A 57,202-nucleotide genomic window follows, 5' to 3' on the forward strand; every position below is an offset into this window, starting at 1 on the left:
GCCGCCAAGGGTGACGCCGAGACCGGAAGCGTCGCCAAACGCGCCGAACATCAGCGGCGAGGCCGCCAGCCAGCGCAGCGCCGCGCGATCGAGATGGCCTATGACATTGAAGTTCGACGGCAGCGCGATCCCGCCCGCGGCTGCACTCATCAGGGTGGCGGTATCGATCGGCTTGTTCATGGCAGCACTCTGCGCTTTGGCGGAAGCATCGGGAGCGATCAACGTGCTCCCCACGCCTCTTCGCCATGACTACCTAGTGGGCTCCTTGCCGGCATTTCCCTTGGGTTCGAGCCATCATTACAGCGTGACGCGATTGGCGACATCGGGGAAATATGACAGAATATTCGGAAATCCTGCCAATCTTAGAACCGGTAGACCAGCATGCCCATTCTGAACACGCATCCCAAACCCGCCGACTTTCCCAATCCCGACGATGTGCCCAGGCCGGTTATGGTTTATGGCATGACGCTGGCGACAGGCGTGATCGAACTCAGCCATCACGCGCATCGCAAGGCCCAGTTGCTGCTGACGCTGCGCGGCGTCTTCACATGCGAGGTGGATAGCGGACTGTGGCTGGTGCCGCCGCATTGCGCGATCTGGATGCCCGGCGGTGCCCTGCACGCCATCAAGGCGTCCGGACCGATCGAAGGCTACAACGTTTTCATCGACCCGGCGATGGCGACGTCCTTGCCGTCGACCTGCTGCACGCTATCCGTATCGCCGCTGCTGCGCGAGTTGCTGATCCGCGCCGCCAGCTTCCCGCTCGAGTACCCAGAAGGCGGCCACGAATCGCGGCTGGGAACCCTGTTGCTCGATGAGATCGAAGCCGCTCCGGTCGAGCGGCTGCACCTGCCGATGCCCAGGGACGATCGCCTGCGCCGGATCGTCGAAGCGATGATGGCCGATCCGGCCGATCGCGGCACGATGGAGACATGGGCCAGGCGGGCAGGACTGAGCGAACGGACGCTTGCGCGCATTCTGGCGCGGGAGACGGGAATGAGCTTCGGCCGCTGGCGCCAGCAACTGACGATCATGCTCGCCCTGCAATGGATGGCCGCCGGCGCTTCGATCCAGAGCGTGGCGCTCGACCTGGGTTACGAAAGCGCCGGCAGCTTCGTGACGATGTTCAAGAAGGTGTTCGGCACTTCGCCGGGCCGCTACATGGCCGAACGGCGCGCAGGTGCTGCTTCGGGCGGCGACTGACCATGGCGGTTCCGCCGTGCGAGGTTCAGGCGAAAGCCCAGATGTCTTCGGCCTGGAAGCCAACCTGATATCCCGCTGTCTTCAGCTTGACCACGACCTGGCCGATCTCGGTCGCCGGCAGTGCACCGACCTCGATCTTGATCATGCCGGGACGATAACGCTGCAGATCGAGCTGCTCGAACACAATCCAGTCGGCGCCCTCGCAGTCGACCAGGAAGGCGTCGATATGGCTGATGCCGTTGCGGTCGAGCAGCGTCTGCAGCGTTTCCGAGGCGACCTCGATATCCCTGAGGTGGGGCGCGAACTTGTTGAAATTGGTGTCGTTCTCGCCCCAGGCGTTCTTGCCCGACATCAGGTTGGTGTCGGTGACCGAGGAACAGCCGATGAACTCGATCGGCAGCGTGCCGGCCTCGAGCGCGGCCGCATCGAACGTATGAACGGTGATCGTGCCCCTGGTTTTCGTCACCGCCACGGGCTCGATGACGAAGCGCGCCGTGTCGGGATAGTTGGCGCGCAGCCGCTTCTGATTGTAGGGGATCGGCTCGACCAGCATGGCCCGGGCACCCGGGATCCGGTGCAGCCACGGCGTGACATCGTCGAACAGCGCGCCATCGCAGGCGCCGACATTGACCATCTGGAACGGCTGCCCGCTTGCCCCGAAGCGAGCCTTCAGCGACGCCTTTGCCAGGAACTTCGTGCCGCGCAGCGCCGGGCCACGATCGAGCAGGCCGGCCGGCAGCCCGAGTGACAGGGCGATGCGCGCCAGGCTGGACAGCGAACTCATGATTTGTCTCCGGCAATGATGTGCGGCGCGGCGCGATGCGGACCGCGGGCCGCCGCCCACAGCGCCATGAACGGCGTGGCCAGCAGCAGGAAGGGCGGCACCAGATGCGGAAAATAGATGCGCGTATCATGGATCGGGAAAACGGTGAACTTCGCCAGCGCGCCAAGCACGAGCGCGGCGAACAGGATTCCGGCCCGGCGCTCGAGACGAAAACCGGCGCGCCCAGCCGCGAACCAGCCGGCCAGCGCCAACACCGAAACGCCGACCCAGCTGTTCATGCTGACGGCGCGCAGCAGAGATGTCGCGAACGCCTTGAGATAGGCGGTGAGCGAGAAAGCCGGTTCGAACCCGTCCATATTGTAATGTTGCTCGATGCTGGAGAACCACAGATGCGGCCACCAGCCGGGATGATGAGCCCAATGTGAAATGGCGAAATACGCGACCAGCGACGCGGCAAAACCCGCCAGCACGCCCCATGCCTTTTGCCGGAACACGACCAGCAGCACGGCGAAAACCGCAAGGAAAACAATATTGTCCGGACGCACCATGAAAGCCAGGAAGAGCAGGATCGCCGTCGCCACCTCGCGGCTTCTGACATAGGCGTAGAGCCCGCCGAGCAGCAGCGCGGAGGTAAGCAGGTCCGGTGTCGCAGCCCGCGCCGCATCGCCGAAATCAGCCATGATCAGCACCGCACCCGCAACCGGCGCCAAGGCCAGCGCCTTTTGCGAACGCAGCCAGAGCAACGCGATCGCGCCGAACAGGAGCACGGAGAAAACCTGCACGAGGCGCATCGCCTCGACCGGCGACATCACCGTGCTCAGCGTCGACAGTATTTCGGCGTAGAGGAATTTTATCCGGTACATGCCGAGCAGCGAATGGAAATCGGCGGCATTGTCCGTCATGTGGCTGCGAAACCCGCCGCCATCGTCCGTCAGCGACTTGTATTCACCGGCCGAAACACCTGCCTTGACGGTGCTGTAGGCATAGTCGTGCAAGGCCTGCGCATCGGGATACGTGCCTTCCTCGGCAATGGCCAGATAGGGCAGCATGTCCCAGTTGGCATCGGGCATCACCCAGGCCGTGAACGCCGTCACGAGGATGTACAGCGCAAAAGCGGCAGCCCCGATCTGCGCCGCCAGGCGCGCGTAAGTCCCCTCGCCCCACGCCAGGCCGGCCTCGGTGAGCCGGTCGAACGGGTTTTTCGCAGCGGGAGACCTGGTCAGCATCGTTCTGCCCAATGAGCTTTCTTTTTTAGCGAACCTGGCTTTTGACGAAATCCTTCACGATCGAAACGATGCCGCGTGACAGCAAGCTGTCGAAGGCGTCGACGAAACGGTCGACATGCTCGCGCTGGCAGATCAGCGGCGGCTCGAGCCGGATGACGTTGCGGTTGTATTCGGTGAAGGCGACGAGCACGTCATAGTCGCGCAACAAAAGCGCGCCGACGAAGCCGGAGAGCGAACCCTTGAGCTTGTCGTCGAGCACACTGACCACCGGGCGCAGGACCATCGGCAAGGTCTGTGAGAAGTCGTGGAACTCCAGCCCGACCATCAGGCCCTTGCCGCGCACATCCTTGATGATCTTCGGGTATTTATCCCTCAGCGCCTGCAGGCGGGTCAGCAGATGGTCGCCGGTGACGGCCGCATTGTCGATCAACCCCTCGTCATAGAGCACGTTGAGCGCCTCGATCGAGGTGACGCAGGCCTCGCCCATGCCGCCGAAGGTCGCCATGGCGTGGATCATCGCCGTCTTCGGCGTGCCGTAGGCCTTCATGTAGACGTCACGCTTGGCGATCATGGCGCCGACCGCCGCCTTGCCGCCGCCCAGCGACTTGGCGAGCGCGGTCACGTCAGGGACGACGCCATGGTGCTCGAAGGCGTAAAAACGGCCCGAACGGCCATAGCCGCACTGAACTTCGTCCGCTACCCACAACACGCCATGGCGGTCGCAGAGCGCACGCAGGTTCTGCCAGTATTCCGCCGATGCCTGGATAATGCCGCCGCCGCCCTGGATGGTTTCCAGCACGATGACGCCCACCTCGGGGTCCGTGCGGAAAAGGCGCTCGACAGCGCCGATATCTCCAAAGGGAATGCGCACCGTATTGTCAGCCATCTTGAAGTCGGCACGGTAGAGCTGGCCATCCGTGATGCCGAGAACGCCCTTTGTCTTGCCGTGGAAGGAATTCTCGGCGTAGACGATTTTCGGCCGCTTCGGGCCGGCCGCGCGCTCGGCAAGCTTCACCGCGGCCTCCATGGCTTCCGAGCCGGACGAGCCCAGGAACACCATGTCGAGCTCGCCGGGCGAGCATTTGGCGATGTTGTGCGCCAGCGCCGCCGCATATTGCGACATGAAGGCGATGGCGATTTCCTGGCGCTTCTCCTCCTGGAATTTTCTGCGTGCTTCCAGGATGCGCGGGTGGTTGTGACCGAAGGCCAGCGAGCCGAAGCCGCCGAAGAAGTCGAGGATCTTGCGGCCGGTCTGGTCGATGTAGAACATGCCTTCGGCGCGCTCGATCTTGATCTTGTGGAAGCCGAGCAGCTTCATGAAATGCAGTTGGCCGGGGTTGAGATGCGCCTTGAACAGGTCGGTCATGCGGGCGACGTCCATCGCCTTTGCCTGCTCGACGCTGATCAGGTCGGGCTTGACGGTGGTGGCGGGCGACAGCGCCGGCGCACTGACCAGGGTACGCGCATTCGCCTGCTCCGGCTTGGCCATGACGGTCATCTCGAAATCTCCCCTTCGTCGCCTTACTCGGCAGGAACGTGTTTGGTGGCGACAGCGTGGCCGTCCTTCTTGGCGCGGTACTCGCTGTAGGCGGCGATCAGCATGTCCTCGTCGCGGTATTGCGGCACCCAGCCGAGCTGGCGCTCGGCCTTGGACACATCGAGCACGCATTCCTCGTCGGCGATCAGATATTGCTCGGGATCCATGATCGGCATGTTCATGAGGTCGAGCAGGTCGAGCGTGCGCTTGACCGCCCAGCCCGGCGTAGGAATCAGCAGCGATTTGGAGCCAGCATGCCGGATCAGGTCTCCCAGCAGCTTCCTGACCGGCGGCGGATTGAGCGAGCCGAGATTATAGGCCTCGTTGGGCACGCCTGCCTTGAAGGCGGCGCGGGCGGCTTCCGCGCAATCGAAAACAGAAATGAACTGGTAGGGGTTCCTGCCTGAACCGATCATCGGCACCGGCAAATTCCAGTCGATCAGCTTGAACAGTTTTTCCAGAATGCCGAGGCGGCCCGGTCCAATGATCAGGCGCGGCCGGAACAGCGAGATCGACATGCCGCGCTTGCGCCATTCGCCAGCCAGTTCCTCGGTCTTCTGCTTCGACCAGCCATATTCGCCGAGCGGCGCGACCGGATGCTCCTCCGTCATCGGAAAGGTCACGGTGTGGCCGTAGATCATGTCGGTCGTATAGTGGACGAGCCTTGGCGCACCGGCCCTGTCCATGGCCTGCATGATGCGCTCGGTGCCGTGAAAGTTCACCGGGAAGAAGAAATCGTGCCGCTTTGCGTGCACCTGGATCGGCGACAGCATCTTGGCCGACAGGTTGTAGACCATGTCGTCGGCCTTCAGGCCAACGGAGGCGACCGAGGCCGGGTCCGTGACATCGCATTGGACGAAACGAACCGAGCGGTAGTGCGCAAGGTCGCTCTTGACGATGTCGGCAACGACGACTTCATCGCCATCGGCCACGAGCTTGGGCGCCAGGTGGCGGCCGACGAAGCCGTCACCTCCGAAAATGACATGTCTCATCGAACGGTCTCATTTGCAGGAATCTTGTCTGGCGAGATGGAAGCAGTCTGGTCTTCGTGCCCTCGCCCACTTTGCGCGATCAGCATCGTGCCGACGCAGATGCAGGCGATGCCGGCGATGCGCCAGCCGTTGAGATCCTCGCGAAAAACGAAATAGGCGAAAACCGCGACCGCCACATAGGCGAGGCTGAGGAAGGGGTAGGCGAAGGAAAGCTCGACCTTGGACAGCACATAGAGGTGCGAGGCCATCGAAATCACGAAGGTGCAGAGGCCGAGGAACACCCACGGGCTGAAGACGATCTGCAGCAGTTTGACGAGCGGATTGGCGCCTTCGAACGAAATCGGCCCGAGCGACATCATGCCCTGCTTCAGCATCAGCTGCGCCGCGGCATTGGTCATCACCGTAAATAGAATGAAGACGATATATTTCATGTACGCTCATCCGCCCCGCAATGTCTCGTAATACAAACCTGAAAAGATTTCGTGAACTCACAAGAGTGTTTTGAGTAAACCTCGGGATTAATTATTGACTAACCACGATTCATTCCAATTTTATCTATTCCGCGGCCTCGGCGCCGCGCCGCCGCAGGTCGATGCTCGCGGCTGTCCGTATCCAGAAGTCGGACATGAAGGCGGGGTCGCGCAACGCTTCCAGCCTCGGCCATTCCGGAAATGACGCTGCGAAGGTCGCGGCGCTCATGCGCGCATCCTTGTAGGGATTGACCGCTCCACCGGCCGCGATTGTGATGCGGTCGAGTTGCGTGAGCAGGGCAAGTGTCCCCGCGCCTCTGTTGGAGAAGTCCAGCGTCAGCGTGTAGCCGGGCCGCGGGAAGGACAAGAGCCCAGGCGAGCGGACGGCGCCGAAGCGCTTCAGCACCGTGAGGAAAGATCCCTGCCCGGCCCGCCTTGCGGCCGCCAGCATTTCAGGCACGACGATGCGCGCGGCATCTTCCGGTACCACGCTCTGATGCTGGAAAAGCCCCTTGGGACCATAGAGCCGGTTCCAGTCGCGCACGCCGTCGAGCGGAAAGAAGAAGCCCTGATAGCCGGCCTGCCGAGGCGTCGTCGAGCGGCCCTTCCTCCAGCGGTAGGCGGCATTGAAAGCAGTCAGGAACGGTCGGTTGAGAATGTTGAAAGGCGGCTGGAACGGCACCGAAAGATTGCCGCCCGCACCCGAAGCCGCATGCGAGCCATGTTCGGCATGGTTGCCTGTGAACAGCACCCCCCGGCCGCTCTTGCGTCCGCCCGCGAGCTGGTCGATCCAGGCCACCGCATATTCGTTGGCCTGGTCCGCCGCTTCGGCCAGGTCGAAATATTCGCCGAGGCCGCCAAAGGGCGTCGCCCTCTCGACGATATCGAGCGAATGCACCCGCATCAGCCGGATCGAAGCGGACAGGATCAGGCCGGTAAGGCCCATGCCGCCGGTCGTGGCCCGGAACAGGCGCGGATTGTCCGTGGCCGAGCAGCGATAGGTCTTTCCGTCCGACCTGAGCAGGGTGAACCCTTCGACATGGCAGCCGAACGTGCCGCGACGGTGATGGTTCTTGCCGTGGACATCGTTGGCTATGGCGCCGCCCAAGGTGACGAATTGCGTGCCCGGAACGACGGCCGGGAAGAAGCCGTAGGGCGCGGCATGCGCGATGATGTCCGACAGCATCACGCCGGCATCCGCTTCGAGAACACCGGTCTCGGCGTTGAAGGCGCGGATGCGGCTCAGGCTTCGCATGTCGACGACCGCTCCGGCGCCGTTCTGGCAGGAATCGCCATAGGAACGTCCATTGCCGTAAGCCAGAAGCGACGCTTGCGTCACCTGGCCGCTCCTCAGAAGCGTGATGGCTTCTTCGGCCTGAATTGCCTTTGCGGCCGGCGGTGTGGCAAGGCCAAAGCTCTGGAACCGCTCGGCCATGCCTACCAGCCTCCGATAACCAGCAGTACCGCGCCGATCGCCACCACGATCTGGCTGCGCCAGTCGCGGATGATGAAGACGACCGGATCGTCGTTCATCTCGTCGCGCCGAGCCAGGATCCAGACCCGCATGGTCAGGTACAGCACGATCGGAGATAGCGGCCAGATCAGCCAGGGATGCGGATAGAGCTCACGCACCGCGACACTGTCCATGTAGAGCGCCAGCACCAGCGCCGAGGAAAAGGCCGAAGCCATGCCCGCCTGCGCGACGATCTCCTGGTCCTCCGTGCGATAGCCTCGTCCGGCAATGCGCTCGCCGGGCGGAATGGCGGTGGTCCGCAATTCGACGAAACGCTTAACCAGCGCCAGCGACAGGAAGAAAAAGATCGAGAATGCGAGCAGCCAGAACGAGACGTTGACGCCTGTCGCGGCAGCCCCTGCCAACACACGGATCGTGTAGAGGCCGGCAAGCGTCAGCACGTCGACCAGCAGCATGCGCTTGAACGACAGCGAATAGGCCGTGGTGACGGCCATATAACCGCCCAGTACTCCAAGGAACTCGATCGGCAGAAGGGCGCCGGCGGCCAGGCCGACCGCCAGCAGGACGCCGATCGCGCCAAGGCCGAACGGGATCGACAGCGCGCCGCTGGCGAATGGCCTGTTTTTCTTGGTGACGTGTTTGCGGTCGAGCGCAAGGTCGAAAAAATCGTTGAGGATGTAGATCGCGGACGCCACCGCGCTGAAGGAAATGAACGCCAGCAGGCACTGCCAGATCATGTTGGCGTTGAAATATTCGTGCGAAAGCACCATCGGCACGGCGATCAGCGAGTTCTTCAGCCACTGATGCATGCGCAGCATCTTGACGATGGTGCGAAAGGTCGGCTTCGGCGCGGGCATCGTTTCGGCGCCATGCGCGGCCTGCCAGCGCGCGGCATGGCGGTCGGGCGCGACGACGATCGCATTGCGCGCGGCATCGAAGACCTGGAGGTCGTGCCGGCTGTTGCCGGCATAGTCGAAACCGCCATCGCCATAGGCAGCGACGAGCGAGGCGCGTTTCTTGCCGGATGTGAGATTATCGAGCCCATCGGTTGCCAGCACACGGTCGAAAATGCCGAGATGGGCCGATATGGCGTCGGCGAATTTGCGCGGCGTGCCGGTCGCCAGCACGATCCTGCGGCCATCGGCGTGTTCGGCGCGAATTCGGCTGAGCAAAGGCTCGCGATAAGGAAGCGATGCCGGATCGATGTCGATGCGCTCGGCGATCGCCTGCTTGAGCCGCGCCGGCCCGCCGGCCGCCCAGAACGGCACGAGGAAGATGTAGAGCGGGTTCTTCTTGAGAAGGATGAACAGCCCTTCCCAAAGCAGGTCGGTCGCGATCAGCGTGCCGTCGAGATCGACAGCAAGCGGTATTGCGTTCCTGTCCGACCGCGCGTCCATATTGTCCTGCCCTGCCTGAACCCGTCGCGCCGTAGTTCGGCGTCTTGGGTTCCGGTATAGCCGGCAACGGCGTAGCGAACGTTAAACGCCCCGACAAACGCGCCCGCCGCGCGCGTATTTCCGATGTCGTTGTTAAACGAATACTACCAGAAACGATAAAAGGCCGAGCAAATGCCCGGCCTTTCCAGCCATGCCGCCAGCATTATTTGATGCGGGCGACGCCACCCGAGATTTCGACGGTTTCCGAGCCGGTCAAGGCTTCCAGGTCACCATTCGGCAAGGTGACGAAGCAGCCGTTCTGGCAGAACTCGACGGTCTCACCTCCGGCCAGCGCGAGGTCGGTCTTGCTGCCGCCCTCCGTCACGACCAGCGTGCGGGTCTCGGCGTCCTTGTTGACCGCGCTGGCCGCATGGGCCGAGCCGCTCACGGCAAGCAAGGCCACGGCAGCGACGAGAGACTTCCACATGGTGCAATTCGGTGTTCCCACCGCCTCTGTTGCATTTCGCAAGGCATTTTCGCCTTTGCATGTGAGCTTATATGACATGGAAGCTGAACCGCAACTGAATGCCGCATTCATGCCGCAATTGGTCATGGATCGAACGTGCGGTGCGAACTGGCCGGTCTAGCCCGGATCGGGCTTCTTGGACTTGCGCGACTTCGGCAGCTTTTTTGCCTCGGCTTCGGCCTGCGCCCTGGCCTGTTCCTGCTCGGCGAAATCGGCCTCGATCTTGTCGTCGTCGGTCGGCCAGGCGACATGCTTCCTGACCTCCATGACGGCCCGGGGCGTCGATGGAATTTCGATGTGCTGGTCATCGAATTTGTCCATCACCGCGAAGCGTATGTCGTTCTGTACCGAGCTGCCGTTCATGATGTCGGCCAGGAACACGCGGATTTCGAATTCCAGCGCCGCGGCGCCGAAATTGGCAAACAGCACGAAGGGCTCCGGATTCTTCAGCACCAGCGGATGGCTGCGCGCGATGTCCAGCAGGATGGCGTGGACCTGCTTGACGTCGCTGCCATAGGCGACGCCGACCTTGATCTCGACGCGGCCGAGCTTGTTGCGGTGCGTCCAGTTGCCGACCGCATTGTTGATCAGGTTGGAATTGGGCAGGATCACCGACTGCCGCTGAAAGGTCTCGATCTCGGTGGCGCGCACGCTGATCTTCTTGACCATGCCGCTGACGTCGCCGGCGACGATCCAGTCGCCGACCTTGAACGGGCGTTCGGCAAGCAGGATCAGGCCGGAAACGAAGTTGGACACGACATTCTGAAGGCCAAAACCGATACCGAGGGAAAGCGCGCCGGCAACCAGCGCCAGGCTGGAGAGGTCGATGCCTGCGGCCGAAATGCCGACCAGCGCCGCGAGCGCCACGCCGGCATAGCCGACCCCGAGACGGATCGAGTTGCGCACGCCGGTGTCGACCTTGCCACGCGCCATCACCGAACCGTCGAGCCAGCCCTGGAACCAGCGCGTCAGGAAATAGCCGATGATGAAGACGACGATGCCGGAAAGGATCCCCGTGACCGAGATCGTCACCGAGCCGACGGTGACGCCGGTGGCGAGCTTGTAGGCCCAGGCCTGGATGTCGCCGGGCTGGAAGCCCCACATCAGCAGGATCAGCGGCAGGAAGACCAGCACGATCATCAGATTGATGGCCACGCTGACGACAAGGCCGAGCTGGTCGAGCGCGGTATCCTCGTAGCTTGAATTGGCCGACAGCCAGCGTCCGACGGAGGTGTCGGCGAAGGCGCCCTCCTCGCCGATCGCCTGCGCCGAGAGGAAACCGATATAGGCCGTGATCAGCGCCGTGCCGGTAACGACCACCTGCAGCGACAGGAAAAGCGCAAGGCCGATATAGCCGAGCAGCGCCGCGATGATGGTGAAGAGCCCCAGTCCGAGCGACGTGTAGCGCAGCCATGCCGGCCATGGGCGCCGGCTCCCATCACGCGCCTTGAACGGCCTCAGCATCGCCATCAGGATAAGGATGACGCCGACGACGATGGTGGCGACGAAACTGCGCGCGATGGTCAGCGACAGGGGCGACCCCATCTTGTCGTTCACGACCGACAGGAAGGTGTTGAAGCTGATGACCACGGCCATGGCCGTGGTCAGGCGCACCAGCCAGCGGGCCGACCCCGTCTCGACCGGGATGAGACGCCAGTTTGGCAGGCGTGGCGAGAGCGCGGCGTTGGTCAACCGGTTGACGCAGAAGACCACGCCGATGACAGTAGCGAGCGCATTGAGGAACAGCCCGATATCACCGCGCAACACATTGTAATAATTGAAGAAGAAGATCGTCGATCCGAGGAAGGCCGCGACCGTAACCGTCGGCAGTAACGTCGACCAGAACGCCACGGAAAGACGGCTCAAATAGGATGGATCTTCATTGGCGGGATCGGCTTCGAACACCCGCCCGAACAGGCGCCGGCCGCCGACCAAAAGCACGAGCGCCAGGCCGAGCGCCACGAAGGTCGCGGCCAGCATGGCCTGGAACTTGAACTTGATGGCAAAGCTCAGCCAGGACGACACCGCCTTGTAGAAATTGCCGAACTCGTCACGGGCGTCGGAAAAGACCTGCGGGCTCAAGGCGTCGGACAAGACATAGCGCTTGGTCAGGAGATTGCGGAAAAGCGCGCTGCGCATGTTGCCGATCTTGTCGATCATCCCGCTGATACGGATCGACAGGGCCTGCGCCTGCGAGATGACCGCGTTGATCTCGGCCTTTTCGGATGTCAGCGCCTGGCGCTCGCCGGCCACGATATCGGGTTCTTCCGGCTGGCCGGCCGCGGGTGCCGGGCCAAGCTGTTCCAGCCGTGCGTTTATCTCGCCAAGGCGGGAGCGGAATGCCAGGGCGCTGTTCAGCGCCTGTCGCGATAGTTCTTCAAGCTGGAGGCGGATATCGACAAGGCTGCCGTCATCCTCGCCATCCTGCTGAATCTTCTTGTCGAGAGCGTCGGTCTTGCCGGTGAGATCCTGCATGATCTTCTGCTGGTCGGCGACCAGCCCGGCGGGCGCCTGGCCGACGCCTTGCGCGGCCGCCTCGAACGACAACGGCGCCGAAACGACAAGCAGCAGGACCAGAATAAGGCGAAGCAATCGGAAAAGCATGGATGTCGGCGACTCACGAACGGCAAAGGCATTCAAAAAGCCTGTCCTTGATAAAGACGGCCATATGATGGGGCAAGCCGTCGCATCCGGCGTCGGCCAGTCGAAAGGCCATGGCGCAATATTGGCTTTGCGGATGCGGCCTGCTCTATAGTCTGCCGCATCGCCCGAAACGGACAACATAAAATGGCAGAGTATTCGGCCCTTTCGCTGCTCGCGAACGCGCTCAAGGGAAACAAGGACTGGAAGCCGGCCTGGCGCAAGCCGGATCCCAAGGCTTCCTACGACGTCATCATCATCGGCGGCGGCGGTCACGGCCTGTCGACCGCCTATTATCTGGCCAAGGAGCACGGCATCACCAATGTGGCGGTGCTGGAGAAGGGCTGGCTCGGCTCCGGCAATGTCGGTCGCAACACCACCGCCGTGCGCTCCAATTACCTGCTGCCGGCCAACACCCGCTTCTACGAACATTCGATGAAGCTGTGGGAGGGCCTGTCGCACGAGCTCAACTACAACGTCATGTTCTCGCAGCGCGGCTGCCTGAACCTGGCGCACACGCCGGCCCAGTTCGACGACTATGCAAGGCGCGGTAACGCCATGCGCCATCTCGGCGTCGACGCCGAGCTGATGGCACCGGCCGAGATCAAGCGCCTGATCCCGGCGCTGGATATCTCCGGCGACGCCCGCTTCCCCGTGGTCGGCGGCCTGATGCAGCGGCGCGCCGGCACTGCCCGCCACGACGCCGTGGCCTGGGGCTATGCACGCGGCGCCGACCGGCGCGGTGTCGACATCATCGAGAATTGCGAGGTCACCGGGTTCCTGCGCGACGGCGACCGCATCACGGGCGTCACCACCTCGCGCGGCGATATCCGTGCGAAGAAGGTCGCGGTGGCGGTGGCCGGCAGCACCGGGCGCGTTATGCGGATGGCCGGCGTCGAGACCATGCCGATCGAGAGCCATGTGCTGCAGGCTTTCGTGACGGAATCGCTGAAGCCCTTCATCGACACCGTCGTCACCTTCGGCATGGGCCATTTCTACATGTCGCAGTCCGACAAGGGCGGCCTTGTCTATGGCGGCGACATCGACGGCTACAACAGCTACGCCCAGCGCGGCAACCTGCCCATCGTCGACGAGGTGATGAGCGAGATGCTGGCGCTGTTTCCGGGCCTCGGGCGGGTGCGCATGCTGCGCTCCTGGGGCGGTGTGTGCGACATGTCGATGGATGGTTCGCCCATCATCACCGCTGGCCCGCTGCCAGGCATGTATCTCAACTGCGGCTGGTGCTATGGCGGCTTCAAGGCGACGCCGGCTTCCGGCTGGACCTTTGCCTGGACCATCGCCAAGGACGAGCCGCATGAGTTCAACGCGCCGTTCACCCTCGACCGCTTCCATCGTGGCCTCGTCATCGACGACAAGGGCCAGGGCGCGAACCCCAGACTTCACTAAGCAAGGCTGCATTAGGAATATTCGATGCTCATCACTTGTCCCTATTGCGGCCCGCGCGACGTCATCGAGTTCACCTATCAGGGCGACGGCAATCGTGAACGACCCGACCCCGCCTCCCAGAATTTCGAGGCGTGGAACGCCTATGTGTACGACCGGCTGAACCCGGCAGGCGACCACAACGAGCTCTGGCAGCATTCCGGCGGTTGCCGGGCGCATCTGAGGGTCGTGCGCAACACGCTGACGCACGAAATTTCAAGCGTCGCCTTCGCGCGCGGCAATCATGCCCCGGCCGCGCGACGCAAGTCGGAGGACAAGCCATGAGCCCGCGCCGCACCGATACTGGCGGCCGGATCGACCGGCTGAAAACGATCCGCTTCACCTTCGACGGCGTCGCCTATACCGGCCATGCCGGCGACACGCTGGCCTCGGCCTTGCTGGCAAAAGGCGTTACGCTTTTCGGCCGCTCTTTCAAATACCATCGCCCGCGCGGCTTGTTGACCGCGGGTGTCGAGGAACCCAACGCGCTGGTAACGGTGCTGAAGGGAGAGGTCCGCGAACCCAACCTTCCCGCGACCATGGTCGAAATCCATGACGGGCTGGTCGCCGTCAGCCAGAACCGCTTCCCCTCGCTCGCCTGGGACGTCAACGCCATCAACCAGCTTGGCGGCAAGGTTCTTTCGGCCGGCTTCTACTACAAGACCTTCATGGGACCCGTTGTCGGCCCGCTGAAAGGCACGCGCTTCTGGATGTTCTGCGAGCACTTCATCCGTCGCGCCGCCGGCCTCGGCCGCGCCGGATCTGCAAAGGATCCGGCTCGCTATGAGCGCATGAACGCCTTTTGCGACGTGCTGGTGGTGGGTTCGGGCCCCGCCGGGCTGATGGCCGCCAAGGCGGCCGCAGATCAGGGCGCGCGCGTCATCCTGGCCGATCTGGAGCCGCGTTTTGGCGGCTCGGCCAACTGGTCTGGCGAAATCATCGACGGCGCGCCGGCAACCGAGTGGACCCGACGCATCGTCACGCAACTGGAAGCTCGCGACAATGTCCGGCTTTTGCCGCGAACGACCGTCTGGGGCTACTACGACAACAACACGCTCGCGGCGCTCGAAAGGGTAAGCGACCACAAGGAACAGCCCGCCAAGGGCGAGCCGCGCCACCGCTATTGGGCAATCCGCGCGAGATCAGTGGTGATCGCCGCCGGCGCCTTCGAGCGGCCCCTGGTCTTCCCCGGCAATGACCGGCCCGGCGTCATGCTGGCCCATGCCGCCGAACGCTACGCCAACGAGTTCGGCGTGCTGCCAGGCGAAAGGATCGCGCTGTTCACCAACAATGACAGCGCCTACCGGGCGGCTGTCGCCCTGAAGAAGGCGGGCGCCGCCGTCGTTGCCATCGCCGACGTCAGGTCCGACCTTTCGGCCGAAATGCGCAAGCTCGCGGCGGAAGCCGAAGCCGAGGTGCTTGCCGGCTACGCCGTCGTCGCTACCGAGGGCGGCAAGGCGCTCTCCGGCATCAAGGTCCAGCGTTTCGACATGGTCACCGGCACGCTGAGCGGCGATGCTCGCAGCATCCATGCCGATTGCCTGCTGATGTCCGGTGGTTGGTCGCCGACCATACACCTGGCCAGCCAGGCGGGCGCCAAGGCCGAATGGAGCGCCGCGCGGCAGGCGTTCCTGCCGCCGAGCCCGACACTGAACTCGCCTGTGCAACATTGGATCGGCGCCGGCGCCTTCACCGGCAGCTTCTCGACGGCCGAGGCGATCGCCGAAGGTCGCGCCGGCGGCATCGCGGCGACCGGCGGAACCGCCGCCCCGACGACAACACCCACTGTCCAGGCAGTGCCAGGCAATCCCGATCCAGCGCCTGTCTTCGAAATCCGCGCCAAGGGCAAGAGCTTCGTCGACTTCCAGCACGACGTCACTTCGGAGGATGTCCGGCTGGCGCATCGCGAAGGCTTCGTCTCGGTCGAGCATCTGAAGCGCTACACCACGCTCGGCATGGCCACGGACCAGGGCAAGAGCTCCAACGTTCCCGGTCTTTCGATCATGGCCGAGGCGCTGGGCAAGCCGATCCCGGAAGTCGGCACGACACGCTTCCGGCCGCCTTTCGCGCCGGTGTCGATCGGTTCGCTGGCGGCGGAACGCTTTGGTGATCTCAAGCCCGAGCGGCTGACGCCGATGCATGACTGGCACACGACCAACGGCGCGACCATGTATTCCGCCGGCCTGTGGTACCGGCCGATGATCTACGGTCACGCCGGCGAGACCGTCGAGCAGGCCTATGTCCGCGAAGCCAGGGCAACGCGGGAAAGCGCCGGCATCGTCGACGTCTCGACCCTGGGCAAGATCGCCGTGCAGGGTCCGGACGCCGCGGCCTTCCTCGACCGCGTCTACACCAACATGTTTTCCACCCTTGCCGTCGGCAAGGCGCGCTACGGCCTGATGCTGCGCGAGGACGGCTTTGCCTTCGACGACGGCACCACCTGGCGGCTGGGCGAACAGGATTTCCTGATGACCACCACCACGGCCAATGCCGGCAAGGTGATGCAGCATCTGGAATATTTCCTCGACGTGATCTGGCCGGAGCTGAAGGTCCACGTCACCTCGGTGACCGACGAATGGGCCGGCGCCGCCATCGGCGGGCCGAAGGCCCGGGAGATCCTTGCATCTTGCGTCACCGGCACCGCCGTCGACAATGCGACGTTGCCTTTCATGGGCATCGTCCACGGCGAAATAGCCGGTGCGCCAGTCATGATTTGCCGGCTGTCTTTCTCCGGTGAAATGGCCTTCGAGGTCTATTCCGGTGCCGGCCATGGCACCCATGTCTGGGAAGCGCTGATCGAGGCCGGCAAGCCGTTCGGCCTGGTCACTTACGGCCTGGAGGCGTTGGGCACGATGCGCATCGAGAAGGGGCACGTCACCGGCGCCGAGATCGATGGCCGCACCACGGCCCGCGACCTGCATCTCGACTGGATGCTGTCGAAGAAGAAGCCTTTCATCGGCTCGGCCATGATGGACCGCGAAGGCCTGGTCGCGTCCGACCGGCTGGAACTGGTAGGCCTCATTGCCCTCGACAACCAGCCTCTCAGCGGCGGCGCGCACATCGTCGAGGAATTGGAAGAAGCCAATCCGCATGGCTCGATCGGCCATATCACGGCCTGCTGTTATTCGCCCGCACTTGGTAAGCATATCGCGCTGGCGCTGGTCGAGGGCGGCAAGGCAAGGCATGGCAGCCGTGCCCATGTCTCCGATCCCCTGCGCAACCGCTTCGGGCCGGTGGAGATCGTCTCCAACCATTTCTACGATCCGGAAGGGACCCGCATGCATGGTTGAGCGCCTATCCCCCCTGGAGCCGGAGTTTCACGTCGGCTCGCACGGCAATTTCGAACATGGCGTCGAGATCTTGCTCACCGAAACCCGTCCGGGCTCGATTGTGCAGCTCGCGGCATGGCCCGGAGAAGAGAAGAAACTCATCGCGGCCATTCGCGCCGTCACCGGCCTGGCGCTGCCTGACGGCGCCGGCGGCGGTTTGAGCGAAGGCGTGAAGGCGGTGTTCGGTTTCGCGCCGGGAAAATTCACCGTGAGCGACGAAGCCGAAGGGCTGGCCCACGCCTTCGCCAAGGCGGTGACGCCGGCGATCGGCACGGTGACGGACCTGTCGCACGGCCGCACAGCCATCCGCATCGCCGGGCCGAAAGCCGAGTGGGTGCTGGCGAAGTTCTTCGCCATCGATTTCGCGCTGCCGGCCTTTCCGGTCGGCGCCGGCCGCTCGACGGTCCATCACGATGTCTTCGCCCAGATCCAGCGCACCGGCACCGACCAGTTCGACATCTACGTCTTCCGTTCCTTCGCGCGCTCGTTCTGGAAAGCACTCTGCCACGCCAGCGAGGAAGTCGGCTACGAAGTGCAGTAGGGCAAGGCCGCGAAAGCTGGCTTCTGGCCTCAATGCCGGCCGCTTCTGCCGCTAGAGAATTACGTCTTGGGCGCCCATGATGGAAAAACACGGCCGCCCAATCGGTCCAAGGGGCATAAAAATCCCGTCTCAGAGTCGGCATAGTTGGTTCGAACATCTCCATGACCGCTGAACTATCCGCCGGCGCCACCGATCGCGCCGATGTGTCGGCCAGAGCCTTGCTCCTGCTGCCGCTGACGGTCGCCTGCGGCGTGTTCATGACCAGCCTCGACCAGAATGTCGTGGTGACGGCGCTGCCGGGCATCGGCCAAAGCCTTGGCCGGCCGCCCAGCCAGCTCGGCCTGCTGATCACCGTCTACGTCGCCAGCCTGATCATTTCGATGCCGCTTGGCGGCTGGGCGGCCGACCGTTTCGGCTTGCGCAATGTCTACTGCTTTGCCCTGCTGGTGTTTGCCGCATCCTCCGCACTCTGCGGACTGTCGAACGATCTCTGGACGCTGGTCGGCGCCCGCGCGCTGCAAGGCTTTGGTGGCGCGCTGATGGGCACGCTGGGCCAGGTCGTGATCCTGTCGACCTTTCCGCGCAACCGTACGCTGAAGGTCAACATGTATATTTCGGTGGCCAGCCAGACCGGGCCGCTGGTGGGGCCGCTCGTCGGCGGCGCGCTGACCACCTACATCTCCTGGCGCTGGATTTTCTTCATCAATGTGCCGTTCGCGCTGGCGGCGGCAATCCTTGCCGCCTCGTTGTTCCCGACGGTGACCAAGCCCGTGCGCACGAGGTTTGATTTCCCGGGCTTCGTGCTGGTTGGCAGCGGCATGGTGCTGCTGGTATTCGGCATGGATTCGCTTGCGGCCAAAGACGCTGCCGGCGGCATGATTGCCGGTGAGCTGGCTCTGGCGATCGTCATCCTGTCGATTGCCTCGCTCTACTGCCTGCGCGTTCCCAATCCCCTGCTCGACCTCAAGCTTTTGCGCATCCGCACCTTCCGCATCTCCTTCCTCACCGGCGGCGGGCTGGATACGATCGGCCTCAGTTCCGTCGCCTTCCTGCTGCCGCTGATGTTCCAGCTCGGCTTCGGCATGAGCGCCGTGCAGGCCGGATCGCTGACCTTCGTTGCCGCGCTCGGCTCGGTGGTCATGCGTTTCTTCATGCCGCGTGTCCTCAACCGGTTCGGGTTCCGCCGTGTGCTGGTTTTCAACACGCCGGTCATTGCCGCGATGGTCGCGGGCTTCGCCTTGATGCAGGCAACGACACCGGTCTGGATCGTGCTTGGCTACATCTTTGCGTTTGGCGTCTTTCGTTCCATACAATGGGCGTCGACCGGCAATCTCGCTTATTCCGACATAGCGCCCGAGCAGCTGGCCCGCTTCAGCGCGCTCTATTACATCCTGTGGCAATTGGCGGTGGCCATCAGCGTCGGCCTGGCGGCGGCGATGCTGTCTTTCCTGGCCGGCGGCGGTCAGGCCGTCGCAGGCGATTTCCGCATCCTGTTCCTGATCGAGGGCGTCATCACGCTCTGCGCGCTACTGGCCTACCTCAAGCTGACGCCACAGGACGGCGCCCATGTCAGCGGCCACGGCATGCATTTGAACACCGAATGACAAACCTCGCCCCGTAGCCATCGGAAGCGGCTATTCGCTGAACGTCACCCATTCCTCGAGCGGAACGCGGTCGGTGCGGAAGGCGTTTTCCGGCTTGGACGTGTCCTCATAGCCAAGCGCCATGCCGCACACGACAATCTCCTCGTCGGGAATGTTGAGCACCGGCCGGATCTGCCGGTGATACGGCGCGAAGGCCGCTTGCGGACAGGTATGCAGGCCCCGGCCACGCGCCGCGACCATGATGTTCTGCAGGAACATGCCGTAGTCGATCCATGAACCCTGGTTGAGGCGGCGGTCGATGGTGAAGATCATGCCGACCGGCGCGTCGAAGAAGACGAAGTTGCGGTCGTGCTGGGCGCGCATCTTGTCGACCTCGCGGCGGCCGATGCCGAGCGCGCCATAGAGGCCGAACCCATTCGCCCGGCGGCGGGTAAGATAAGGCTCGAAGAACTGGGTGGGATAGTAGCGATACTCGTCCCAATCGGCCTTTTCGGCACGAATACCGGAATTCAGGATAGCATCCGATATCTGTTGCTTGGTCTCGCCCTTGGTGACGTAGACCCGCCATGGCTGCATGTTGGTGCCGGACGGGGCACGTGCCGCAACCGCCAGAATGTCACGGATCGTGTCGTCATCGATCATGTCGGGCAGAAACGCGCGCACGGAACGACGCGACATGATGGCGTCGTCGACGATCTCGGCATCGTCAGCGATTCGAGCCTTCTTTTCCAGCATGGGCCGTCCCTTAGCCTTTGTGTCGATCGGACGTCCCCACTCGCCGCTCAAGGCGGAGCCTTTGCATGAACCATCAAAATCCTGCAAGCAAATCTTGAGCATCGGTGAAAATCTACTTGATTTTTTCATGAGCTTGATCTCTCATGAAAATCGGATGGGAATTTTCATGAAATGAGCACTTTACCCTCCCCTACAGCACGAACATTGCAGGGACCTGACGAACGCGTGCTGGCCAGCGATATCAGGGCCTTGCGCCGGGCGCGTGGACTGACGCTGGCCGAGATCGCGCTGAAACTCGGGCGCTCGGTCGGCTGGGTCAGCCAGGTTGAACGCGGTCTGTCGACGCCGTCGCTCGGCGATCTCAGGGCCTTCGCCGGACTGTTCGGCGTACCGATCAGCCTGTTTTTCAGCCATGACGTGCCCTTGGAAAGCGAGCGCGGCGTGGTGGTGCGCGCCGGCAAACGCCGCACGCTTGGCACAAGTGAATCCGGCCTGGTGGAGGAACTCCTTTCACCTGACCTCGGTGGCAGCTTCGAGATGGTGCGTTCGGTCTTCGCACCCGGTGCGGAGCTCAAGGCCGTGGCGCGCCGGCCAACCGAAGAGGCCGGTTATCTCGTGTCGGGGCAGTTCGACATCGAGATAGACGGGGTCTGGCACCGGCTCGGCGAAGGCGATTCCTTCCGTTTCGAAGGCAAGCCTTATCGCTGGCGCAATCCGGGAGCCGAACCGGCGGTCGTCATCTGGGTGGTTTCACCACCGGTTTATTGAAATGCATATCGCCCAGAACCGCGCGGCGGCTTTGGGGCAACGGCATGCATCACAACAAAATGGAAGCGCGGCGCGCTTGAAGTTTGGGAGAAAGACATGGCGGGTTTGCCGAGCACGGCGCGCGTGGTGATCATCGGAGGCGGCGTTGTCGGCACCTCCGCGCTCTATCATCTGGCCAAGGCCGGCTGGACCGATTGCGTGCTACTGGAAAAGAACGAGCTGACGTCGGGCTCGACCTGGCATGCGGCCGGCAACGTCCCGACCTTTTCCTCCTCCTGGTCGCTGATGAACATGCAGCGCTATTCGACCGAGCTCTATCGGGGTCTGGCCGAAGCAGTCGACTATCCCATGAACTACCACGTCACCGGCTCGCTGCGGCTCGCCCACTCCAACGAACGCATGCAGGAATTCCAGCGCGCCAAGGGCATGGGCCGCTACCAGGGCATGGATATCGATGTGGTCGGTGTCGACGAGATCAAGCGGCGCTACCCCTTCATCGAGACGCATGACCTCAAAGGCGCGCTGTTCGATCCGAGCGACGGCGACATCGACCCGGCGCAGCTGACACAGGCTCTGGCCAAGGGCGCACGCGATCTTGGCGCCAGGATCATCCGCTTCTGCCCGGTCACCGGCGTGCGCCGCGACAAGGAAGAATGGGTCGTTGCGACCCCTCAAGGCGAGATCCGCTGCGAAATCGTCGTCAATGCCGCCGGCTATCGCGCCGCCGAAGTCGGCAGAATGTTCGGCCGCGAGGTACCGATGATGGTGATGAGCCATCAATACATCCTGTTCGAGGAGATCCCCGAACTGGCGGCCTGGTCCAAGGAACAGGGCAGGAAGCTGCCGCTGCTGCGCGACGTCGACACCTCCTACTATCTGCGGCAGGAAAAGAGCGGCATGAATCTCGGCCCCTATGAGCGCAATTGCCGCGCGCATTGGGCAACCCACAATGATCCGATGCCGGAGGATTTTTCGTTCCAGCTCTTCCCCGACGATCTCGACCGGCTTGAGCACTATCTGGCGGATGCCGTCGCCCGCGTGCCGATCCTCGGCACCGCCGGCCTTTCCAAGGTCATCAACGGGCCGATCCCCTACGCGCCGGACGGCAATCCGCTGATCGGCCCAATGCCCGGCGTGCCCAACGCCTTCGAGGCCTGCGTCTTCACCTTCGGCATTGCGCAAGGCGGCGGCGCCGGTAAGGTGCTGGCCGAATGGGTGACACAAGGCCAGACCGAATGGGACATGTGGTCCTGCGATCCGCGCCGCTTCACGTCTTTTGCCGCGGCGCCCGATTATTGCGTCGCCAAGGGTCTGGAGATCTACGGCAACGAATACGCCATCCAGTTCCCGCGCCACGCCTGGCCGGAAGGGCGCGACAGGAAGCTGTCGCCGCTCCACGACCGCATCAAGGCGCTCGGCGGCCGCTTCGACGCCTACAATGGCTGGGAGCGCGCCACCTGGTATGCGCAACCCGGCGACGACATCTCCGAGGAAGCGACGCTGACCTTCCGCCGTGACGGCCCCTGGCACCATCGCGTGCGCGAAGAATGCCTGGCCGTGCGCGACGCGGCGGGCATTCTCGACCTGCCCGGCTTCTCGCGCTTTAACCTCGAAGGCCCCGGTGCTGCCGAATGGCTGAGCCTGCAGGTCACCGGTCTGGTGCCGAAGCCCGGCCGCATCGGCCTCGTCTATTTCTCCGACGACAAGGGCCGCATCGTCACCGAAATGTCGGTCGTGCGCCACGCGGAAGATCAGATGACGCTGATCACCGCGGCGGTCGCGCAATGGCACGACTTCGAATGGCTGAAATCGCGCATGCCGAAAGACGCGGCTTTCACGCTGACCGATCGGACGGAGGAGTATTCAACCCAGATCCTGGCCGGCCCCAACTCGCGTAAAATCCTCGCCGAAGTCTGCGATGCCGACCTCACTCTGCCATGGCTGACGCATCAGGAAACAAAGATCGCCGGCCGCTGGGCGAAGCTGGTGCGTGTCTCCTTTGCCGGCGAACTCGGCTGGGAAATCCACACCAGGGTCGGCGACACATCAGCCATCTTCGACGTCATCTGGGCGGCTGGTCAGAAGCACGGACTGAAGCCGTTCGGCATGTATGCGCTGGATTCGCTCAGGCTCGAGAAAGGCTACCGCACCTGGAAAGGTGACCTTTCGACCGACTATTCGATCCTGCAGGGCGGGCTCGAGCGCTTCGTCAAATGGGAAAAGCCCGACTTCCGTGGCAAGGCCGCACTGCAGAACGAAAAGCAGCAGGGCGTGAAGAAGCGCTTCGTCACGCTGGTCGTCGAAAACCCCGGCGATTGCGATGCGCCCTACATGTCGACGCTATGGCATGGCGGCCAGATCGTTGGCGAGACCACCTCGGGCGGCTGGGGTCATCGCATCGACAAGTCGATCGCGCTCGGCATGCTGCGCGTCGATCTGACCGAACCCGGCACCTCGGTCGAGGTCGAAATCTTCGGTGACCGTTTCCAGGCGATCGTACAGAAGGATGAGCCGCTCTGGGATCCGAGGAACGAAAGGCTGCGCGCATGACGAAAATCATCCTCACCGATGGCGGCATGGGCCAGGAACTGGTCCGGCGCAGCAAATCCGAGCCGACGCCCTTGTGGTCGGCCCGGGTGCTGATCGACGAACCCGATCTCGTGCGCGACCTGCATGCCGAGTTCATCCGCGCCGGCGCCCGCGTCATCACCATCAACACTTATTCGGCAACACCCGAACGGCTGGCGCGCGAAGGTGCCGAGGACCTGTTCAAGCCGCTGCAGAAACGTGGCGTCGAACTGGCCAGGCAGGCTTGCGACGAAGCCGGCGAGGCTGCCATCGCCGGCTGCCTCTCGCCACTTTTCGGCAGCTATGCGCCTGCGCTGACCATTTCCTATCAGGAGACGCTCGACATCTACCGCCGCATCGTTGCCGAGCAGGCGGACGGCGTCGATCTCTTTCTGTGCGAGACCATGGCGTCCGCCGATGAAGCGCGCGCGGCCGTCACCGCCGCCTCGGAAAGCGGCAAGCCGGTCTGGGTGTCATGGACGCTCGCCGATCATGGCACGACGCGGCTGCGCAGCGGCGAAGCCCTCGCCGACGCGGCCTCGACCCTCGGCGATCTTCCGGTCGCAGCACGGCTGATCAATTGCTGCCGGCCCGAAGCCGTCAGCGCCGCGCTGCCGGAACTGATCGCGCTCGGCGGTCCGGTCGGCGCCTATGCCAACGGCTTCACCTCGGTCGAGGCGCTGAAACATGGCGGTACGGTCGAGGTGCTGCATGCCCGCCACGATCTCGACCCGCAGGCCTATGCAGATCAGGCCATGGGCTGGGTCGAAGCCGGCGCCGGCATCGTCGGCGGCTGCTGCGAGGTCGGGCCGCCACATATCGCCGCCCTGCGCGACCGGCTTGAACGGGCCGGCTACGAAATTTCGGGAGGGACACATGCCTAGGCCATCATCGCGCATTTCCGGCATCGTGCCGTCCGGCAAGGATGGCTGGGAGGTTCATTTCGCCGCCTGGACCCGCAAGGAAGCCGGCGAAGACATCATCATGCTGTCGGTCGGCGACCATGACTTCGACACGCCCTCTGAGACGATCGAAGCCTGCGTGACCGCGGTTCGCGGCAGCAACCACCACTATACGCCGCTGCCCGGCCTGCCGCGCCTGCGCCAGGCGATGGCAGCCGCTTCCAGCGCCTGCACCGGCGTCGAGACGACACCGGACCAGGTGATCGCCACGCCGGGCGGCCAGGCAGCCCTCTACGCGGCCGTTCAGGCCGTTCTCGACCAGGGCGACCACGCCATCGTCGTGGCGCCGTACTATGCCACCTACCCCAACACGTTCAGTGCCGCCGGGGCGAGTTTCACCGTCGTCGAGACGCCGGCCGAGGATGGGTTTCAACCCCGTGCGGACATGATCCGCTCGGCACTCAAGCCCAACACCCGCGCCATCCTGATCAACACGCCGAACAACCCCACCGGTGCGGTCTATTCGCGCGAGAGATTGGAACAGCTGGCCGAAATTTGCAGGGAGCACGACCTGTGGCTGCTCTCCGACGAAGTCTACTGGACGCTGGGCGGCGGCGAGCATGTCTCGCCGCGCTCGCTGCCCGGCATGGCCGAGCGCACGCTGGTCATCAATTCCATGTCCAAGAGCCATGGCATGACCGGCTGGCGCATGGGCTGGCTGACCGGTCCGCAAGACATGATCACGTTGCTGATCAATCTCAATCTGGTGACGACCTATGGCCTCCCGGCCTTCATATCGATCGCCTGCGCCGAGGCGCTGGAGAACCGTTACGGCGTCAAGGACATCGCCGAGCGCTACGCGGCGCGCCGCACCGTCTTCCTCGACGCCGTGCACGGCATGAACGACGTCACCGTGCGCGGATCCGAAGGCGGCATGTATGTCATGCTGGATGTCTCCGCCGTCGAACCCGACGATGAAAAATTCGCCTGGGCCCTCCTCGACAAGGAGCAAGTCGGCGTGATGCCGGGCTCCAGCTTCGGCGAGGCCGCCGCCGGCCATATCCGCATCAGCCTCTGCCAGCCGGAGCCCGTTTTGCGGGAAGCAGCCGCCCGGCTGCGCCGCTTTGCTTCCACCTATCGCCGCGAGGCCGCATGACCAAGACCATTCCTACCAAAGCGCGCGCCGTGATCATCGGCGGCGGCGTCTCAGGCTGCTCGGTCGCCTATCATTTGGCCAAGCTCGGCTGGACCGACATCGTGCTGCTCGAGCGCAAGCAGCTGACCTCGGGCACCACTTGGCACGCCGCCGGCCTGATCGGGCAGTTGCGCGGCTCACAGAACATGACGCGGCTGGCGAAATATTCGGCCGACCTCTACGTCAAGCTGGAGGCCGAGACCGAAGTCGGCACCGGCATGCGCCAGGTCGGCTCGATCACCGTGGCGCTGACCGAGGAGCGCAAGCACGAGATCTACCGGCAGGCTTCGCTGGCGCGCGCCTTCGATGTCGACGTGCGCGAGATTTCACCGAGCGAAGTCAAGGAGATGTATCCGCATCTCAACGTCTCTGACGTCGTCGGCGCGGTGCATCTGCCGCTCGACGGCCAGTGCGATCCCGCTAACATCGCCATGGCGCTGGCCAAGGGCGCACGCCAGCGCGGCGCCACCATCGTCGAGAACGTCAAGGTCACCAAGGTTCACACCAAGGACGGCCGCGTCACCGGCGTGTCGTGGGCGCAAGGCCAAGACCAGGGCACCATCGAGGCCGACATCGTCGTCAACTGCGCCGGCATGTGGGCGCGTGAACTGGGCGCCCAGAACGGTGTCACCATCCCGCTGCACGCCTGCGAGCATTTTTATCTCGTCACCGAGCCGATCGCCGGCCTCGGCCGTCTGCCGGTGCTGCGCGTTCCCGACGAGTGCGCCTACTACAAGGAAGACGCCGGCAAGATGATGCTCGGCGCCTTCGAGCCGGTGGCCAAGCCATGGGGCATGGACGGCATCCGCGAGGATTTCTGCTTCGACCAGTTGCCTGAAGACATGGACCATTTCGAACCCATCCTCGAAATGGGCGTCAACCGCATGCCGATGCTGGCCACGGCCGGCATCCACACCTTCTTCAACGGCCCCGAGAGTTTTACGCCGGACGACCGCTATTATCTCGGCGAGGCGCCGGAACTGCGCGGCTACTGGATGGCGACCGGTTACAACTCGATCGGCATCGTTTCCTCGGGCGGCGCCGGCATGGCGCTGGCGCAGTGGATCAACGACGGCGAAGCGCCCTTCGACCTCTGGGAAGTCGACATCCGCCGCGCCCAGCCGTTCCAGAAGAACCGGCGCTATCTCAAGGAGCGAGTCTCCGAAACGCTCGGCCTGCTTTATGCCGACCATTTCCCCTACCGGCAGATGGCAACATCGCGCGGCGTGCGCCGCTCCCCCCTGCATGAGCATCTCAAGGCGCGCGGCGCCGTGTTCGGCGAGGTCGCCGGCTGGGAACGCGCCAACTGGTTCGCCCGCGAGGGACAGGAGCGCGAATACCGCTATTCATGGAAGCGGCAGAACTGGTTCGACAACCAGCGCGAGGAGCATCTGGCCGTCCGCAACAAGGTCGGCCTGTTCGACATGACCTCGTTCGGCAAGATCCGCGTCGAGGGCCGCGATGCCTGCGCCTTCCTGCAGAAGCTTTGCGCCAACGACATGGATGTGGCGCCCGGCAAGATCGTCTACACCCAGATGCTCAACCAGCGCGGCGGCATCGAGAGCGACCTCACCGTTTCGCGCCTGTCGGACACGGCCTACTTCCTCGTCGTTCCCGGCGCCACGCTGCAGCGCGATCTCGCCTGGCTGCGCAAGCACCTGACCGACGAGTTCGTCGTCATCACCGACGTAACGGCAGCCGAAAGCGTGCTATGCCTGATGGGGCCTGACGCCCGCAAACTGATCCAGAAAGTCAGCCCCAACGATTTCTCCAATGAGAACAACCCGTTCGGCACTTTTCAGGAGATCGAGATCGGCATGGGGCTCGCCCGGGCGCACCGCGTCACCTATGTCGGCGAACTCGGCTGGGAACTCTATGTGTCGACCGAACAGGCCGCCCATGTGTTCGAGGCAATCGACGCGGCCGGCACGGATCTCGGGCTGAAACTTTGCGGCCTCCACACGCTCGATTCCTGCCGCATCGAAAAAGCCTTCCGGCATTTCGGACACGACATCACCGACGAGGACAATGTGCTGGAAGCCGGCCTCGGCTTTGCCGTGAAGACGGCCAAGGGCGACTTCATCGGCCGCGATGCGGTGCTGAAGAAGAAGGAGGCTGGCTTAACCCGCCGCCTGGTGCAGTTCCGGCTCAGGGATCCGCAACCCCTTCTCTTCCACAATGAAGCCATCCTGCGCGACGGCAAGATCGTCGGCCCGGTCACCTCGGGCAATTACGGCCACCATCTCGGCGGCGCGATCGGACTGGGCTATGTGCCTTGCCAGGGCGAGAGCGAGGCGGACGTGCTGGCCTCGACCTACGAGATCGAGATCGCAGGCGAGCGCTTTGCGGCGGAAGCGTCGTTGAAGCCGATGTATGACCCGAAGTCGGAGCGGGTGAAGATGTAGCGCTGCCCTCACCTTCTCCCCTTGCGGGAGAAGGTGGATCGGCGCGCAGCGCCGAGACGGATGAGGGGTGTTCCAGCGGAATGAGACGCCGGTGTTCCCTGGAGCACCCCTCATCCGTCGCCTTCGGCGACACCTTCTCCCACAGGGGGAGAAGGGAAGTCGGCGTTCAAAACCTTTCCAACCTCGCCCGCACCTTCCCCAGGAACGCCGCGCGGCTTTTCGGCGTCGAGGCATCCATCAGATAATGCGCCAGGAAAAACGTCCGGCAGCGCGTGGCGCACAGCGCGCGCATGCCGCGCAGCAGCGTCTTGCGGCCGGGCTGGCCGACGACGACGCTCCACCAGGTCGGCGCGCCGCAGGTGGTGATGACGCCGACCTTGGTGACATGCGTCATCAGCGACTTGATTCCGCCCTTGCCCACGGGCAGCTTGAAGGCGATGTCGGTCGCCCAGACACGGTCGAGCCAGCCCTTCAGCATGGCCGGCAGGCCGTACCACCATGTCGGGTAGACGAACAGGATCGCCTCGGCCCAGGTGAGAAGTTCGAAATGCGGCTTCAGCGCCGGATCCTGAGGCGCTTGCTCATTGTAGCTGCGCCGCTCCTCGCAGCTCATGACCGGATTGAAGTTTTCGGCGTAGAGATCCAATAGCCGAACCTCCCAGCCCCGGCGCTTCAACACCTCGACGGCCACGTCGCGAATCCCGGCGCAAAAGCTCTCCGGCACCGGATGGCAGTAGACGACCAGCGCGCGCATCAGAAGCCGTCCATGCTGGCCGCGACCTTCTCCGTGAAAGCCCTGCGCGTCTGGTCGGTCGAAAGGTTCATCGAATAGTGGGCGAGGTAGGAGACGCGGGCGCCGGGCCTGATCGTCGCCCGCAGCATGCGCTTCACCACCTTGCGCGGCGGATCACCCATCAGCATCGCGCGGAACCGGCTGCCGCCATATGTGGTGACAGCAGTCATCTTGCGGATGTTGTGCAGCGTTGGCCGCACCTTGCCGTCGACCAGCTTGAATGAGACGCCAGGCAGGAAAACACGGTCGAAAAAACCCTTCAGGATCGCCGGATAGCCATAATTCCAGACCGGGAACGACAGCACCAGGCCCTCGGCCGCCCGCAGCCGCTCGATGTAGCCCGCAACCGCATCGCCAGGCCCGCGCTGATCGTGATAGCCAAGCCGCTCGGCCCGTGTCAGCCGCGGGTCGAAATCCTCCGCGTAGAGGTCGCAGTCATCGACATTGTGGCCCGCCGCGCTCAGCCGCTCGACGATCGTCCGGTGCAGGCCGGCATTGAAGCTGGTCTCCACCGGATGGGCATAGAGCACGAGGATGTTCATGGGAACACATCCCGAACGTCAGCGCGAGGCACCCCTCTCTGCCCTGCCGGGCATCTCCCCCTCAAGGGGGGAGATTGGTAGCTTCTGCGCCGCACCTGTCTTTCCCGCGTCGGAGGTTGGCGAAAGCGGCGAAGCGCATAATCTCCCCCCTTGAGGGGGAGATGGCCGGCAGGCCAGAGGGGGGTGCAGCGCCGCACGCTCATCAATTCACCCTGCCTTCTGCAGCCCCTTGAACAAAAAGGTTCTCCCGGAACGATAGTCATAGTCCGGATTTTCCCAGGCGATCATCTTGCCGGGATTGAGCAGGCCTTGCGGGTCGGTTTCGCGCTTGAAAGCAAGCTGCACGGCATCGGTCTGCTTCATGCCGCCCTCTTCCAGGGTGTAGCGGTGCGGGTTGAAGATCGGACAGCCATTCTCTTCATGCAAGCGGATGATCTCGTCCAACCGCGCCTGGGTGCTGAATTTGACCAGCGGCAGGCCGAAGCAGGTGATGTTGCCATCGAGCCGCACGAATTCGAGATGCGAGAACACTTCACCGGGAAACATCGCATCCATCTTCTCGACCAGCGCCAGCTGGTTGGGAAACGGATAGAGCGATTGCAGATAGGTGACCGAAGGATCCACGCGCAGCGCCCTCAGCGTGGTGTGGTTCCAGGCCAGCTCATAGGCCGGCGGCAGGCCCTTCTTGTCGTCCGGTGAAGCGGTAGCGCCGTTGAAAATTACCTCGCCGCCCGCTCGGCGGGTGAAAGCAAGAAACGCATCGAGCCCATGCTGCGCCACCATCACGACGCAGATGCTCTGCCCTTCCCTGAAAAATTTCTGGTGCCGCTTGAAATAAAGCTGCGGCACGGGGGCGGCGACGGGCGTGATCAGCTTGGTCAGGATACCATCCTGGCAGGCCAGCGCATTGCCGTAGCGCGCCGCGTCCATGAAGGCGTCGAAGCCCACGATCACGTCGATCCACTCATAGGCTGCCGTCAGCGGCATCTCGACTTCCGAAATGATGCCATTGGTGCCGTAAGCGTGGGTCACCTTGTGCAGATCCTCGCCCGTCAATTCGAGCACCCTGGGTTCGGCCTCCATGGTCGCGACGCGCAGGCGCAGCACATTGCCGAAATCGCGCAGACCGCCGAAATTGATCGAGCCGACGCCCCCCGAACCGCCCGCGATGAAACCGCCGATCGAGGCCGTGTTGTAAGTCGAGGGCGACAGCCTCAACTCCTGCCCGGAATGCGCCCGCGTTGCCTTGTCGATGTCGGCCAGCACCGCTCCGGGACCGGTCACCACGCGGCCCGGCGCGATCGACTTGACCTCGTTCATCTCGGCAAGATTGAGCACCACGCCGCCCGACAGCGGCATCGCCTGGCCGTAATTGCCCGTGCCGCTGCCGCGCGGCGTCACCGGAATGCCGCGCCGGTGGCAGGCTGCCAGCACGCGGATCAGTTCGGCCTCGTCCTTCGGCGTCACGATCAAGTCGCCGGTGACATGGTCGAGCTGCTCTTTCAGCACCGGACTGTACCAGTAGAAGTCGCGGCTCTTCTGCTGGACGATGGCCGGATTGTCGTCGAGCTTCAGCCCGTCGAGATCGCGCTTCAGCGCCGAGACATCCATCATCCCACCATCAGTTCGTCGAGTTCGGCATAGTCTGGCAATAGCCGGTCGATCGCGCGCCCGCCGCGCACCACGATGCGATCCGATTCGGGCCGCGACAGCAATTCCGTCCAGCTTCGACCTTTGAACAGGATGAAGTCGGCGTCGCCGCCGGCGGCAAGTGTACCAACCCCGTCGAGTCCCATCACCCTCGCCGGCGTCGCCGCGACAGCCTGCGGCCAGTCGGCGACCGGATGATCAAGATGCAGAATGCGCGTCGCCATGCGGTAGACCTCCAGCATGTCGAGATCGCCATAGGCGTAGAAGGGATCACGCGTGTTGTCGGAAGCGACGGCCACCGGAATGCCCCTCGCCTTCATCTCGTGCAGCAGCGTCACACCGCGCCAGCGCGGCGTGGTCTTGTCCAAACGCCGGTCCTGCAGATAGAGATTGCACATCGGCAGCGACACCACCGCCAGCCCGGCCTTCGCCACCTTGTCCAGCGTGTCCAGAACCTCGAGATCAGGCTGCCGCGCCAGCGAACAGCAATGACCAACCAGTATGTTGCCCTCGAAGCCGCTCCACAGGGCCGCCTCGGCGATCTTCTTCAGCGAGATGGCGGCAATGTCGTCGGTTTCATCGGCATGGAAATCGAGGTCGAGCCCATGCTTGATCGCCTGCGCGAAGACCTGGTCGAGCAGTTCCTCCAGGTCCGGAACCATGTAGGTGACGACCCCGAGCACGCCCTTGGCGGCGGCTACCCGCTTCGCCAGCCCCTCGAACCACCCCTTGTCACGAACCCCTTCGATGCCGAGCAGGCAGGAACCCTGCAATTCGATCCTGCCGCGCCACGTCTCGCGCATCATCTCGAACACCGGCCAGGAAATCTCCTCCTGCGGCGCCACGCTGTCGAGATGGGTGCGAAGCGCCCTGGTGCCATGCGCGTAGGCCGAGCGCAGCGAAAAATCCATGCGTTTGGCGAGATCCTCGGCGCTCCAGCGCGCCACGCGGTCGGCGCCGGCGGCGTTCAGCGCGCCCATGAAAGTGCCGTCGGGATTGGGTTTTCGCGGCCAGATATGACCCTTGTCGATATGGGTATGGCAATCGACGAAGCACGGCAGGACGATGCGGCCGCCGAGATTGACAGTATCGGCCGGCGCTTTTGTCTTGCCATGCGCGGCGATGCTCGAAATCTTGCCATCGGCGACGGCAATGTCGGCCAGCGTAAAACCGTCATTGTCATAAGTTGCGGCAAGCCCCGGCGTCAGTGAGCGATGAACACGGACGTTGGCGAGATGGTAAGAACCGGAGGCCGGTATCAAGGCGTGCCCCCCTCAATCCTGCCGGACATCTCAATCATGTCACGCACCCTAGCGCTCCTGCTTCAGCGCGCTCTCGTGCCAGCGCCGCAAAATGAGATGCGAAATCAGCGACAGCACGAGAAAAATCAGGATGCCGGTGAGCGAGATCAGAAACAGCGCAGCGAACAGCCTTGGCGCGTTGAGCCGGTAGCCGGCCTCGATGATGCGCGAGGCCAGCCCCGACGACTGGCCGGTCGTGCCGGCGACGAACTCGGCCACCACGGCGCCGATCAGCGACAGGCCGCCCGCGATCTTCAACCCACCGAGGAAATAAGGCATCGCCGCCGGAAGCCTGAGATAACGCAATTGCTGCCAGCGCGTCGCGCCATTGAGCTTGAACAGGTCGCGCAGGTTGCGGTCGACGGAGTTGAGGCCGAGCGTGGTGTTGGACAGGATCGGGAAGAAGGCGACGATCCAGGCGCACAGCAGAAGCTTGGTCGTCTGGTTGTTCACATAGATGTTGATCAGCGGAAAGATCGCCACGATCGGCGTCACTTGCAGCACGATGGCGAACGGGAAGAACGACATCTCCACCCATTTCGATTGCGCGAACAACACCGACAGACCGACGCCGCCGATGACGGCCAAAGCCAGGCTGAGGAAGGTGATGCGCAAGGTGACCAGCAGCGAAGAGAACAAAAGGCCGGCATCGTTGTGGAGCGTCTGCAGCACCACGCCCGGGCGCGGCAGGATATATTGCGGGATTTCGTTCCAGACGCAGATGCGATCCCACAGCCAGATCGCCAGGATCATGATCGCCAGCGGCAGCACCCAGCGGCCGATGCGCTCGAACCGCTCCTGGCGCACGCGGCGCGCTTCCTCCGGATCGAGCGGCAACGGGCTGTTCTCAATGGCCGTCATGATGCGGTCCCGCTGTCAGATTGATGGCGCTGATCAGCACATCGGACGCCCGCCGGCACAAGGCCGCATAGTCGGGCGAGGTGCGAAATGCCTCGTCGCGCGGATAGGCCGCCTCGATGGCGAGTTCATCGAACACCCTGCCCGGTCGCGCCGCCATGACCACGACCCGGTTGGAGAGAAACACGCTTTCGAAGACGCTGTGGGTGACGAAGACCACGGTGAAGCGTTCGTCCTGCCAGAGTTCGAGAAGATCGTTGTTGAGCTTGAAGCGGGTGATCTCGTCCAGTGCTGCGAACGGCTCGTCCATCAACAGCACGCGTGGCTTGGTCACCATGGCGCGCGCGATCGAAACGCGCATCTTCATGCCACCGGACAATTCGCGCGGCACGGCGTCCTCGAAGCCGGTCAGATGCACCCGCGCCAGCATCTGCTTGATCGCGGGGGCAGCCTTGGCGCGGGAAATGCCTTTCAGCCTGAGCGGCAGCCATACATTGTCGAAGACGCTGGCCCAGGGCAGCAGCGTCGGCTCCTGGAAGACGAAGCCGATATTGGCGCGGTCGAGCGAGCCGCCGCCGCGCCAGTCGAGCACGCCGGAGGTCGGCGTCGACAGGCCGGCGATCAGCCGTAGCGCCGTCGACTTGCCGCAGCCGGACGGCCCGAGCAGGCTGAGGAAATCGCCTTCGCGGATCGTCAGATCGACATTGCTGAGCGCCGTCACGCCGTTGGAGAACACCTTGCCGACGCCGCGCAACGCCAGCAAGGTCGGAGCAACGTCCGACGCCGGCGCTTGCGCCACCTTTTCCCCGATCATGCCCAGGCTGGCCTACTTCTTCAGGTCGAGCCCGACCCCTTTGTTGACGAAGGCCAGCGTGTAGCCCTTGGTTATATCGATGCCTTCAGGCGTGACCTTGGCCTTGACCATCTTGTCGTAGAAGCTCTTGATGCGCGCGTCGGTCATGGCGCCGATGCCGAGCTTTTCGGTGTCGCCGGAATCGGCCAGGCCGAACTTCTTCATCTGCTCGATCGAGAAGGCGATCTGCTCGTCGCTCATGTCAGGATTGTCTTTCTTGATCATGTCGTTGGCGGCCTTGTTGTCGCCGTAGAGATACTTGTACCAGCCCTTGGCCGAGCCATCGACGAAGCACTGGACGACCTCCGGCCTCTTGTCGATCGTGTCCTGCATCACCTCGATCGTGGTCGAATACGTATCCCAGCCATAGTCGGCGAGCAGGAACTGATTGGGGACGAAGCCGCCTTCCTTCTTGACCGCGAACGGCTCCGAGGTGACGTAACCCTGCTGGATCGACTTCTTGTTGGCGATGAACGGAGCGGTGTTGTAGGTGTAGGGCGCGCGCTTGGAGGCGTCGAAGCCGAGCGCCGTGACCATCCACTGGAAGAAGGTCTGCACGCCTTCGTCGCCAAGAATATACTGGTCGGCGTTCTTCAAATCCTCCCATTTGTCGAGCCCCTCGCCGGGGTGGGACATGATGACCTGCGGATCCTTCTGGAAATCGGCCGCCACCACGCGCATCGGAATGCCTTGCTGGACGGCATCGAAGGCCGACAGCAGATTGCCGCCCATGTAAAAATCGAGCTTGCCGGCCAGCAGCATCGGCCGGCCGGCAACCTGCGGACCGCCCTGCATGATGGTGACGTCGAGCCCGCAGGCGGCATAGGTGCCGTCCGCCACGGCCTGGTAATATCCACCATGCTCCGGTTCGGCCAGCCAGTTGGTGCCGAAAGTGACTTTTTCATTCGCCGCGGCCCCCAGCGTGCTGGCCGCCAGCAGGGCCATCACCGCCACCGAGATCTTCTGTTTCGCGTACATCGACACCACCCTTTGTTTGCTCCGGCGCATCCCGCGCCAGGCTCGACACCAGAGAATCAAGAAGCAAGACATATGCCACCGGCGTCTCGCGCCGGGACCCGCCCGCCTGCACCACAGCCATCTGCGAAAGCCGGAAAGGTCGTGCTGCACCGAAGGCATCGTGCCTATTTTTTGGACGACTGTCCACAATCGCGCAGGCCGCATGCACCACCATCTTGAAGGCGCCATGCGTCCGGCTCTAGGCTTGTGCAAACCGGAGATTGCCATGTTCAGATTCCTCACCCCCAGGTCGATCAAGCCGCCCTTCGCCCGCTACAGCCACGGCGTCGAGGTGCCGGCAGGCAAACGGCTGGTCCTGTGTTCGGGCCAGGTGGCGATAACAGTTGACGACCAGATTCCCGAGGATGCGGGTGCGCAGGCCGAACTCTGCTTTCGCAACATCGCGGCGGTGCTTGGCGAGGCGGGGCTGGGACTGCAGGACATCGTTCGCATCAACGCCTATGTCACCGACCGTGCCCATCTGCGGCCCTATATGGACGTTCGCGACAGGCTGTTTTCCAGCCCGGCCCCGGCCTCCACGCTGATGATCGTCTCCGGCTTCGCGCGACCGGAATTCAAGGTTGAAGTCGAGGCGATCGCTGCCGGGTGATCGACAGGCCGCCCACGCCGCGCTACGTCTGCCGGACAATCTGAAGAGGCAGAAAATGACCGTAGCCAAGAGACGCGTCTGGTGGGGCGACTACCGGACGACAGAATATGCCTCGATCGATCCCGAGGCGACGATCGCCGTGCTGCCGGTGGCCGCGATCGAGCAGCACGGCCCGCATCTGCCGGTGTCGACGGACACTTCGATCATGAACGGTATGCTCGACACGGTGATCGCCCGCCTGCCCGATGATCTCGACATCCGCATCCTGCCGGTCCAGGCGGTGGGCAAGTCGAACGAACATCTGCATGCGCCGGGCACTCTCACCTTGCCGGCGACGACGCTGATCCAGGCCTGGACGGAGCTCGGCCACTCGATCGCGCGCGCCGGCGTGCGCAAGCTCATCGTCGTCAACTCGCATGGCGGCAATGAGGAAATCATGGGCGTCGTCACGCGCGAACTGCGCGTGCATGAGAAAATGCTGGCGGTGAAGACGAGTTGGCAGCGCTTCGGTCGCCCGGCCGGCATGTACACCGAACTGGAGGATCGCCACGGTATCCATGGCGGCGATGTCGAGACCTCGCTGATGCTGCATTTCCGGCCCGACCTGGTCGACATGGGCAAGGCCGACAATTTCATATCCAATGTCGCCAGCGCGGAGAAGGAGTTCTCGCTGCTGCGCCAGACCGGCACCCATGCCTATGCCTGGATCGCCAGCGACCTGAATCCGAACGGCGTTGTCGGCGACGCCAGCATCGCCACGGCTGAAAAGGGCCGGCTAACCGCCGTGCATCAGGCCGATGGCTTCATCGCTTTGCTGCGCGATATACGCAAGGCGAAGCTCGCCGACTGGCTGAAATAGGGCCTAGCGATCGATCTTCAGCGCGAACGGCGTGCCTTCGAAGGCATCGGCGCCGCGTCCGATGGACTGGATCGCCGCGACCATGCGGCCATCGCGGTCGAGAAGCGCATCGGCCACCGCGATCAGGCGCGGGTTGGGCGTTGCCGAGGGCGAGAGCGCGCGCAGCGTCTGCGCCAGCTCCAGTTCGTCGCGGTCCGGCGCCAGCGCGGCAGCGATGATGTAGGCCGAAGCGGTCGAGCGGCTTATCCCGGCGTAACAATGCACCACCATCGGTTTCGTGCGATCCCAGCGGCGCGCGAAATCGAGCAGGTTTCGCACATGCTCCTCGCCCGGCATGGTCATGCCGTCCTGCGCCATCGCAATATCGTGCATGACCAGGTGCAGATGGTTTTCCCTGGATATCGAGGCGGGACGAACCACATCCGTCCCAGCGGAGAGCAAGGACAGCAGCCGTTCGGCGCGGGTCCTGGCCACCGTCTCCTCTACCTTCGACAGCGAGCAGACATGGATCATCGTTCCGCACCCCTTCCGCGATCCTCGCGTCGCGATGCCCACACGGCAAGGGCGCTCTCAAGCCGCTCCCATTCGTCCTCGTTCCCCGGCAGGCCTGCGCGCAACGCATGCGGCCGCTCGGCGAAATGCCGAAGCAGGATGCCGGCGCCGCCGAGCGCCGAGAACAGGTCGGGGGCATCCGGCAGGTCGAGATAGCGGAACAGGGTTGTGCCGCCTGCCACAGCTATGCCGAAACGGCCGAACAGCGCATCGAGCCGTGCCGACGCATCGGCCAGCGAACCACGCATCGCATCCTGCCAAGCGATATCACCGAGCGCGCGAATGCCGTACTCCAGCGCCGGTCCGGCGACCGCCCAAGGCCCGAACTGCGTGTCGAGCCGTCTGACGGTCTCGGCATCGGAAAGCGCGAACCCGAGCCGCAAGCCGGCCAGCCCGAAGAACTTGCCGAACGAACGCAGCACCACGATACCGCCCTGGTCGACATCGCCGGCGAGACTGTGCTCGCGCGGGCCGACATCCATGAACGCCTCGTCGACGACCAGCAGCCCGCCTCTGGCGCGCAGGTCCAAGGCCAGCGCGAGCAACCTGTCGCGCCCGATGATGCGCCCGTCCGGATTGTTCGGATTGACGATGATGGCAAGGTCGGCACCCGCCAGCGCGCTGAAATCATTGACCTCGACCACGTCGTGTCCGGCGATCGCGGCGGCGCGGGCGTGTTCGGCATAGGTCGGCCCCAGGACGAGCGCCTTGCCGGGCGGAACCAGCGACGCCACCCGTGGCAGCAGGATCTGCGTGCCCGGTGCGGCGACGATGTTTGCTGGTGAAGGCGCGCCATAGGTTGTTGCCGCGATCTCGATCAGCTCGCGTGCGCGCGCGGCTTCCGGCAACCGCCACAGCGAGGTGGCGGGGAGATCGAAAAGCGGGTAGGAGTGCGGATTGATACCGGTCGAGAGGTCGACGAAAGGCAGCACGGCATTGGGGAAAAGCGCCCTCGCCCGGCCGAGACTTCCGCCATGGTCCACCGCTCCTTCAAGAAGCTTCATGTCAGTCCTGATCGCTTTCCTGTCATTGGTCATCGAATTTCCGGTCGGCTACCCGGACCGGCTGTTCCGCGCCATCGGCCATCCCGTAACCTGGTTCGGCAGGCTGATATCCTTTCTCGATCTGCGGCTCAACCGCCCCGCTGATCCCGACGCGCTGCGTCGCCAACGCGGTGTCCAGGCGCTGCTGGTGATCGTGCTGGTGCCGGCCTTGATCGGCCTCGGCGTCCAGCTTGTGCTGCTCTGGTTCGTTCCCATGGGCCAGATCATTGCCGCGCTTCTGGCGACGTCGCTTCTGTCCCAGAAGAGCCTTTACGAGCATGTCGAGGCCGTCGCCGACGCGCTCGATTCGGGCGGCCTGACGATGGGCCGCGCCGCGGTCTCGCGCATCGTCGGCCGCGATCCCGAGACGCTCGACCGGGCCGCCGTCTGCCGCGCCGCGATCGAAAGCCTGGCCGAGAATTTTTCAGACGGCATCGTCGCTCCCGCCTTCTGGACCGGAGTCGGCGGGCTCGCCGGAGGTGCTGCCTACAAGGCGGCCAACACCGCCGATTCGATGATCGGCCACCGCACGCCGCGCCATGAGGCGTTCGGCTGGGCGGCGGCGCGTTTCGACGACTGGATCAACCTGCCGGCATCCCGTCTGACCGCCCTGCTCATCGTCGTCGCCGCCCTCCTGGTCAAAGGCGCCGATCCGCGCAACGCCTGGCAAGCTGTCCAGCGCGACGCCAGAAAGCATCGCTCGCCCAATGCCGGTTGGCCGGAAGCGGCGATGGCCGGTGCGCTCGGCCTGGCCCTGGCCGGGCCGCGCAGCTATGGCGGCGTGGTGGTCGACGACGTCTTCATGGGCGAAGGCGGCCGCCGCGATGTCGACAGCGCGGACATCAGGCGTGCGCTGAAACTCTACCGCGTCGCCGACTATCTGCTGATCGCGCTGTTCGGGGTGGTCTCGGTGATCGCGGTTCTGGCGTGACTTCACCCTCACCCTTGTGAGTTCTCTCCGAAGGGGAGGAAGCGAGCCGGGCTGCAACAGGTTCGCGCCTTTCCTCTCCCCCGTCGATCGGGGGAGAGGTGGCTCGGCGAAGCCGAGACGGAGTGGGGGTCGACCAGCTCGGCAGTCGCGTTTGCGCACCCGCCGGGTCGCGCCTGCCAGTCTGCGGCCGCGCGTTCGATAACCGCCTTCCCCCAATCCGTCGCTGCTTCGCAGCGCCACCTTTCCCCCCTCCGGAGGGAAAGGAAGGGAGCCTCGCTGGGAGCATTGGCGACCAGACTTGAATGCTTACCCACAAAAGGGGATAGCGGATCTCAAAACTCGATTCCCTGCTGCGCCTTCACGCCCGCCGAGAAATGGTGCTTGGTCAGCCCCATCTCGGTCACGAGGTCGGCCGCCTCGACCAGCGCCGGCTTGGCGTTGCGGCCCGTGACGATGACATGCAGGTCCTCGCGGCGCGCCTTGAGCGCCACAACCACCTTCTCCAGATCGAGATAGTCGTAGCGCAGCGCGATGTTGAGTTCGTCGAGCACGACCAGACTGATAGACGGATCCGCAATCAGCTCCAGTGCCTTGGCCCAGGCGGCTTCAGCGGCGGCGATATCGCGCTTCAGGTCCTGTGTCTCCCAGGTAAAACCCTCGCCCATCGCATGCCAGACAACACGCTCGCCGAAGGCGGCGAAAGCGTCCTTCTCACCGGTGTGCCATTTGCCCTTGATGAACTGGACGACGCCGACGCGCTTGCCGTAGCCAAGCATCCGCAGCGCCAGGCCGAAGGCGGCGGTTGTCTTGCCCTTGCCCGGGCCGGTGTTGACGATGAGCAGTCCCTTCTCGATCGTCTTGGCCGCCACCTCGGCGTCCTGGACGGCCTTGCGCTTGGCCATCTTGGCGCGATGGCGTTCTTCGTCCTTGTCGTCGATGGTCTTGTCGTCGGTCATCTCACTTCACTTTCAGCGGCAGCCCCGCCACCATCAGCAGCACCGTATCGGCGATCGCCGCGACCTGCTGGTTCAACCGTCCGGCATCGTCTCGAAAACGCCGGGCCAGCGCATTGTCCGGCACGATGCCCTGGCCGACCTCGTTGGAGACCACGAACCACGACCCGCGCGGCCGCGACAGCACGTCGGTGAGGCGCCGGCATTGGGCGGTCACGTCGTGATCGGCAAGCATGTGATTGGTCAGCCACAGCGTCAGGCAGTCGACGAGCACCGGCTGGCCCTCCGGCAGGGCCTCGAGCGCCTCGCAAAGATCGAGCGGCGCGTCGATGGTCGTCCAGCCCTGGCCGCGCCGCGAGCGGTGCAGCGCGATGCGCTCGCGCATCTCGTCGTCATAGGCTTGCGCGGTGGCGATATAGACCCATGGCGGTGGCAAGGCGGTTAAAAGGGTTTCGGCGTGCGCGCTCTTTCCTGAGCGCGCACCGCCGATGATGAAAGCCAGCTTGCCGCGATCAGGCAAAGCTGTCGCGCAGGCTGGTCGCGGTGCCGGTGAAGCGGCCGCGAACCACGCCGACCACGGCGCCGAGAACCAGCCAGAACACCAGGTTCGTCAGCGTCACCGCGACCACGAACTGGTGGTGCAGCCCTTCCGGGATCGGCGTCTCGAAGCTGTCGGGCTGCGGCGCGCCGACAATATGCGGAGCAACGATCAGCAGGACGGCAAGGATTGCCAGCGGCAAGGATTTGCGGAACGCGATCAGGCCGAGCCCGATGGCGGTTGCAACCACGGTCGCCAGCCACCAGATCTGGCGCTGGGTAAGGTCGGCCGCGGGCATGGCCGGCAGTTCCGGCGGCAGGCCGAGGCCCGGTGCCAGCGTGAATATGGCAAAACCGGCCAGGCCCCAGAACACACCCTGGCGCCAGTTGCCGATGCCGCCGGCGAATTCCGAGACGGCGACCAGGATCAGCGCGAAGCCGATGCCGGTGACGACGTTGGAAACGACGTTGAAGGCAAACCGCTCGAAACCATCGGCCGGCGCCCAGCCCTCGTCTTCTTCGGGTGCGGCGGCCGCGGCCGGAGCCGGGGTCATGGCATTCGACGCCGCCGGGGCGGCCGAACTCATAGCATTGCCGCTGGCGGCATCGGCCGGCGCCGCCGGAGCGGCGGCGTGGTCGTGATTATGGCCGCCTTCGGCCTGTTCGTAGACTTCCGCCTTGAGGATCAGCGGCACGGTGGCATAGGCCTGCATGCAGGCGAGGACGACCCCGGCCACGAGCCCGGCGATCGCCGCGATGAACACGACGTTGCGAAACAGATTCATGATGTCAGATCCCTATCAGTGGCAGGGAAACGCCATCGAGTGGCGGTTGTCATGACCGGCGTTATGCACCGCGTCGATATGCGAGAAACCGACAAAGCCGATGATGAAAGTGCCGAGCAGGGCCGCGAGCGCCAGCTGCATGAAGCGCGACTGCGAGGAAACGGAAGCGCCGAGGGAAACGGAAGCGGTGTTCATCTATGTCCTTTCGCCCTCCTCCCGAGGGCCTGTAAGTCAGTTTTACCGTCGCCGGCAGGTCTCCTGGCTCGCGGATCAGCGCCCTTCCCCACCTTCCCGAAGAAAAACCTTCAGTGGCGTATGGAGAGGACTACCGCACACAGTTGCGGGGGCAGCCACGGCATTGGGCAAGAATTTCACCCGCACCGCATTCCCTCTTGGCTCCAAAGCGGAACCGACGACGGCCGGACTATAGGCAAAATCAGGACATGCGGCAAACCAAATTCCGCCAGCGACCAACGCGATTGCGCCATGCAAACGGGGAGCATCCGCGCGACAATTGACAATTATCATGGTCCAGTGTCGGCTGGCGACCTCACAGGAAGCCAGCCATGCAGCCCCCAGCCATGCAGCCCATTGCCAGCGAGCGCGATCCCTATAACGGCCTGACCGAGGCCAAGCCGACGCTGCCCTCATCCGCTTATTGGGACGGCGGGACCTACCAGCGCGATCTCGACGCCATCTGGTATCGAAGCTGGCTGCTCGTCTGCCGCGAGGCCGACCTGGCTCAACCGCTCGCCTTCCGCACCTTCCGCGTCGGCACACAGGAAATCGTCGTCCTGCGCGACGAGACGGGTGAACTGCGCGCCTTCCACAACACCTGCCGCCACCGCGGGTCCCAGCTTTGCCAGGAAAGCGAGGGTAAGCTGAAGGCGCGGCTCATCACTTGCCCCTACCACGCCTGGTCCTACTCGCTGCGCGGCGATCTCGTGCGCGTGCCGTCGAAATCGCTGCCGGCCGGTTTCGACAAATCAGACCATCCGCTCTACCGCGTCGCCCTTTCGGTGTGGCGTGGCTTCGTGTTCATCAACCTCCAGGAGGATGCCGAGGGCTCGGCGCAGTCGTCGTTCGACCCGGGTTCGGGCAATCTCGGCAACTGGCCGCTGGAAACGCTGGTGACAGGCCATGTCCTGCGCAAGGTGATGAACTGCAACTGGAAGATCTTCTGGGAAAATTTCAACGAGTGCCTGCACTGTCCAGGCGTGCACAAGGACCTGTCGCGGCTGGTGCCGATCTATGGCCGCGGCCTGATGGGCCGGCATGACGACCCTGAATGGGCCCGTCACGCCGACAATGACGCGCCGGAGTTTTCCGGGGGCCTGCGCGCGGGCGCCGAAACCTGGTCGCGCGACGGCAAGGCGCATGGGCCGGTCTTTCCGGGCCTGACCCCGGCCGAACGCGCCGCCGGCCAGACCTATGCCACCAGCCTGCCCTCGATGTTCATCGTCGGTCATGTCGATTATGTCAGGTCGGTGCGCCTGGTGCCGCTCGGCCCGGAACAGACCGGGTTGGTCGCCGAATGGCTGTTCACGCCCGAGATGCTCGCCTCGACCGACATCGACAACATCGTTGCCTTCGGCACGCAGGTGCTCGAGGAGGACGCCGCGATCTGCGAGGTCAACCAGAAAGGCCTGCGCTCGGCCCGTCACGCAGCCGGCGTGCTGATGCCCGAGGAATATGAATTGCACCGCTTCCACAATTGGGTGCGCGACCACCACGCGGCGCTTTCGCCCTGACTTCAGAGCGATTTCGGCAGATAGCGCCAGGTGACAAACCCGCAAAAGGCCGCCAGCAGGCTGAGCGTGACGAACACCGACCCCAACCCGAAGAACGCCAGCACAATGGAGTAGACCAGCGGCGGCGTCAGTTCGGAAAAATCGAGATAGGTCCGGTAGACCGCTGCCATCTGCGCCCGCTCGTAGGATCGCACCGAGCGCATGAACGCGGTCGAGCCCAGTGCATCGAGCGCGATGGTGAAAAACGCGCCGCCCAAAAGAAAGCCGCCGGTGAGCAGCGGTGCCGATGCGCCCACCGTACCGGCCGCCAGAAGCATCGCCGACATGGCGAAATAGGCAAATGTCATGGTGCGCCGGCCGCCGAAGCGTTTTCCCGCCTTGCCCCAGAAAATCGCCATGAACAACAGCGCGTTGCCGGCCGAGACCAGCAGGCCGCCCGCCAGGTCGCCTTGCCCCGTGATGACCATGAACAGCGGGCCGTAGACGAAGAACGTCGTCCAGAAGCAGGAGCGGCCGAACGCGATCAACCATGCCAGCCTGAGCCTCGGCTGCGTAACGAACCGGCCGATATTGGCCAACGGATTGGCCGGCCGCGTCTTGCCCGGCTGGATCGATTGGTTGTCGCTGAGCCGGTAGAACCAGAACAGCGCCAGCAAGGCCATCGCGAAAACCGCGACCGCGCCATGCGCGGCATAGATGCCGAAATGCGCGTAGAGGAAAATGCCGAGCGTCGGCCCGCCTGTCCACGCGAACATCGACCACGCCATGCGCAGCGATTCAGCCTGCATGAAGTCGGTCTTGCGGATATGGTCCATGATGTAGAGGTTGAGCGTGACCGCCAGCGCGCTGGCGCCCATGACGCGGCACAGCATGCCCGCAACTTGCCCGGCCAGCGTATGGGTGACGAAGAACAACGAGCCGATCGCAAGCAGGCAGGCGCCGGCCGTATAGACCCAGCGCCGGGCGAAGCGGCGGATCAGCATCGGCATGAACAGCGTCACCGACAGGCCCATCATTGCCACGACCGTGTAGAGGATCGAAACGATCTGCTCGTTGTGCAGGATCTCGTAGGCCTGGATCGGGATGACGCTCGATACGGTGGCGCGCGCGAACGATTCCACCGCGTAGAGCGAAGCGAAGGTGCGCGCATCCGCGGCCTTCAGGGCCGGGAGCCAGATCGGGTGGCGCACATGGGTGGACATTGCTTCCCCAAAGCAGAATCGCGGTTCCAATCTGCGATGGTCGTTCGCGACCCGATAAGAGGAAACCGACCCCTATCCGGCAAAAAACGAAGTCGGTCAAAGGCTTCCAGCCTCTGGCCCAAAGCGGCGCCCGGTCTGCGGCGGCCGGCCCATGCGCGGCCTTCTTCTGTCCGGTACAACCGTGATAGTGCTCAGGCGGGCTGAATCAGATCGCGAGACCATGAGCATCCAAACGCAAACCGCACCCGTTCGGGAGCCATCCCAGCGCATCATTGCCATCGACATCGTGCGCGGCATCGCGCTGCTGGCCATGGCGAGCTATCACTTCACCTGGGACCTGGAATTTTTCGGCTACACCGATCCCGGCCTTACCGCCTTTGGCTGGTGGAAGATCTATGCGCGCTGCATCGCCTCGACCTTCCTGTTCCTGGTCGGCGTCAGCCTCTACCTCGCCCATGGTCGGCAGATCCGCTGGAACGGCTTCTGGAAGCGGTTCGCCATGGTTGCCGGCGCGGCGATCGCGATTTCGGCCGTCACCCGCATCGCCACGCCCGATGGGTTCATCTTCTTCGGCATCCTGCATCAGATCGCCCTTGCCAGCCTGCTCGGCCTCGCCTTCCTGCGGCTGCCTGCTCTGGTCACGCTCGCCGCCGCCGCGCTGGTCATCGCGGCGCCCGTCTATCTGCGCTTCGAGGCACTGGATCACCCCTGGCTTTGGTGGATAGGCCTGTCGGCTATCAACCCGCGTTCCAACGACTATGTGCCGCTGTTTCCCTGGTTCGGCGCGGTGCTTGTCGGCATGGGGGTGGCGAAACTCGCTTCCACCGCCGGCTTGCGGGCGCGCGTGGCCAGCCTTTCACCCGGCCGCTGGTCGAACCCGCTGGTGTTCATCGGCCGCCACAGCCTTGCCTTCTACCTGATCCACCAGCCGCTGCTGATCGGCTGCGTGTGGCTGTTCTCGCAAGTGATGCCGGCTCAGGTCGAAACGCCGCAGGTCAACTTCCTGAAAACCTGCCAGCGCTCCTGCGAGCAGACGCGTAACGCGACCTTCTGTTCCAGCTATTGCGGATGCATGCTGGAAACGCTCGAAGGCGAAGGCTCTCTTGATCGGCTCTACAACAACGACCAGACTGCGGACTTCAGAACCCATCTGTCCGACCTCGCCGGCACATGCACCGCCAGCACGGAGGACAAGATGAGCGAGGGAGGGACACAATGAGCGAGCCGAAGCCCGGGGTGATACCATGGCCTCCGGTGATCTATGCCGCCGCGATCGCCATCAGCGTCATTCTCGGCATGCTCTATCCCCTGCCCTGGATCGGTGACCTCCTCGGCGACATCCTGTTTGCCGCCGGCTGGGTGGCGCTGTTCGGCGCCGCCGCGCTCTGGATCACCGCCATCCGCGCCATGATGCAGGCAAAGACCACGCTCAGTCCCACAGCCCTGCCGGACCATCTCGTCACCACGGGCCCGTTCGGCATCACCCGCAATCCGATCTATCTGGCGCTGACGCTGATGCTGATCGGTGTCGCCTTCGTCTCGGGAATAGCGTGGTTCCTGCTGTTTGCCTTCATCGCCGCCTTCGTCACCCAGAAGGTCGCGATCGAGGGGGAGGAAAAGATACTGGCGGCGAAGTTCGGCAAGAAATATCGCGACTACGCCAAGCGGGTGCGCCGCTGGATTTGACCGGCGTCAGGTATTGACGCCGAGCTCCACCAGCCGCTCGACGCAGGACTCTTCGGCCTGGTCGAGTTCGGCCAGCGTCTCTTCGAGGTCGCGGCGCTTTTGCCTGAGATCCTCGCGCTTTTCCTCGATGCGCTTGATCATCAGCTTGAGCTGGCCGACCTCGCCAGGCGGCTCCTTGTACATCTGGATGATCTCGCGGATCTCGTTGATCGAGAAGCCGAGCCGCTTGCCGCGCATGATCTGCCGGATGAGATGGCGGTCGGACGGGCGAAACAGCCTCGTGCGGCCGCGCCGCACCGGCTGCACCAGCCCCTCGTCCTCGTAGAAGCGCAGCGTTCGCGTCGAGACGTCGAATTCGCGGGTCAGTTCGGTAATCGAGTAATATTCCCGCATTGTGTCTCCATGCCGGAATCCGGGCAACCCCGTCCCGAACCAAGCCCTTGCCCCGCCGGAATCGACGCTGCACCCCGCGCAAGCCTCGCACGGCATTTACGTAAAAGTCAATTGTGGCGGCTAGCGGACGCCGAACCACCAGCTCGCCAGGCCGAGGAACGCGAAAAAACCGACGCAGTCGGTGACGGTGGTGACGAAAACCGCCGAAGCCACGGCCGGATCGATCTTGAACCGGTCGAGCAGCAGCGGGATCAGGATGCCGGCAAGGGCCGCCGCAAACATGTTGATGATCATCGCCGCCCCGATGATGCCGCCCAGATTGGGATCGCCGAACCAGATGGCGGCCACGATGCCGATCAGGACCGCGAAAACCATGCCGTTGATGAAGCCCACGCCCATTTCGCGGCGTATGATTCGCGCGGCGTTGTAGATGTCGAGGTCCTTCGTTGCCAGCGCCCGCACGGTGACGGTCATCGTCTGCGAGCCGGCATTGCCGCCCATGCCGGCGACGATCGGCATCAGCACGGCGAGCGCCACGATCCGCTCGATCGTGTGGTCGAACAGGCCGATGACCGATGCGGCCAGAAATGCCGTGACGAGGTTGACCAGCAGCCACGGAACGCGCGAGCGCGAGGTTGCAAGCACGGTGTCGGACAGCTCTTCGTCACCGACGCCGCCCATGCGCAGCAGGTCTTCCTCGGCTTCCTGCTGGATGACGTCGACGACATCGTCGATGGTCAGCACGCCGACAAGCCGTTCGTTCTCGTCGACGACCGCGGCCGACAGAAGGTCGTATTGCTCGAATTCCCGCGCCGCCTCTTCCTGGTCCATTGTGGCCGGGATGGCGTGCCGCGTCTCATGCATGATGTCCTCGACCTTGACCGCGCGCTTGGTGCGCAGGATCTGGTCGAGGTCGATGGCTCCCAGCAGCTTGAAGCTCGGATCGATGACGAAGATCTGGCTGAAGCGGTCCGGGAGGTTCTTGTCCTCGCGCATGTAGTCGATGGTCTGGCCGATGGTCCAGAACGGCGGCACCGCGACGAATTCCGTCTGCATGCGCCGGCCGGCGGTCTCTTCGGGATAATCGAGCGAGCGGCGCAGCCTGATCCGCTCGGTGAACGGCAGCTGCGACAGGATTTCGTCCTGATCTTCCTTCTCCAGGTCTTCGAGAATGTAGACCGCGTCATCGGAATCGAGTTCCTGCACCGCCTGCGCGATCTGCGCATTGGGCATGTGATCGACGATCTCCATGCGGATCGCCTCGTCGACCTCGGTCAGCGCCGAAAAGTCGAAGTCAGCGCCCAGCAACTCGACCAGCGCGCGCCGCTGCTCGGGATGCAACGCCTCGATCAGGTCGCCGAGTTCCGACTGGTGCAGGTGATCGACTTCATGCTTGAGGGCCAGCGTGTCGCGATCGGCGATCGCCGCCCCGATCTGGGTCAGGAAGGACGACAGGACCGCGCCATCCTCGCCATAGATATCGGCATGGGCGTCGTCGGCCGCCCTGGCGGGGATCGTCTGCTTCTCCTCCACCAGCGCCTCCCCATCCCGCAAAACTGTGCCTCGGATTTGAAACGCCGGACTTCAAGACGGAAGCCGGGGTTTCTGGCGCGACACGATTCGATCTAAGAACTTATCGCCCTAACGCTCGGAATATCAAACGAAACGCGTGCTCTCCCGTCAGCCCCCCGTCACCGCGAAGAAGGCATCGCGCATGGCTGGCCTGGCCAACGCCTGCCGGTCGCCTCCCCCAAAAATTGGGTTCAGCCAGCGCGACAGCCGATGTCGCTGGGGAAAGAGCACCCCCGCGCGGTTGCGGCAGAATTGTCATGATGTGGGTCTAGGCGGCACGCCGGGCCCGGGATGCACTCGATGGTGCGCGCGATCAGCCAGGGACAGAAACACCCCTTGAACAGCAAGCCCGCGAAAACGAGCAAGGCAATTGGCGAGCGGCGCATACGCATCGTCGTCGCCGAGCGCAATCCGTTCGTCATATCGGCGCTGCGCGAAATGCTCGAATGCGACGGCCGCTTCGAATTGCAGAGCACCGTGCAGAGCGGCAGGCAATTCCTGGAGCTGGCAATGGCTGGCGGCTTCGATGTCGCCGTCATCGGCTGGAAGCTGGCCGACATGGACGGCGCCGATGTGCTGGCGGAGATTCAGGAACGCAAGCTCGATGTGCGCGTCACCGTTTTTTCGAACGACCATGACATCGGCATCCTGAAGCAGTGCGTGCGGCTGGGCGCGCAGGGCTACTGCTTCCAGTTCGACGATCCGGCCATCATCTTCGATACCATCCTGGCGGTCGCGCACGGGCGTATCTGCATCCCCTATATCGACATCAACAAGGTCAACGACACGCCCCTCGCCCAACTTACGGTGCGCGAGCGCGAACTGCTGGCTGTGCTTTCCGACGGCTGGACCAATCTGCAGATTGCCACGCGCACGGGCATTTCCGAGAATACCGTGAAGTACCACCTGAAGAATCTCTACGACAAGCTCGACGTCCGCAACCGGGCGATGGCCGTCGCGCTCTATGCGCGCGAGAAGCGGCCCCAGAAACAGCCTCTCGGCTAGGTCTGCGGCTACGCGGACGGGTAGGCCATGCGGGTAGGCTCACCCCACCCGCCCGCCGCGAGATGTTACCCGCCAAGGTGTTGTTGCCATTCGCCGGCGAAACGAAACTCCCCACCACCGCTTTGCTGGATCAGGAGGAGTTCGCACCATGGCCGGTTTCACCCATCTTTTCATTCCCGGACCGACCAACATCCCCGAACAGGTCCGGCAGGCCATGAACCTGCCGATGGAGGATATGCGCGCCGCATCCTTCCCCGATCTCACCTTGCCGCTGTTCGAGGACATCAAACGCGTCTTCAAGAACGAGACCGGCCGCGTCTTCATCTATCCGTCGTCCGGCACCGGAGCCTGGGAGGCGGCGATGACCAACGTGCTCAGCCCCGGCGACCGGGTGCTGATGTCGCGTTTCGGCCAGTTCTCTCACCTGTGGGTCGACATGGCCGAGCGGCTTGGCCTCGAGGTCGACGTCATCGACTGCGAATGGGGCACCGGCGTGCCGCTCGAGCTCTACGCCGAGCGGCTGAAGGCCGACAAGGCGCACCGCATCAAGGCAATCTTCTGCACGCAGAACGAGACCGCGACCGGCGTGACCAGCGATGTCGCCGGCTGCCGCGCCGCGCTCGATGAGGCGAACCATCCGGCGCTGCTTTTCGTCGACGGCGTCTCCTCGATCGGCTCGATCGACTTCCGCCAGGAGGAATGGGGCGTCGACTGCGCCGTCAGCGGTTCGCAGAAGGGTCTCATGCTGCCTGCCGGCCTCGGCTTCCTCTCGGTCAGCAAGAAGGCGCTTGTTGCTTCGAGGACATCGACACACCGGCGCTGCTTCTTCTCCTTCGAGGACATGATCCGCGCCAACGACGCGGGCCATTTCCCCTACACGCCGGCGACGCAGCTGCTGCGCGGCCTGCGCGCCTCGCTCGACCTGATCGCGGAGGAAGGGTTGGAGAATATCTTCGCCCGCCACCATCGCCTCGCCGAAGGCGTGCGCAAGGCGGTCGACGCCTGGGGCCTGAAGCTCTGTGCCAAGGCGCCGAAATGGCATTCCGATACGGTGAGCGCGATCCTGGTGCCCGACGGCATCGACAGCGGCGACGTCGTCAAGCGAGCCTACCGCACCTACCAGACCTCGCTCGGCGGCGGCCTCAACAAGGTGTTCGGCAAAGTCTTCCGCATCGGCCATCTCGGCTGGCTGAACGAGGTGATGGTGCTGTCGTCGCTGTCGGCGGCGGAATTGGCGTTGCTCGATTGCGGCGTGCGGCTGGCGCCCGGCTCCGGCGTCGGCGCCGCCATCCAGCATTTTCGCGCTTCGGCCACGGTGCCGGTCGCCGAAGCCGCCTGAGGGAACCGACGATGAGCCACACCATCAACCACCTCAAGAAATTGAGACTCCAGCGCAGCGAACTGGCGGTTCCCGGCTCAAGCCCGGAGATGATCGACAAGGCCGCCAGCAGCGCCGCCGATTTCGTCTTCCTCGACATCGAGGACGCGGTCGCGCCACCCGACAAGGAACGCGCCCGCAAGAACATCATCCAGGCCCTCAACGACATCGACTGGCGCGCCAGGGGCAAGACCGTGTCGGTGCGCATCAACGGGCTGGACACCCACTACATGTACCGCGACGTCGTCGACGTCATGGAACAGGCCGGCGACCGGCTGGACACGATCCTGGTGCCGAAGGTCGGCGTGCCCGCCGATCTCTATATGGTCGAGGCCATGGTCAACCAGATCGAGATGGCGAAGGGTTTCAAGACCCGCGTCGGGCTGGAGGCCCTGATCGAAACCGCGCTCGGCATGGCCAATGTCGAGGCCATCGCCGCCACGCCGGGACGGCTGGAAGCCATGCATTTCGGTGTCGCCGACTATGCCGCGAGCTGCAAGGCGCGCACCGTCAACATTGGCGGCCTTAACCCCGACTATCCCGGCGACCAGTGGCATTTCGCGCTGTCGCGCATGACGGTCGCCTGCCGGGCCTACGGCCTGCGGGCCATAGACGGGCCGTTTGGGGATTTCTCCGATCCCGAGGGCTATATCGCCGGCGCCAGGCGCGCCGCGGCCCTCGGCATCGAGGGCAAATGGGCGATCCATCCCTCGCAGATCGCCTTGGCCAACGACGTCTTCTCCCCGCCGGAGAAGGAGGTCACGCGGGCCAGACGCATTCTGGAGGTGCTGAGAGAGGCAGAAGCGCAGGGCAAGGGCGCGGCAGCACTCGACGGCAAGATGATCGACGCGGCGTCCGAACGCATGGCCCGCAACGTGCTGGTGGTCAACGAGGCCATCGAGCGCGCCGGCCAGCCCCAAATCGCCGCGCAGTAGAAAATACCGGGAGGACAAGATGGACATTCACGAATATCAGGCCAAGGAACTGCTCGCCCGCCACGGCGTGCATGTGCCGCGCGGCGGCCTGGCTTACAGCCCGGAACAGGCAACCTACCGGGCGCGCGAGATCGGCGGCGGCAGATGGGTGCTGAAGGCGCAGGTTCATTCCGGCGCGCGCGGCAAGGCCGGTGGCATCAAGCTGTGCGCCAATGACGAGGAGATCTCCAGCGCCGCCGAGGCGATGCTCGGTCGCAAGCTGGTTACCCAGCAGACGGGCCCGCGCGGCAAGCTGATCTCGCGCCTCTATCTGGAGGAAGCCGTCGACATCGCGCAGGAACTCTATCTCGGCTTCGTTCTCGACCGTAAGGAGGAGCGCGTGATGATCGTCGCCTCGGCAGCCGGCGGCATGGAGATCGAGGAGATCGCCGAGACGGCGCCGGATTCGATCATCCGCGCCACCGTCGATCCCGGCGTCGGCATGCAGCGCTTCCAGGCGCGCGAGATCGCCTTCGGGCTCGGGCTGGAGGACAGCCTGATCGGCAAGGCGACCGAAACCATCTTCAGCTGCTACCAGGTGTTCCGCGACTACGATGCCTCAATGCTGGAGATCAATCCGCTGGTGGTGACGCGCGACGGCAGCCTCGTCGCCCTCGATGCAAAGATGTCGTTCGACGAAAACGCGCTGTTCCGGCGGCCCGAAATCTCGGAACTGCGCGACAAGAGCCAGGAAGACCCGCGCGAAACCTTCGCCAGCGACCGTGGCCTCTCCTATGTCGGGCTGGATGGCAGCATCGGTTGCATCATCAACGGCGCGGGGCTCGCCATGGCGACCATGGACATGATCAAGATCGCCGGCGGCGAACCGGCCAACTTCCTCGACATTGGTGGCGGCGCCTCGCCCGAACGCGTTGCGAAATCGTTTCGCGCCGTGCTCGGCGACAAGAATGTCGAGACCATCCTGGTCAACATCTTTGCCGGCATCAATCGCTGCGACTGGGTCGCCGAGGGTGTCATCAAGGCGATCCGCGAGGTCGGCGTCGAAGTCCCCCTGGTGGTGCGGCTCTCCGGCACGCGGGCCGAGGAAGGCCGCCGCATCCTTGCCGATTCAGGCGAGGCGGTGATCGTCGCCGACACGTTGGCCGAAGCCGCCGAAAAGGCCGTCGCCGCATGGCGCTCGGCCAGGAACAAAAAAGCAGCCTGAGGGAGGTCGAGAAATGGCAATCCTGCTCAACCGCAGCACGCGCGTCATCGTGCAAGGGTTCACCGGCAAGATCGGCAGCTTCCATGCCGAGGATATGAAGCGCTACGGCACCAAGCTGGTCGGCGGCGTCACCCCCGGCAAGGGTGGCCAGACGCATCTCGGCCTGCCGGTCTTCAACACCGTCAAGGGCGCGGTGCGCGAAACCCGCGCGGAGGCGAGCATCGTCTTCGTGCCGCCGCCCTTCGCCGCCGATTCGATCATGGAGGCAGCGGACGCCGGCATAAAGCTCTGCGTCTGCATCACCGACGGCATCCCCTCGCAGGACATGATGCAGGTCAAGCGCTACATGCGCCGCTACCGCTTCGAGGACCGCATGCGGCTGGTTGGCCCCAACTGCGCGGGCATCATCACGCCGGGACAGGCGCTGATGGGCATCATGCCGGGAAGCATCTACCTGCCCGGCCGCGTCGGCATCGTCGGACGGTCCGGCACGCTGGGCTACGAGGCGGCCTCGCAGATGAAGGCGCTCGGCATCGGCGTCTCGACCAGCGTCGGCATCGGCGGCGATCCGATCAACGGCTCTTCGTTCAAGGACATATTGAAGCTCTTCGAGCACGACGACGAAACCGACGCCGTGGTGATGATCGGCGAGATCGGTGGCCCGCAGGAAGCGGAAGCCGCGATCTGGGCGCGCGACAATATGCGCAAGCCCCTGATCGCCTATATCGCCGGCCTCTCCGCCCCCAAAGGCCGCCGCATGGGCCACGCCGGTGCCATCATCTCAGCCTTCGGCGAGTCGGCCCAGGAAAAGGTCGAGATCCTCAAGGAAGCCGGCGTCGTCATCGTACCGACGCCGTCGTCGTTTGGCGAGGTCGTGGCGGATACGCTGACGCGTGTGAAGAAGGCCGCGTGACCGCGTTGACCGATGCGACTGGAGGCAGGTCTGTCGGCCGCCTCCAGTTCTCCTCACATGCGCCCGCGATCGCCCTTGGGATCATAGGGTGAATCCGGTACCACCTTGGCCGGACGCCGCTCGCCGAGGATGGAAACCTCCAGCTCGATGCCGGGGGTTCCAAGGTCCGGCGGAAGCAGCGCGAGCGCAATGTCGCGGCCGAGCGTATAGGAATAACCCGCCGAGGTGACGCGGCCGACCAGCCTTTCCCCGTGGTAAACACCCTCATGGGCAAAGGCGCTGGCGCCTTCCGTATCGATGATCAGCGTGGCGATCCTGTGCGTGGCGACATGCTTCTGCTTCACGGCCAGGGCGGCGCGCCCGATGAAATCGCCCTTGTCGAGCCTGATGAAGCGGTCGAGACCGCTTTCCCAGGCGGAGAGTTCCGGGTTCATGTCGCGGTACATGGCCCGATAGGACTTATCGAGGCGCAGCGATTCCAGCGCCTGCAGGCCAACCAGCCTCAGTCCATGCACCTGTCCTGACGCCAGCAGCGCATCAAGCAAATGCCGCTGATAGCAAAGCGGGTGATAGAGCTCCCAGCCGAGTTCGCCCGAATAGTTGACGCGCATGATCCGCACGTCACTGGCAAGGCCGACCGTACCCGATCGCACGGCGAACCGAGGGAAAGCCTCGTTGGACAGATCGATCTCGGTCAGCGGCTGCAAGAGGTCACGGGCCTTTGGGCCGACCACGGTGAAGCAGCCGCGATCATTGGTGACATTGGTGAGGTCCACGCTGCCGTCACGCGGCAGCAACCGGCTGAGGTCATCGAAATTCCAGCGCTCGGCGCGTGGCGTCGAGATCAGGTAGAAGAGGTCGTCGCGCAACCGCGCCACCACGTATTCGGCCTGCACCCCACCGGCCGGCGTCAGGTGATGGGCAAGCGTGACGCCACCGGGGCGCGGCAAGCGGTTGGCGAGGATCCCGTCGAGCCAGCGTTCAGCGCCCGGCCCGCGCACCTCGAACTTGGTCATCGGTGTCATTTCGACCAGACCGACGGCCTGGCGGACAGCCTGGACCTCCTCGCCGACATACGCGCCCTTGGCGGTCCAGCGCCAACTGTAGACGTTTCTCGCCTCGACACCGGAGGGTGCGAACCAACTGGGCATCTCCCAGCCGTTCAGAACATCCCACACCGCCCCAAGCTGGCTCAGGCGCTCGTAGGAAGGAGCCGTCTTCTGCGGCCGCGCCGCCGGCATGTCCTGTCCGGGAAAATGCTGGGCGGCATGCGTGCCCCAGGCTTCCCTCACCTTTTCCCGGGTCCAGTTCTTGTTGGCATGGTCGCCGAAGCGTCGCGGATCCAGTTCCGTCGTGTCTATGCTGTTGCCGCCCTCGACAATCCGCTCGGAAAGATAATGGCCGATCGCCCCGCCCCACAGGATGCCGCCCGGCACGCCTTCGGCAAGCCAGACATTGTCGAGGCCCCAGGCCTGCCCCATCAGCGGCAGCTCGTCGGCCGTCATCTGGAACGGACCGCGCACATTGCGCTTGATGCCGGCCCGCCCGAGTGCGGGCACCAGTTCGCTCGCCCGCTCCCAGTTCCACGAAACGGCGTCGAAATCCTCGTCGAGAAGGTCGGCGCCGAACCATTCCGGCACCCCGTTCTCGGCGAACAGCTTGAGCTGTTCGGTGCGTTCGTAGGGGCCGAACATCAGCCCGTCGCCCTCCTCGCGCAGATAGCCCTCGTACCCCTCGTCGCGCAGGATCGGCATTTCCGGAAGGCCTAGCCGTTTGCGCTCGACAATTTCGGGCACCGCCTCGGTGATCCAGTACTGATGCACGATCGGGATGGCGGGAATGTCGAGGCCCAGCATCGCGCCGGTCTGTCGCGCATAATTGCCCGTAGCCAGGATGACGTGCTCGCAGACGAAGTCGCCGCGCGAACTCCTCACCTTCCACTCGCCCCCACGCATGCGCTCGAAGCCGGTCACCTCGGTGCCCAGATGGATTTTCGCGCCAAGGTCGCGCGCGCCCTTGGCCATGGCCTGGGTCACATCGGCCGGCGCGATATGGCCGTCATCAGGATGATAGAGCGCGCCAAGCATGCCGCTGTTGTTGAGTAGCGGCCAGATTTCGCGGGCCTCCGACGGAGAAACGATCCTCGCCCGCACGCCCTGAACGTCGGCGACATCCATATAGCTGCGGTACTCGTCGAGCCGGTCGCGCGTATTGGCGATGCGCAGCTGGCCGCATTTGTGCCAGCCGACCTTCTGGCCTGTCTCTGCCTCGAGGCCCTCGTAGATCTCGATCGACTTGGCGATCATGCGGCCGACGCTGAGGCTGCGCGCATAGGACGGGATGAGACCTGCGGCATGCCATGTCGAACCGGCCGTGAGCTGCGTCCGCTCCAGCAGGGCGATGTCGCTCCAGCCGCGCTTGGCCAGCCCATAGAGAATGCCGGCGCCAACGCAACCGCCGCCGACGACGATCGCACGCATGGGAGTGAGCATATGCATGTCCTTCCGAGGGTCCTGACGACCCTACAAACGCATACGCGCTGCCGGACGGCAATTGCCTAAATCCGCCATCGGAAGGCGGTCGCGAAATTCCGCTACCCGGAGCCAGCTGGACTGCGGTTCTTGCCGTCAACACGGCGGCTTGGCTCGCTAAGTCGCCAAGGAAGGCTGAGGTCGGATTGAAAACTTTGGCGTGGTCGACGAGGCTCGCGACATCGCTCCAAATGGCGGAAATCCGGGACCGATATGTCCGATGCGCTGCGCCGGCATGGCCTTGTAGGTCAATAGGTTACGACACGGGTCCACGACTTCATGCGCAGCCCTGCGGAGTATTCTCGCAAGAGACTGGTTGGCCAGATGACGGTCCGGCCTGGGCCGTCACCACGGATAGCCGATCTTTTTTTGCCAGCGCCGGCCGTTGGTAAGCCTTTTTCATCACATCTCCTGTTAGCCAAGAAAGCTGCCTTCCGGCACGTTACTTGTCAAGCAGACGCTAAAGAGGCCTGCGCTTCGGCGGCGGGCGAACATGGCTGGGCCGTACGTGAGCAGGGACAGCATGTCGGCGATATTCAAGCGCCGGTGCGAAGATGCCGCCCAGGCCACCTGTCTGCTCACGGGTAAGCAAGGGCTTGGCCAAACTCGGGTGCAGCCAGTTTGAGATCGTTGCGATTCTCGGTCATTCAGAGACGAAGACGAGCGAGGTTCATACCCAGCACGTCGAGCACTGGAGTTGGCGCGCGCAGCCGTTGAGCGAGTGGTCGTGTCCCGCGCTGAGGTTGACGTGGGACACATGGAGATGGAAGCGATTGAAAATACTTGCTATTATGGCGCCAAACCAGGGCATGATGCCGAAAAGTGTGAAGCGGTTTTCAGACGACATCATGCTATACGTTGCGCATCTACCGATCGCCCGCCGGGATCGCGCTCGCCTATCGCGCCGGCCGGCCCTCAGGGGACGCAAAGATGCCGGCGGCGACTCTGCCTCAGGATACAGCAAGATACCGAGACCTGACGCCGGTCCAGTTCTGCACGGTGTTGGGCCCACCGGCTTGCCGGCCTGTCTTCACGCGGGGGCGATGAAACGCTCCTAGGTTTGAAGGCTTCGCCGTTCCAGAAACGCGCACGCACGGAGCCAAGATCGGGCCAAGATTGCGCAACAAAACTTAACATCACTTCACGCATGCAGCCGCTTTCACCTGAAATAGTCCGGGCATCAGGGGCTCTTACTGCCTCACTGCTCTGGAGCATGCATGTTCAAGGTGGTTTCTGGACTCTTCGCCGGCCGGGCCTCTCTCGCCGCGGTGGCAATCCTGCTTTCAACGCATTCGCAGATCGCGCTGGCCGCGGACGCCATTGCTGTCGACACCGAGGATCCGACAGCGTCGCCCGATCCCTCGCGTTTCGGGCGCTTCGAACAGAAATTGGCCGGCTGGCATGTCGTCCTTGGCGGTGGCGCCATCATCGTCCCCAAATACGAGGGCAGCAACGAGTTCAAGGTCCTGCCGGTGCCGTTCATATCGGCAACATTCCGCGACACGGTAAGAATAGATCCGACGGGCGCCAACATCGCCCTCTATGAACAAGGGCCGTTTGAACTCAGTGCGCGGCTTGGCTACGACATGGGCCGCAAGGAAGACGATTCCGACCATCTGCGCGGCCTGGG

General features: G+C 64.0%; 51 protein-coding genes and 1 riboswitch (2 of these 52 running past the window's edge). Of the genes, 23 read left to right on the plus strand and 28 right to left on the minus strand.

Annotated elements, in window-relative coordinates; genetic code table 11:
* Window positions 1–180 carry the 5' portion of a PNPOx family protein gene (locus FFS37_RS22625; RefSeq protein ID WP_137933190.1) on the minus strand. The gene continues 831 nt to the left of window position 1, outside the view, so the window shows 180 of its 1,011 coding nt (coding positions 1–180); it begins with the start codon at window positions 178–180; its stop codon lies beyond the left edge, outside the window.
* A gap of 201 nt (window positions 181–381) precedes the next feature.
* On the opposite strand from FFS37_RS22625, the gene FFS37_RS22630 reads away from it, so the two are divergent.
* Entirely contained in the window at window positions 382–1,203 is an 822-nt protein-coding gene (locus tag FFS37_RS22630; protein WP_137933191.1) for an AraC family transcriptional regulator, read from the plus strand.
* A 25-nt stretch (window positions 1,204–1,228) separates the two neighbouring features.
* On the opposite strand, the gene FFS37_RS22635 is transcribed toward FFS37_RS22630, so the two are convergent.
* The 9 genes from FFS37_RS22635 to FFS37_RS22675 form a co-directional block, all read right to left on the minus strand.
* Window positions 1,229–1,987: an FkbM family methyltransferase gene (locus tag FFS37_RS22635; protein ID WP_137933192.1), complete on the minus strand. Its 759-nt coding sequence runs from the start codon at window positions 1,985–1,987 to the stop codon at window positions 1,229–1,231.
* Window positions 1,984–3,213, minus strand: coding sequence for a DUF2029 domain-containing protein (locus tag FFS37_RS22640; protein WP_137933193.1), 1,230 nt, complete (start codon window positions 3,211–3,213; stop codon window positions 1,984–1,986). The genes FFS37_RS22635 and FFS37_RS22640 overlap by 4 nt, the downstream gene beginning before the upstream one ends.
* A 25-nt stretch (window positions 3,214–3,238) precedes the next feature.
* On the minus strand, window positions 3,239–4,711 hold the full coding sequence (locus tag FFS37_RS22645) for an aspartate aminotransferase family protein (protein ID WP_137933194.1): 1,473 nt from the start codon (window positions 4,709–4,711) through the stop codon (window positions 3,239–3,241).
* A gap of 23 nt (window positions 4,712–4,734) precedes the next feature.
* Window positions 4,735–5,742: an NAD-dependent epimerase/dehydratase family protein gene (locus tag FFS37_RS22650; protein ID WP_137933195.1), complete on the minus strand. Its 1,008-nt coding sequence runs from the start codon at window positions 5,740–5,742 to the stop codon at window positions 4,735–4,737.
* The gene (locus FFS37_RS22655) at window positions 5,739–6,173 is read right to left on the minus strand and encodes an EamA family transporter (RefSeq protein ID WP_137933196.1); all 435 of its coding nucleotides are present in this window, start codon (window positions 6,171–6,173) and stop codon (window positions 5,739–5,741) included. The genes FFS37_RS22650 and FFS37_RS22655 overlap by 4 nt, the downstream gene beginning before the upstream one ends.
* Window positions 6,174–6,297: 124 nt before the next feature.
* Complete coding sequence (locus FFS37_RS22660) at window positions 6,298–7,647, minus strand: FAD-binding oxidoreductase (protein ID WP_137933197.1); 1,350 nt, start codon at window positions 7,645–7,647, stop codon at window positions 6,298–6,300.
* A 2-nt stretch (window positions 7,648–7,649) separates the two neighbouring features.
* Complete coding sequence (locus tag FFS37_RS22665; RefSeq protein ID WP_137933198.1) at window positions 7,650–9,083, minus strand: UbiA family prenyltransferase; 1,434 nt, start codon at window positions 9,081–9,083, stop codon at window positions 7,650–7,652.
* 202 nt (window positions 9,084–9,285) lie between these two features.
* Window positions 9,286–9,549: a hypothetical protein gene (locus tag FFS37_RS22670; RefSeq protein WP_032930670.1), complete on the minus strand. Its 264-nt coding sequence runs from the start codon at window positions 9,547–9,549 to the stop codon at window positions 9,286–9,288.
* A gap of 156 nt (window positions 9,550–9,705) precedes the next feature.
* Window positions 9,706–12,192: a mechanosensitive ion channel family protein gene (locus FFS37_RS22675; RefSeq protein ID WP_137933199.1), complete on the minus strand. Its 2,487-nt coding sequence runs from the start codon at window positions 12,190–12,192 to the stop codon at window positions 9,706–9,708.
* A gap of 183 nt (window positions 12,193–12,375) precedes the next feature.
* On the opposite strand from FFS37_RS22675, the gene FFS37_RS22680 reads away from it, so the two are divergent.
* From FFS37_RS22680 to FFS37_RS22700, 5 genes are all read left to right on the plus strand, one after another.
* Window positions 12,376–13,635 carry a sarcosine oxidase subunit beta gene (locus FFS37_RS22680; RefSeq protein WP_137933200.1) on the plus strand — a complete coding sequence of 420 codons (1,260 nt, stop codon included), beginning with the start codon at window positions 12,376–12,378 and terminating at the stop codon, window positions 13,633–13,635.
* Between the two features lie 24 nt (window positions 13,636–13,659).
* Window positions 13,660–13,956 (plus strand): sarcosine oxidase subunit delta, encoded by a 297-nt coding sequence (locus tag FFS37_RS22685; protein ID WP_137933201.1) that lies wholly within the window; start codon window positions 13,660–13,662, stop codon window positions 13,954–13,956.
* The gene (locus FFS37_RS22690) at window positions 13,953–16,961 is read left to right on the plus strand and encodes a sarcosine oxidase subunit alpha (protein WP_137933202.1); all 3,009 of its coding nucleotides are present in this window, start codon (window positions 13,953–13,955) and stop codon (window positions 16,959–16,961) included. Before FFS37_RS22685 ends, FFS37_RS22690 begins: the two co-directional genes overlap by 4 nt.
* The gene (locus FFS37_RS22695; RefSeq protein ID WP_137933203.1) at window positions 16,954–17,541 is read left to right on the plus strand and encodes a sarcosine oxidase subunit gamma; all 588 of its coding nucleotides are present in this window, start codon (window positions 16,954–16,956) and stop codon (window positions 17,539–17,541) included. The genes FFS37_RS22690 and FFS37_RS22695 overlap by 8 nt, the downstream gene beginning before the upstream one ends.
* 161 nt (window positions 17,542–17,702) lie before the next feature.
* The gene (locus FFS37_RS22700; RefSeq protein ID WP_137933204.1) at window positions 17,703–19,145 is read left to right on the plus strand and encodes an MFS transporter; all 1,443 of its coding nucleotides are present in this window, start codon (window positions 17,703–17,705) and stop codon (window positions 19,143–19,145) included.
* Between the two features lie 30 nt (window positions 19,146–19,175).
* On the opposite strand, the gene FFS37_RS22705 is transcribed toward FFS37_RS22700, so the two are convergent.
* A complete protein-coding gene (locus FFS37_RS22705) occupies window positions 19,176–19,880 on the minus strand; it encodes a nitroreductase (protein ID WP_171026373.1) in 705 nt (234 codons plus the stop codon).
* A gap of 171 nt (window positions 19,881–20,051) precedes the next feature.
* On the opposite strand from FFS37_RS22705, the gene FFS37_RS22710 reads away from it, so the two are divergent.
* The 5 genes from FFS37_RS22710 (at window position 20,052) to FFS37_RS22730 (ending at window position 27,718) form a co-directional block, all read left to right on the plus strand.
* Window positions 20,052–20,648: a helix-turn-helix domain-containing protein gene (locus FFS37_RS22710; protein ID WP_171026374.1), complete on the plus strand. Its 597-nt coding sequence runs from the start codon at window positions 20,052–20,054 to the stop codon at window positions 20,646–20,648.
* 96 nt (window positions 20,649–20,744) lie between these two features.
* The gene (locus tag FFS37_RS22715; RefSeq protein WP_137933206.1) at window positions 20,745–23,198 is read left to right on the plus strand and encodes a GcvT family protein; all 2,454 of its coding nucleotides are present in this window, start codon (window positions 20,745–20,747) and stop codon (window positions 23,196–23,198) included.
* Entirely contained in the window at window positions 23,195–24,100 is a 906-nt protein-coding gene (locus tag FFS37_RS22720; protein ID WP_137933207.1) for a homocysteine S-methyltransferase family protein, read from the plus strand. The genes FFS37_RS22715 and FFS37_RS22720 overlap by 4 nt, the downstream gene beginning before the upstream one ends.
* Window positions 24,093–25,274 carry a pyridoxal phosphate-dependent aminotransferase gene (locus FFS37_RS22725; protein ID WP_137933208.1) on the plus strand — a complete coding sequence of 394 codons (1,182 nt, stop codon included), beginning with the start codon at window positions 24,093–24,095 and terminating at the stop codon, window positions 25,272–25,274. Before FFS37_RS22720 ends, FFS37_RS22725 begins: the two co-directional genes overlap by 8 nt.
* Complete coding sequence (locus FFS37_RS22730; protein ID WP_137933209.1) at window positions 25,271–27,718, plus strand: GcvT family protein; 2,448 nt, start codon at window positions 25,271–25,273, stop codon at window positions 27,716–27,718. Before FFS37_RS22725 ends, FFS37_RS22730 begins: the two co-directional genes overlap by 4 nt.
* A gap of 166 nt (window positions 27,719–27,884) precedes the next feature.
* On the opposite strand, the gene FFS37_RS22735 is transcribed toward FFS37_RS22730, so the two are convergent.
* From FFS37_RS22735 to FFS37_RS22765, 7 genes are all read right to left on the minus strand, one after another.
* On the minus strand, window positions 27,885–28,472 hold the full coding sequence (locus FFS37_RS22735; RefSeq protein WP_137933210.1) for an NAD(P)H-dependent oxidoreductase: 588 nt from the start codon (window positions 28,470–28,472) through the stop codon (window positions 27,885–27,887).
* A complete protein-coding gene (locus FFS37_RS22740; protein ID WP_137933211.1) occupies window positions 28,472–29,053 on the minus strand; it encodes an NAD(P)H-dependent oxidoreductase in 582 nt (193 codons plus the stop codon). The genes FFS37_RS22735 and FFS37_RS22740 overlap by 1 nt, the downstream gene beginning before the upstream one ends.
* A gap of 207 nt (window positions 29,054–29,260) precedes the next feature.
* The gene (locus tag FFS37_RS22745; RefSeq protein ID WP_137933302.1) at window positions 29,261–30,664 is read right to left on the minus strand and encodes an FAD-binding oxidoreductase; all 1,404 of its coding nucleotides are present in this window, start codon (window positions 30,662–30,664) and stop codon (window positions 29,261–29,263) included.
* A complete protein-coding gene (locus tag FFS37_RS22750) occupies window positions 30,664–31,965 on the minus strand; it encodes a cytosine deaminase (protein ID WP_137933212.1) in 1,302 nt (433 codons plus the stop codon). The genes FFS37_RS22745 and FFS37_RS22750 overlap by 1 nt, the downstream gene beginning before the upstream one ends.
* Before the next feature lie 48 nt (window positions 31,966–32,013).
* On the minus strand, window positions 32,014–32,865 hold the full coding sequence (locus tag FFS37_RS22755) for an ABC transporter permease (protein ID WP_137933213.1): 852 nt from the start codon (window positions 32,863–32,865) through the stop codon (window positions 32,014–32,016).
* Complete coding sequence (locus FFS37_RS22760) at window positions 32,852–33,676, minus strand: ABC transporter ATP-binding protein (RefSeq protein ID WP_137933214.1); 825 nt, start codon at window positions 33,674–33,676, stop codon at window positions 32,852–32,854. Before FFS37_RS22760 ends, FFS37_RS22755 begins: the two co-directional genes overlap by 14 nt.
* A gap of 12 nt (window positions 33,677–33,688) precedes the next feature.
* Window positions 33,689–34,693, minus strand: coding sequence for an ABC transporter substrate-binding protein (locus FFS37_RS22765; RefSeq protein ID WP_137933215.1), 1,005 nt, complete (start codon window positions 34,691–34,693; stop codon window positions 33,689–33,691).
* Between the two features lie 265 nt (window positions 34,694–34,958).
* Between FFS37_RS22765 and FFS37_RS22770 the strand changes: the two genes are divergently transcribed.
* Window positions 34,959–35,342, plus strand: coding sequence for a RidA family protein (locus tag FFS37_RS22770; RefSeq protein WP_137933216.1), 384 nt, complete (start codon window positions 34,959–34,961; stop codon window positions 35,340–35,342).
* A 55-nt stretch (window positions 35,343–35,397) separates the two neighbouring features.
* Window positions 35,398–36,201, plus strand: coding sequence for a creatininase family protein (locus FFS37_RS22775; RefSeq protein ID WP_137933217.1), 804 nt, complete (start codon window positions 35,398–35,400; stop codon window positions 36,199–36,201).
* 3 nt (window positions 36,202–36,204) lie between these two features.
* Here FFS37_RS22775 and FFS37_RS22780 read toward each other — a convergent pair whose 3' ends face one another.
* Together FFS37_RS22780 and cobD are read right to left on the minus strand one after the other, a co-directional pair.
* Entirely contained in the window at window positions 36,205–36,714 is a 510-nt protein-coding gene (locus FFS37_RS22780; protein WP_137933218.1) for a tyrosine phosphatase family protein, read from the minus strand.
* Window positions 36,711–37,757: a threonine-phosphate decarboxylase CobD gene (gene cobD / locus FFS37_RS22785; protein WP_137933219.1), complete on the minus strand. Its 1,047-nt coding sequence runs from the start codon at window positions 37,755–37,757 to the stop codon at window positions 36,711–36,713. The genes FFS37_RS22780 and cobD overlap by 4 nt, the downstream gene beginning before the upstream one ends.
* On the opposite strand from cobD, the gene cbiB reads away from it, so the two are divergent.
* The gene (cbiB, locus tag FFS37_RS22790) at window positions 37,756–38,727 is read left to right on the plus strand and encodes an adenosylcobinamide-phosphate synthase CbiB (RefSeq protein WP_137933220.1); all 972 of its coding nucleotides are present in this window, start codon (window positions 37,756–37,758) and stop codon (window positions 38,725–38,727) included. The two genes, cobD and cbiB, sit on opposite strands and share 2 nt — an antisense overlap.
* 332 nt (window positions 38,728–39,059) lie before the next feature.
* Here cbiB and cobO read toward each other — a convergent pair whose 3' ends face one another.
* From cobO to FFS37_RS22810, 4 genes are read right to left on the minus strand one after another with little or no spacing between them, the layout of a single operon-like run.
* Entirely contained in the window at window positions 39,060–39,683 is a 624-nt protein-coding gene (gene cobO, locus FFS37_RS22795; protein ID WP_137933221.1) for a cob(I)yrinic acid a,c-diamide adenosyltransferase, read from the minus strand.
* A 1-nt stretch (window position 39,684) separates the two neighbouring features.
* Complete coding sequence (cobU, locus tag FFS37_RS22800) at window positions 39,685–40,200, minus strand: bifunctional adenosylcobinamide kinase/adenosylcobinamide-phosphate guanylyltransferase (RefSeq protein ID WP_137933222.1); 516 nt, start codon at window positions 40,198–40,200, stop codon at window positions 39,685–39,687.
* Window positions 40,193–41,002 (minus strand): CbtA family protein, encoded by an 810-nt coding sequence (locus FFS37_RS22805; protein WP_137933223.1) that lies wholly within the window; start codon window positions 41,000–41,002, stop codon window positions 40,193–40,195. The genes cobU and FFS37_RS22805 overlap by 8 nt, the downstream gene beginning before the upstream one ends.
* A gap of 15 nt (window positions 41,003–41,017) precedes the next feature.
* Entirely contained in the window at window positions 41,018–41,197 is a 180-nt protein-coding gene (locus FFS37_RS22810) for a CbtB domain-containing protein (protein WP_027051280.1), read from the minus strand.
* 36 nt (window positions 41,198–41,233) lie between these two features.
* Window positions 41,234–41,431: riboswitch (cobalamin riboswitch) on the minus strand.
* Window positions 41,432–41,583: 152 nt separating this feature from the next.
* Here FFS37_RS22810 and FFS37_RS22815 point away from each other — a divergent pair.
* Entirely contained in the window at window positions 41,584–42,753 is a 1,170-nt protein-coding gene (locus tag FFS37_RS22815; protein WP_137933303.1) for an aromatic ring-hydroxylating oxygenase subunit alpha, read from the plus strand.
* A gap of 2 nt (window positions 42,754–42,755) precedes the next feature.
* Here the strand turns inward: FFS37_RS22815 and FFS37_RS22820 are convergent, their stop codons facing one another.
* A complete protein-coding gene (locus FFS37_RS22820) occupies window positions 42,756–43,955 on the minus strand; it encodes an MFS transporter (RefSeq protein WP_137933224.1) in 1,200 nt (399 codons plus the stop codon).
* Window positions 43,956–44,175: 220 nt separating this feature from the next.
* Between FFS37_RS22820 and FFS37_RS22825 the strand changes: the two genes are divergently transcribed.
* The gene (locus FFS37_RS22825; RefSeq protein WP_137933225.1) at window positions 44,176–45,174 is read left to right on the plus strand and encodes a heparan-alpha-glucosaminide N-acetyltransferase; all 999 of its coding nucleotides are present in this window, start codon (window positions 44,176–44,178) and stop codon (window positions 45,172–45,174) included.
* Complete coding sequence (locus FFS37_RS22830) at window positions 45,171–45,641, plus strand: methyltransferase family protein (RefSeq protein WP_137933226.1); 471 nt, start codon at window positions 45,171–45,173, stop codon at window positions 45,639–45,641. The genes FFS37_RS22825 and FFS37_RS22830 overlap by 4 nt, the downstream gene beginning before the upstream one ends.
* A gap of 6 nt (window positions 45,642–45,647) precedes the next feature.
* Here the strand turns inward: FFS37_RS22830 and FFS37_RS22835 are convergent, their stop codons facing one another.
* On the minus strand, window positions 45,648–46,034 hold the full coding sequence (locus FFS37_RS22835; RefSeq protein WP_006203215.1) for a MerR family transcriptional regulator: 387 nt from the start codon (window positions 46,032–46,034) through the stop codon (window positions 45,648–45,650).
* A gap of 120 nt (window positions 46,035–46,154) precedes the next feature.
* Window positions 46,155–47,567, minus strand: coding sequence for a magnesium transporter (gene mgtE / locus FFS37_RS22840; RefSeq protein ID WP_137933227.1), 1,413 nt, complete (start codon window positions 47,565–47,567; stop codon window positions 46,155–46,157).
* A gap of 423 nt (window positions 47,568–47,990) precedes the next feature.
* Here mgtE and FFS37_RS22845 point away from each other — a divergent pair, with 423 nt between their 5' ends.
* The 5 genes from FFS37_RS22845 to sucD all read left to right on the plus strand — a co-directional run bounded on the left by FFS37_RS22845 (window position 47,991) and on the right by sucD (window position 53,041).
* Window positions 47,991–48,611 carry a response regulator transcription factor gene (locus tag FFS37_RS22845; RefSeq protein ID WP_137933304.1) on the plus strand — a complete coding sequence of 207 codons (621 nt, stop codon included), beginning with the start codon at window positions 47,991–47,993 and terminating at the stop codon, window positions 48,609–48,611.
* 148 nt (window positions 48,612–48,759) lie between these two features.
* Window positions 48,760–49,950: an aminotransferase class V-fold PLP-dependent enzyme gene (locus tag FFS37_RS22850; protein ID WP_137933228.1), complete on the plus strand. Its 1,191-nt coding sequence runs from the start codon at window positions 48,760–48,762 to the stop codon at window positions 49,948–49,950.
* A gap of 11 nt (window positions 49,951–49,961) precedes the next feature.
* Window positions 49,962–50,924: an HpcH/HpaI aldolase/citrate lyase family protein gene (locus FFS37_RS22855; protein ID WP_137933229.1), complete on the plus strand. Its 963-nt coding sequence runs from the start codon at window positions 49,962–49,964 to the stop codon at window positions 50,922–50,924.
* A gap of 19 nt (window positions 50,925–50,943) precedes the next feature.
* The gene (locus FFS37_RS22860; RefSeq protein WP_137933230.1) at window positions 50,944–52,128 is read left to right on the plus strand and encodes a malate--CoA ligase subunit beta; all 1,185 of its coding nucleotides are present in this window, start codon (window positions 50,944–50,946) and stop codon (window positions 52,126–52,128) included.
* Window positions 52,129–52,141: 13 nt separating this feature from the next.
* Window positions 52,142–53,041 carry a succinate--CoA ligase subunit alpha gene (gene sucD / locus FFS37_RS22865; RefSeq protein WP_137933231.1) on the plus strand — a complete coding sequence of 300 codons (900 nt, stop codon included), beginning with the start codon at window positions 52,142–52,144 and terminating at the stop codon, window positions 53,039–53,041.
* Between the two features lie 53 nt (window positions 53,042–53,094).
* Here the strand turns inward: sucD and FFS37_RS22870 are convergent, their stop codons facing one another.
* Complete coding sequence (locus FFS37_RS22870; protein WP_137933232.1) at window positions 53,095–55,533, minus strand: GcvT family protein; 2,439 nt, start codon at window positions 55,531–55,533, stop codon at window positions 53,095–53,097.
* A gap of 1,256 nt (window positions 55,534–56,789) precedes the next feature.
* On the opposite strand from FFS37_RS22870, the gene FFS37_RS22880 reads away from it, so the two are divergent.
* Window positions 56,790–57,202, plus strand: partial view of a MipA/OmpV family protein gene (locus FFS37_RS22880; protein WP_137933233.1) — the start only. The gene runs 442 nt beyond the window's last position; 413 of the gene's 855 nt are visible here — the first part of the coding sequence; the start codon lies at window positions 56,790–56,792; its stop codon lies beyond the right edge, outside the window.

Source organism: Mesorhizobium comanense (assembly GCF_005503535.1).
GTDB lineage: Bacteria > Pseudomonadota > Alphaproteobacteria > Rhizobiales > Rhizobiaceae > Mesorhizobium > Mesorhizobium comanense.

Bases quoted from the DNA above. Each gene is read 5' to 3' on its own strand.
- FFS37_RS22630 (WP_137933191.1), top strand. From the start codon at position 382: ATGCCCATTCTGAACACGCATCCCAAACCCGCCGACTTTCCCAATCCC.
- FFS37_RS22635 (WP_137933192.1), bottom strand. From the start codon at position 1,987: ATGAGTTCGCTGTCCAGCCTGGCGCGCATCGCCCTGTCACTCGGGCTG.
- FFS37_RS22640 (WP_137933193.1), bottom strand. From the start codon at position 3,213: ATGCTGACCAGGTCTCCCGCTGCGAAAAACCCGTTCGACCGGCTCACC.
- FFS37_RS22645 (WP_137933194.1), bottom strand. From the start codon at position 4,711: ATGACCGTCATGGCCAAGCCGGAGCAGGCGAATGCGCGTACCCTGGTC.
- FFS37_RS22650 (WP_137933195.1), bottom strand. From the start codon at position 5,742: ATGAGACATGTCATTTTCGGAGGTGACGGCTTCGTCGGCCGCCACCTG.
- FFS37_RS22655 (WP_137933196.1), bottom strand. From the start codon at position 6,173: ATGAAATATATCGTCTTCATTCTATTTACGGTGATGACCAATGCCGCG.
- FFS37_RS22660 (WP_137933197.1), bottom strand. From the start codon at position 7,647: ATGGCCGAGCGGTTCCAGAGCTTTGGCCTTGCCACACCGCCGGCCGCA.
- FFS37_RS22665 (WP_137933198.1), bottom strand. From the start codon at position 9,083: ATGGACGCGCGGTCGGACAGGAACGCAATACCGCTTGCTGTCGATCTC.
- FFS37_RS22670 (WP_032930670.1), bottom strand. From the start codon at position 9,549: ATGTGGAAGTCTCTCGTCGCTGCCGTGGCCTTGCTTGCCGTGAGCGGC.
- FFS37_RS22675 (WP_137933199.1), bottom strand. From the start codon at position 12,192: ATGCTTTTCCGATTGCTTCGCCTTATTCTGGTCCTGCTGCTTGTCGTT.
- FFS37_RS22680 (WP_137933200.1), top strand. From the start codon at position 12,376: ATGGCAGAGTATTCGGCCCTTTCGCTGCTCGCGAACGCGCTCAAGGGA.
- FFS37_RS22685 (WP_137933201.1), top strand. From the start codon at position 13,660: ATGCTCATCACTTGTCCCTATTGCGGCCCGCGCGACGTCATCGAGTTC.
- FFS37_RS22690 (WP_137933202.1), top strand. From the start codon at position 13,953: ATGAGCCCGCGCCGCACCGATACTGGCGGCCGGATCGACCGGCTGAAA.
- FFS37_RS22695 (WP_137933203.1), top strand. From the start codon at position 16,954: ATGGTTGAGCGCCTATCCCCCCTGGAGCCGGAGTTTCACGTCGGCTCG.
- FFS37_RS22700 (WP_137933204.1), top strand. From the start codon at position 17,703: ATGACCGCTGAACTATCCGCCGGCGCCACCGATCGCGCCGATGTGTCG.
- FFS37_RS22705 (WP_171026373.1), bottom strand. From the start codon at position 19,880: ATGCTGGAAAAGAAGGCTCGAATCGCTGACGATGCCGAGATCGTCGAC.
- FFS37_RS22710 (WP_171026374.1), top strand. From the start codon at position 20,052: ATGAGCACTTTACCCTCCCCTACAGCACGAACATTGCAGGGACCTGAC.
- FFS37_RS22715 (WP_137933206.1), top strand. From the start codon at position 20,745: ATGGCGGGTTTGCCGAGCACGGCGCGCGTGGTGATCATCGGAGGCGGC.
- FFS37_RS22720 (WP_137933207.1), top strand. From the start codon at position 23,195: ATGACGAAAATCATCCTCACCGATGGCGGCATGGGCCAGGAACTGGTC.
- FFS37_RS22725 (WP_137933208.1), top strand. From the start codon at position 24,093: ATGCCTAGGCCATCATCGCGCATTTCCGGCATCGTGCCGTCCGGCAAG.
- FFS37_RS22730 (WP_137933209.1), top strand. From the start codon at position 25,271: ATGACCAAGACCATTCCTACCAAAGCGCGCGCCGTGATCATCGGCGGC.
- FFS37_RS22735 (WP_137933210.1), bottom strand. From the start codon at position 28,472: ATGCGCGCGCTGGTCGTCTACTGCCATCCGGTGCCGGAGAGCTTTTGC.
- FFS37_RS22740 (WP_137933211.1), bottom strand. From the start codon at position 29,053: ATGAACATCCTCGTGCTCTATGCCCATCCGGTGGAGACCAGCTTCAAT.
- FFS37_RS22745 (WP_137933302.1), bottom strand. From the start codon at position 30,664: ATGGATGTCTCGGCGCTGAAGCGCGATCTCGACGGGCTGAAGCTCGAC.
- FFS37_RS22755 (WP_137933213.1), bottom strand. From the start codon at position 32,865: ATGACGGCCATTGAGAACAGCCCGTTGCCGCTCGATCCGGAGGAAGCG.
- FFS37_RS22760 (WP_137933214.1), bottom strand. From the start codon at position 33,676: ATGATCGGGGAAAAGGTGGCGCAAGCGCCGGCGTCGGACGTTGCTCCG.
- FFS37_RS22765 (WP_137933215.1), bottom strand. From the start codon at position 34,693: ATGTACGCGAAACAGAAGATCTCGGTGGCGGTGATGGCCCTGCTGGCG.
- FFS37_RS22770 (WP_137933216.1), top strand. From the start codon at position 34,959: ATGTTCAGATTCCTCACCCCCAGGTCGATCAAGCCGCCCTTCGCCCGC.
- FFS37_RS22775 (WP_137933217.1), top strand. From the start codon at position 35,398: ATGACCGTAGCCAAGAGACGCGTCTGGTGGGGCGACTACCGGACGACA.
- FFS37_RS22780 (WP_137933218.1), bottom strand. From the start codon at position 36,714: ATGATCCATGTCTGCTCGCTGTCGAAGGTAGAGGAGACGGTGGCCAGG.
- cbiB (WP_137933220.1), top strand. From the start codon at position 37,756: ATGTCAGTCCTGATCGCTTTCCTGTCATTGGTCATCGAATTTCCGGTC.
- cobD (WP_137933219.1), bottom strand. From the start codon at position 37,757: ATGAAGCTTCTTGAAGGAGCGGTGGACCATGGCGGAAGTCTCGGCCGG.
- cobO (WP_137933221.1), bottom strand. From the start codon at position 39,683: ATGACCGACGACAAGACCATCGACGACAAGGACGAAGAACGCCATCGC.
- FFS37_RS22805 (WP_137933223.1), bottom strand. From the start codon at position 41,002: ATGAATCTGTTTCGCAACGTCGTGTTCATCGCGGCGATCGCCGGGCTC.
- FFS37_RS22810 (WP_027051280.1), bottom strand. From the start codon at position 41,197: ATGAACACCGCTTCCGTTTCCCTCGGCGCTTCCGTTTCCTCGCAGTCG.
- FFS37_RS22815 (WP_137933303.1), top strand. From the start codon at position 41,584: ATGCAGCCCATTGCCAGCGAGCGCGATCCCTATAACGGCCTGACCGAG.
- FFS37_RS22820 (WP_137933224.1), bottom strand. From the start codon at position 43,955: ATGTCCACCCATGTGCGCCACCCGATCTGGCTCCCGGCCCTGAAGGCC.
- FFS37_RS22825 (WP_137933225.1), top strand. From the start codon at position 44,176: ATGAGCATCCAAACGCAAACCGCACCCGTTCGGGAGCCATCCCAGCGC.
- FFS37_RS22830 (WP_137933226.1), top strand. From the start codon at position 45,171: ATGAGCGAGCCGAAGCCCGGGGTGATACCATGGCCTCCGGTGATCTAT.
- FFS37_RS22835 (WP_006203215.1), bottom strand. From the start codon at position 46,034: ATGCGGGAATATTACTCGATTACCGAACTGACCCGCGAATTCGACGTC.
- FFS37_RS22850 (WP_137933228.1), top strand. From the start codon at position 48,760: ATGGCCGGTTTCACCCATCTTTTCATTCCCGGACCGACCAACATCCCC.
- FFS37_RS22855 (WP_137933229.1), top strand. From the start codon at position 49,962: ATGAGCCACACCATCAACCACCTCAAGAAATTGAGACTCCAGCGCAGC.
- FFS37_RS22860 (WP_137933230.1), top strand. From the start codon at position 50,944: ATGGACATTCACGAATATCAGGCCAAGGAACTGCTCGCCCGCCACGGC.
- sucD (WP_137933231.1), top strand. From the start codon at position 52,142: ATGGCAATCCTGCTCAACCGCAGCACGCGCGTCATCGTGCAAGGGTTC.
- FFS37_RS22870 (WP_137933232.1), bottom strand. From the start codon at position 55,533: ATGCTCACTCCCATGCGTGCGATCGTCGTCGGCGGCGGTTGCGTTGGC.